Consider the following 48000-nt stretch of genomic DNA (forward strand, 5'->3'; position numbering starts at 1 on the left):
TTTTTGTCAATTGCTACACCATCACGAAGCATTTTCAGCAAATAGGCAAACGGATCATTAATCATGTTCCATTGCATCTTGACATCAAATTTACCTTCAATTGCCTGTAAAGTTTCAATGTTGCATTGGTAAAGTAAACTTCTTAATTGCTTGATCTCATCCAATGACGGATTAGTAGCTTTACCTTTAAGCTTGTCGTTTTTCCTAGCTATTAAGAAAAACTTCTTATAAATTTGTTCTCTTATTGGGTCTTCTTCTTTCTTCGCAGAAGAAGAATTAGATGTTCTATTATTATGTTCTGTTAAACTGTTATATTTATGTAAAGTGTGCTTTACTACCCCACTAAGCTCAGCTTTACTACCCTCATCAAGTGTGCTTGTCCACCCTAGTAAACTCAGCTTTACTAGGTCAGGACCAGCTTTTATTTTTCTGCCTAGTATTATTTTTGATTTCTCACTTTTAGGATTTTTAGCGGGAACCGTTATTTGCTCCCTTACGATTAGCCCCTTTTGTTCAAGCAAATTGAGCCAGTCATTAACCGATTGAACCGAAGCATCAAGAATATTAGCCAGCGTTTTATTGCTCATATGAAAATCGCCGGTTACATTAAGCATTGAAATAATTTCCCCCATCAAGATAATTGATTTAGGCTTCTTCAAAAGGTCTTTATCCCTTGATATTGAGGGCGGAATCATTAAAAATGCTTTTGCACCTTTAAACTCACTCATTTCACTCACCTAAAACACTGTTAAACAAATCTTGTTGGCCTGCAGTTACCTGAGAATCATCTTTTTCATTTTCAAATGGATCAGCTTTTGGCTTATCAACGATATCCTTAATGATTTCATCCCCAGATTTAGCAGCTACTTTTTTGGGCTTCTTTGAAATCTGCTTTTCGTGTCTCTCTTTTCGTTTTTCAATCTGTTTATTTTTATTATTTTCTAAATGCTGATCAAACTTATATTTACCGATTAATTGCATGATATACTCAGCGGTTGCTTTATCATGCTTACCCTTAATCCATCTTTTAGACTTCTCTGTTTTATCTTTAAGATATTCATTGACAATAATTTCAATACCAGCTTTATCAATTGTTTGCTCTTGATTACGTATTTGAGCCTGAGCATCGTCATCATCTTCACTAGCGATTCCAAATGCTGCAGACAAAGAATATCTTTTTGCATAACTGATCAAGCTTGCTGAATCTTGTGCTTTGCCAACATTTACGTTTTTAAACCAAACACGATTAGTACATTCTTCATAGCCAGTAGCTGCATCAATAATAACCGTCTCAGCTGAAACGCCCTCAGCGCCGTTATCAATTTCAAAACGATAAGTTAGCAGTGGTTTGCCATCAACTGCTGTTTCTTTAATTGCCTTCATGATAGCCTTATCAACATCAGCTAGATCAGCATAACTATATGCATATGACCCACCGCTTTTAAGGCTAACGGTAACTTTATGAGATTTCTTAGGCTGTTCAATTTTCATCTTGACCATAGCCAGATGAAGGGCAAAAGAAGCTTTATCCTTTCGCCTTTCATCTGCAAGCATGTCTTTTAAATTCTGATTTTCAATTTTAAGTTGTTCTTCTAATAACATTTATTTGATCCTCTTTGCTTCGAATTTAATTTCTTTAGCAGCTAGAAAATCACTAAGCTGTTTTAATTGTGTTTGCGTTATATCAGGTAAAGTGAGCTGAATAGTATAAAGCCTGTCTTTGACTTCACCAGTTTCAGGATCATATGCTTTAGATGATGTTTTTTGCATTCTTGCTTGTTCTTCATGTCTCTTTGCTATCTTTTTAGAAACATTCAAAGCAACTGCTTTTTGTTCAGCTCCCATCATGTTCATGACTGAATTTAAATCATGACCATCATCAAATAATTGAATGAATGGATTAGCACTTAATCCGAGCTTAGAAGCTGTTTTAGTGATAGCAGTTAGATTAGCTTGATAATACTTTTTCTTTTCTAAGAGCAAGGAAATTTCTTTATTAACTGCAGATTCAAATGCTTTTTCAGATGCATTAGTGTTTGACCATTTAGAATCATATGGAAATTCTGAAATATCAATTTCTAATCCAGCTTCTTTACACATTTTTTCAATCTGCTTTATTCTTAATTCTTTTCTTGCAGCTCTTTTCTTTTCATCAAATACTTTTGTCTGATCATTGATGTGCTTGTAAAGCTTAGCTAATCGCTTAGTTAAGCTTTTAATTTCATCATCAAATTCATTAACAGGCTTATTAGCTTCTTTGATGATTTCATTCTTGTGCTTAGTAAGTGAGTTCTTATATTTATTGATTTCAGCTTTTACATCTTTAGCAAAATCATAATCATCAGGGCTAATTACTAAGTTTGAGAATTTATCTTCTAGTTGCTTAACTTGTTCTTCAAGTTGCTGATAATCAGGGAAATCAATGTCAGCACTTTGAAAACTGACATTGTATTGCTGATTATTGATAATTAGTTCTTTATTCTTTTTCACAAAGCTCGCCTACTTTCCTAATGCTTGATCTAATTTTTGATCTTGCGCTTCTAAAAAAGCTTCATTTTCGTAGTCGTACTGATTTTGAAATGAATCGGCATCAATACCACCAAATGATTCACATACCCAGTCCATGAGGTCATATTCATGGAATGGAGTGCCTGAAAACCACGATTTAAACATGTCTATAGCGTCCTCATATCCAACTTTTTTAGCAAAGTCTTCTGCACCATATTCCTCGAAATAGGCGTTCATAAAAGCGAAGACATTCTCATAGTCAAAGCCTTTGCCGATTGCTACACGTTCACCGTGTACGTCTTGCAAAATAACGCCGTCAACTTCTTGTAAGTCCCATAAATCACTATCATCAAACTCAATCATTGTGCTATAATCTCCTTTAGATATTGTTTTTTTATTTCGTTGCTCTCAACATCAGCCGTTGAGGGCTTTTTTGATACCTAAAATCTTTTTGATTTCTACTGGCATAACCGCAAAACTAGAACCGCCAACGCCGCTAATAGCGTTACTGTGAGCCATAAGGATAAGCTCGTTTGGGCTAGGCTTATCGGCTTGTCCACTTGGTATATTGCGTTTATAAATTTGTTCCATAATTTCATTAGTCCTCCTTGTTCCCTAAGCCTAATAATCGATCAGGAGTTACGCCTAGTACTTGTGCTAGCTCGTAAACCATTCTCTTATCGGGCATTGAAATCCCACGCTCGTAACGTCCAATAGTTGTGTCACTTACATAAACTTCTCTACCTAAACGCTCTTGCGTGTTGTGCTTATTTTTTCTAAACTTTTTAAGTCGTTTGCCAAACTTTTCAACATCATTCATTGTTTTCCCCTACTTTCTAAGTTTCTTAACCATGTGCACTGCCAGTGGTGTAAGGAAAATCATCAACACCAACAGTAGTGAAATAATTTTGTCTGGGTGCGATGTTCCGTAAATGCATAACTGCTCTACCGCGGTGAATGGAACGAACAAAATTGCGCAAAATTCCAGAATCTTTTCAAATGCCTTACAAATGTGGCTTAATACGTGATCCAGCTTGGTTCTGCCGTATTCGCGTTCATACTCTTCTTTACTCATTTTCTTGTCCTCTTTAAATATTCCTTGCCATCTTCCGCAAACTTGTCTAAGTCTTCGCGCAGGTAGTATCGTGTTCTGCCGTTGCCCGGAAGAGTGGGCTTGATAAATCCTTGGTTTACTATGCTGTCAAAGAATGATCCGCTTATACCGAGATACCTGTAAGCATCCTTACGGCTAAACATCTTTTGATCAATCGCTTCACCACGCTTGGCTAGCTCCTCTCTAACAATCGGTTGAGTGATCTTTCTAATCAAAAGAGTCAACCCATCTAAATTTATAAGTTCCATTTTGCTCACCTGCTTTCTGTTACAATTGAGTCATCTCCAATAAAGGAGGTGATTAAATGTCAACTGACGATCCCATCATGTCTCGTGAAGAAGCTGAAATTCGATTAGTAGCCATCAAACAACTCAGATCATTCTTGAAGTCTCATAAAATAAAAGAAAGATCTGAAACGGGGCTGCTACTAATAGAATTTGAAAAACTCTTAACTGATGACTTTGTTAATTGGACTGGTAAAAAAGAATCAGTTTAAGAAGTAATTCTTTTTCATAAAGGCTTGTAGCTTTGCGATACCACTTCGTAAGCTTTACAAGCTTTTTTCTATGCTTCATAATTTTGATCACCCCTTTCATTTGTCTCTTAAATCGTCCAGCTTTACATTCAATGCATCAGCAATCTTACAGGCATTGGTAAAACTAGGATCTGATTTTTTTAAACGGTAATTTCTTAAAGTGTTGTCTGGAATATCTGTCATTTTGGACAGCTTATAAACTGATATTCCTTTTTCTTTTAAGATTTTTTCTACTGTTTTCCACATATCTTGTGCCCTAAACCACTTCTTATCACTACATTTAGTGGTATAATATTAAGTATGAATTGCCCCGTAGCATGGTGACATGTTGCGTGTACCGGGTGAATTCAAGGAACTCTAAGTGATATAGACATATGAGAACCCTGAGCCAAGCTTCTATTTGAAGAAGGTGCAACGCATAGGATTTAATCCCACGAGCGCCCGGCAACTCTTTGAGTTGAACAGATATGCTGAACTACTAAGAAATTAGTAGAAGTTAAGGATAAAAAGCCTTAACGGTAACAATTTGAATAGCGTTAGCGCTGCAATTGAACAAGCTTCTAAGTTAAACAACGAATTTACCAAGTCTGCTAAATTTGTAGGTCAAGTCGACCGACTTAACAAGCGTTTCGATATGTTGAAGGGAGTTGATTCAATGGACAAGTCAATTAGAAAGATGTCTGTTGAACCAACACTTCCTACATTAAATTCAGCAATTGCAATCCAACGTGGTAATTCAACACATGAGTCACTCTTCGGAGTGGCTTTTTTTATGCAACTTCACCGTTCAAGAACTTGTTAACAAAGTACTGCTGACCTTTTCCAGTCACTTTAGGGGTCTTGCTAATTGAAGTAGAGCCATTCGAGTGGTTGATGGTCGTTTCTTTGATCTTGAACAAGCCAAGATTCATTGCCTTCTGTGTCGGCATATTCCAGTCACTGCCCTTACGATTGATTAAGTAACCATGCTCACGCATCCAACGGAACAATCGTGTTGCACCGATGTCTACACCGTTACCTCGCAGGATCTTAGCCAGTTCACCAATTAAAATGGTTGATTTGCTGGTTGCTACCGAATCAGCAAACAAGGCTTTGGGCTTCATTTCGTGAACTTGACTTTCAGCATCTTTTCTTAGCTGCTGTTCAATTAGTCTTTGTTCGCGCTCATCTTTCAACTGAGTAGCAAGCTTGATGATTGTGTCGGGGTCGGTTAGGACTTCTTCGATCTTTTCATCTGTCATGTAAGCACCGTGCTTGCGGATAGTTGGCAGGACTTCGCTAGTTACCCAATGCTTGAACTTCTTGGCGTTTGGCATTTTGCTTGAAAGGATCAAGCTGTACATTCCTGACTCATTAATAACTTGAATATTTTGCTTTCCACCAGGGGTCATCATTCTAGTGACCCCTTTATCTTCATCATCTACATGTTGACTAATTGCATTAGCAGTTTTCGCATATCCAAGAATCGTTGCTACATCTTTGCCAACAAACCACACCTCATCATTAACTTTTATTGTTCGAAGTTGTTGGCTTTCAAAGATAAATGATTGCAGTTCCTTCATGTTTCCCTCCTGTGTGCTATTTTCGCACACTTTAGATAAAAATTTTTTCTAATGGAATTTCAAGCTTCTTTGATAACGCTGGCAATTCTGCAGCCTGAAACTTATACGTTCCATGTTCTCTACGAAAATATTTATCAGGACTAGCAAGCCCTAGGCTATTAGCCATATCTTCGTTAGAGAATCCTAGCTCAAGCCTCTTCTTTTTAATGAGAGACAAGTTGATTTGTTTTTTCAAGATACCACCTCCACAGGTTGCGATATTCGCAATTCATTTGACATGTATTATATTACATTGCTATTTTCGCAATGTCAACATTATTTTTGCTTTTTTCGCACTTTTTAACCAAAAAGTTGCGATTTGTGCTATATTGATTGCGAAAAGCGCAATGGAAAGAGTGAAAAAATGAATGATCAGGAACTACTTGCTAAGAAAATAGTTAATATTCGTGAATCACAAAATATGAGCCAACTAGAACTATCACAAAAGGCAAATATTGAAAGAACTGCTTTAAATAAGATTGAAAAAGGAACTAGAAAGGTATCTAGCGATGAACTTAAGCGAATTGCCTTAGCTTTGCATCAATCTACCGATAGTCTGCTAAATATTGTTACAAATTCAGGCTCTATGACTAATGATGGAACTGCTCTAACTTGGTCAGATTTAGATATGCCAATGCCCTACGGTGGGAAGTTGCCTGAAGAACTTAAGGATACCTACGTCGATTTAGCAAAAAGCTACTTCAAACGCCATCCTGAAATGCTTAATAGGAATGAGTAAGAACTATGATTACTTCTATAGAAAATATGTCATTAGAAACACGTCAAAATTACGATAGATTGCTAAAATATCTAATGAATTACGCTATGTTCGACTGCCATATCGGTATTGAATTCACCAACAAGCTTCCTCCTTACGCACCTTCAGTGAGTTACAACAAGCCTGGCAAGCTAATAATCATGAACTCTAGTTGGCCATATCCTACGCAAATCCCTTTTCTATTAGCTCACGAAATCTGTCACGTTTTAAATGAGGAAAAATCATATTTTAACTTAAATGACAGAACTAAAAATAGCGGTGAAGCACAAGCTAATATATCTGCTATCAAACTGCTACAAAGGTACTGCATCGAAAATGAGTTTCATTTCAGCAGCATTTATCAGTTTGCTAAAAGTTTTGCTATTCCAAGAGAATGCTACTACCTGCTTACTGAAACTGCATAACTAAGGAGATATTAATATGCATGACGATTACACGCCTAGATACTTAACCTATCTTGTTGCTCGACTATATGAACAAATTGAAGATAAATCTACAATAGAAATTTTGACCAAATATCTTGATTACACAGAGGATGAAGCTAAAGAAGCCTTGAAAAACGTTGAAAAGCCTGAACTATTCGCCTGTGATGACCGAATCGGTGCAGCATTACTGAGTGCAGAAGAATCAGGAGATAAACAAGACGTTTTTAACGTGCTAGATGGCGATTTCAAGATATTCAACATCGTTATAAATTACGACAAAAATAACCCTCCTCACGGAGGATTATCGGAATATTAGAGACTAAAAAAGCCGCCCGAAGGCGGCTGGAAAGGATGTGAAATTATGAATGAAAATTTACCACGTCTACTCTATTTCAAAATAATAAACGCCAATGGAACTAGGCTCTATACTCTACATCAAGACGAAAAAGCTATCATAAAAGTAGCAGTTTACATCCCTGATAACATAATAAGCTCGAAAGTCGAAGATGGAGATTTCTTCATTCAATGGACTATTAACGGTAAGAATATTCAATATAATGATATCCCTATTCAAGAAATCATTAAAACAGGTAGACGCATAGTAGAAATCGAATTTGAGCTGGATGTCTATCTTCAAGATTCTATCAATTTAAACTTATCTTTAGGAGCAAAATACAGCTATATTTCGCCTCAAGAGCAAATTGAGCAATTTTCATTCTTTAAAACTATTATTGAACGTAAAAAGACTATTTTAGTTACCGACAGTATGGGAAAAAGACCTGTTCCTCCAACCGATAAAGCAATCAATGATTTTAAAGATCAGTCCAATTCCCAAGATAAAGATAAGCATGACAAAGGAAATTAATCCTTTTCAATTGAAGTAATCATTATAAATTTTTCTTTAAAGTCTATATACTGCTGCACTATATGTTTGTCCTTATATTCTTTTGATTGAATTTTTTGTGTGATTTTATCATATTCGGGTTGTGAGCTTCCGGCATCGTCAGTAAAAGGCACAAGACTCAGCGAATAATTACTTTCTGAATCATTTGAAACGTATTGGACCCAGCCACATCCTAGAGGCTTATGCTCTAATGAATAAAGATAAGCTTGTTGGAACCTATCTTCACTTAGCATAACTGCTTGCCAAGGCGTACCGGAATCAAGAGAAATTAAATCATTTTTATTACGTTCTCTATTGATATTTTTATAAAACTGCTCATTTATTTTCTTAGAAAATTTAATAGAAAATAGTATAGAAACAATTATGGTTACAAGAACAGCAATAATTTCTGCAAACGTATTATGTATCCAATTTCTTAATGCAATATCTATAGTCAGATAAATTAGTAAATCGATGATAGTTAATATTGCTGATATACTTTTTTCTCTGTTTGTATTTCTTAGAGTTGAATCAACTGCATTAAGCGATTCAGCAATAGTATAGTTAATCATTCCTAAACCGCCAGTTGTAATGATAGTAAGTAAAATTTTAATAAAATCGTCCATTATAAGCTCCTATTTTTATTGATCGTTTGTTCGTATCATTAATTAATTTAATCATACCAGTAAATGATGCATCCCGCCAAATAAAAAATAAGAACCTTTATCTTAGAATTATTCCTTCCGAAATTGTTCTAACAGCTTTTGGAGCGAGCCTGTTTCAGTGTATTTTTTAATCAAAAATAATATAGCCCAAGTTTGCCGTATATCTAATACGGGGTATGTTTCATGATTCTCTTTATCATGAAACACTAAACCTAAATGATTAAATTCGTATTCTTCATTAAGTTTCATATTATTCACCTTCCTAAACTTATAAGTCCAATATACCAGTGACTATAAACCTAAGGCAAGAATATCTTTTCGGAGGATATAGATAATGAAACATAGATTTTTAGTTACCACATTAGCATCTATAATGTTGGCTAGTGGCGTTGGAACTGTTGCAACAACTACATCACAAACGGTGCAGGCTGCACCTTTCAATAAGAGAAAAATAGTTAATCAAGGCTACTACGTTGAATGCTTAACTGATAAAAAGATTAAGTTAGCCAAAATTCATTGGAGAATCCCTCACTATAAGAGTTGGGTTACTCGAGGCTATTATATACCCAAGAATTCTATTGTTTATGTTAAAAGAATGGGCACCGACTTCGGCTGGTACTTAAAGACATCACGTCATGCTAAAACGACTTATACCGTGCTTAAAAAGTTCAATGACTATTCTTGGTTTGAACTGTGGTAAAAAAATGAGCCTACCCTTTCGAGTAGGCTTTGATTTTACGATATTAAAGAACACCAGTTTAATTTTAGTGTAAAAAAAAGAAGCATCAAATCGACACTTCTTTTCATCGGATGCATCCCTAGAAATTAAAGCTCTTGGGGCGCCCGCTCCTTCATGATTTACTACCATCCTCCAGTGTAACGCAAGCAAGCTTGCGTTTTGCTCACACCTACGGAGGTGTAAATCATGGAAGAAATAATATTCGCAATGATTATTTTACTTCTTTTGATTCACGAGATCAACAAGAAGTAATCTAACCCGCGGGCGCCCCATGCGCGCTCGTACCGAGCGCGCATCATCAAAAAATTGGAAAGGAAGATAATTTTATGCCGAGAAAGAAAGACCCTGAAATTACTCAATACACTTTGAAAAACGGTAAGACTTACTATCGTTTGAAAACATATATTGGTATTAATCCTGAAACTGGCAGACCAATGAACCCTACTAGAAGCAAGCTCAAATCACGTAAGGAAGCCGAACAGCTTAGAAACGAGTTGAAAGCTAAAGGAGCTGCCATAGTAGCTAATAGCCAAAAAATTGGCAATGAACGTAAGACGGTGCAAGATGTTTACGATATTTGGATAAACAACATGAGACTTGAAGTTCGTGGCGCTACTTTAAACAGGTTCAAAGATACTTGGAAGAATCACACACAGCCTGAATTTGGTAGCAACTATATTGATAAGATTTCTCCTGATCATGTCCAGACTTATGTTAATTCTCTTGCTTCTAAATATACTACTTACAGATCAATTGCTAATCAGCTACATAGACTTGTTAGGTTTGCTATATTTCGTCACTGGTGCGAGAATGATCCTTTCGACTTAGTATTAATGCCTAAACGATCTGCAAAGCAAAAACGAGATACTTCTACTAATTTCTATGAGCTAGATGAGTTAAAGCATTTCTTGGAAGTAGCAAAGGACTACAGCTATATGAAATATACCTACTTTCTTACAGTTGCATCCCTAGGCTGCCGTCGTGGTGAAGCATTAGCACTTAAATGGTCAGATATATACTTTGATAAACGCGTGGTTAGAATTGAACGCACAGTATCAAAAGATGAGAATGGAAAGAAAACTATTGATGATGTCAAGAACGGCGTCCATCATTCTGTTCCCATGTCAGATAATCTATATTCTATCTTAAAAGAATATCGTGAGTTCTGCGATAAAATTGGTGACAACTGCGAGTGGATCTTCCATACACAAGATGGTAGTTACAATTGGCCTCAACAGACGGATGAATGGATCAAATACCTGTATAAGTTCGATCAAAAGCGATGCGAAAAGTGGAATAAGGATCATCCCAACGATAAAAAGAAACCTCTACGTAAAATAACCCCTCACGGATTGCGCCACACACTTGCTACACTTCTTTATGATGGTAATGAACGAATTACTCCAAAAGATGTCCAATACGTTCTCGGACACAGAACTTCAAAGACAGCTATGGAAATTTACACACATGTAACCAAAAAGCAGAAGAAAGATATTAAGGGATCAATTAATAATTTGGACTTTTAAAGGTGATTATTCAGTAGATTTTACGTTAAAACGCAAAAAAAGCATTCTCAGAGTAACGACAAACCGCGTCAGACTGGGAATGCTAGCAAATCTTATTTACCTTTGATGTCGTCGTCGTTCATCTTCAACACTGCCATAAAGGCATCTTGAGGCACTTCTACCCGCCCAACAGCCTTCATGCGTTTCTTACCACGTTTCTGCTTTTCTAGCAATTTAGCACGACGATCTGGGTCACCAGTATGAATCTTCCAAGTAACATCCTTACGATACGGCTTAATGGTTGCACGAGAAATAATCTTAGCACCAATTGCACCTTGAATATCTACTTCAAAGTTTTGCCGTGGAATTAGTTTCTTCAGCATTGAAGTCATTTGTCGAGCCCGGTCTTGAGCTTCCGATCTGTGAGCAATAAAGCTCAAGGCATCAATTGGCTCCTTGTTAAGCAAAATATCAATCTTAACTAAATCAGTTGCGCGGTAACCTGTAATTTCATAGTCTAATGAAGCATAACCCTTAGTCGATGACTTTAAATCATCAAAGAAGTCAAAAATAATTTCAGCTAATGGCATGTTGTAAATAACATTCACACGGTACTTATCAAGATAATCCATAGTGACAAATTCGCCACGCTTACGTTGACAAAGTTCCATTACCGGACCAACAAAGTCATTTGGCACCATAATCTCTGCCTTAACATAAGGCTCTTGCACTTCTTTGTATTCCCCTGCATCAGGCAAATCAGACGGGTTATCGATAACCTTAGTTGAACCATCATTCATAATTGCATGATAATCAACCGATGGCGCTGTCATGATCAAGTCAAGATCAAATTCTTGCTCTAATCTTTCTTGAACTACATCCATGTGAAGCAAGCCTAAGAAACCACAACGGAAACCAAAGCCCAAGGCCGTTGAAGTTTCTGGTTCGAATTCCAAGGCAGCATCATTCAGTTGTAGTTTTTGCAGGGCTTCCTTTAAATCTTCATAGTCTCGATTATCAACAGGATACATACCTGAATATACCATTGGTGGAATTTGACGATAGCCTGGCAGAGCTTCTGCAGTAGGATTATCTGCTTGAGTAATCGTATCACCAACCCGAGTTTCACGAACTGACTTGATATTAGCAGTAATGTAGCCTACATCCCCGGCGATCAGGACATCCTTCCTAATTGGATGAGGACTTGAAACACCAATCTCGGTAACTTCATATTTCTTACCGGTATTCATAATTTGAATCCGATCGCCTGCCTTAACCATGCCATCTTCAATTTTAACGGACATTACCACACCACGATAATCATCATACTTTGAATCAAAAATTAAGGCTTTCAGTGGTGCTTCAATATCACCAGCTGGCGCCGGGATGTCCTTAACCACTTTTTCCAACATATCCTTGATGCCTTGACCAGTTTTACCTGAAACTTCAGCAGCTTCAGAAGCATCTAAGCCGAGCATCTCTTCAATTTCTTCCTTTGTTTTAGGAACATCAGCTGATGGCAAGTCAATCTTATTGATAACTGGCAAAATTGCCAAATCATCATCAATTGCTAGATAGGTGTTAGCTAAAGTTTGAGCTTGTACACCTTGAGAAGCATCAACTACCATCAAAGCCCCTTCACAAGCAGCCAAAGAGCGTGATACTTCATAAGAGAAGTCTACGTGCCCTGGTGTGTCGATTAAGTGGAAAATATAGTCTTCACCATCTTCAGCATGATATTTAACTTCAACAGAGTTCATCTTGATAGTAATTCCCCGTTGGCGTTCGAGCAGCATATCATCTAACATTTGATTCTTAAGTTGACGCTGACTAACAGTATCAGTTAATTCCAAAATTCTGTCAGCAATAGTTGATTTACCGTGATCAATGTGTGCCACGATCGCAAAATTTCGAATATGTTTTTGATAGTCTTTTAGTTTTTCTAAATCCATAAAATCGTTCACCCTTTACTATGTAATAATTATTATAGCAAAGCTAGATAAAATCACGAAATTGTAGCATAATAATTTCCAAATTTAATAATACAAGGAGTTTAATGATGATAACTGAAAAATCAGCCGGAGCTATCATCTGGCGCAAACAGAAATCACAACTAGAATATCTAATGATTCAAAGTCAACCTTATAAACAATTTCCAAGTGCTTGGGGATTTACTAAAGGACATTTAGAAGGAACAGAATCTAATGAGGACGCTGCACAAAGAGAAGTTTATGAGGAAGTGGGGCTTAACCCTAAATTTGACTTTACGTTTCATCAAGTTGATACATACCGTTTAACAAAAAATTGCCAAAAAGAGGTTACTTTCTTTTTAGCAGAATTTATTGAAGGACAACAAATTAAACTACAAGAAAGCGAAATTCGTCAAAGTGCCTGGTTAAGTTATGATGAAGCTCAAAAATGCCTGGCTGCACAAAATTACAAAGAATTCAGCTACAAAGAACTTCAATTAATCTTAAAAAAAGCAAACAATTATCTTCTAAGCAAAATAAAATAATATTTTTTCATAGAAAAAGATTTCTACCGACAAAGTAGAAATCTTTTTGCTATTACATATTAAATTTATCTTTCAGTCTTTCAAAGAAGCCCTTTTCTTGTGGAGTAATATTACCGCCACCATCATGAACAAAATTGGTCAAATCTTGCTTTTGTTTATCATTAATATGTTTTGGAATAACAATGTTAACTGTAGTAATCTGATCACCATTACCATTACCGCGAAGATATGGTACACCTTGACCACGCAAAGTAAACTTCTTATTAGGCTGCGTACCAGCTGGAATCGTTAGCTTCACATCACCATGAACAGTCTTCACAGTAATTTCATCTCCAAGAGTTGCTTGAGCAAATGAAATTGGTACTTCAGTATAAATAGTTTGACCACGTCGTTCAAAGTCTTTCGATGGCTTAATGCGGTAATTAATGTACAAATCACCATATGGTCCACCATTAACTCCAGCTTCACCTTGACCTTGGTATCTAAGTTGTTGACCATTATCAATTCCGGCTGGAATATCAACTTCAATCGTATTCTTGCGATCTACTGTACCCTTACCGCCACATGTCTTACATGGATGTTCAATAATTACACCGCGGCCATGACATTTATCACAGGTAGTTTGACGACGAATCATTCCTAGCATTGATTGTTGCGTAATCGTCATATAGCCTGTTCCGTGACATTTATCACAGGTAATTGGATGCGTACCTTTTTCACAACCATTACCGCCACATGTTTCACAAGTTTCGCTACGAGTATAACTTACTTGCGTCTTTTTACCTTTAATGGCATCCATAAAATCAATAGTCAATTGATAATCTAAATCCTGACCACGTTGAGGTGCTGTTGGATCAACTCTTTGACTACGACCTTGACCAAAAATATCGCCAAAAATATCACCAAAATCACCAAAGCCAGAAGTATCAAACCCGGCACCGCCAAAGCCTTGGCCAGCTCCACCACCGAAGCCGCCTTGACCATTTACACCAGCAGAACCAAATTGATCATATTGCGCGCGCTTTTGCTTATCGTGCAAAACTTCATAAGCTTCGTTAACTTGTTTATATTTTTCTTCAGCTCCAGGTTCATGATTTAAATCTGGGTGATACTTCTTTGCTAACTTACGGTATGCCCTACTAATTTCTTGTTCACTGGCGTCACGATCTACGCCAAGCACTTTATAGTAATCTTCTTGTGCCATTTACTTGAACTCCTTACCTTCTCAAAAGAAAAGAACTACTCAATGGGTAGTTCTTTTCTCCTTTTGTTTAATTATAAACCCATTACTTGTTTGGATCTACTTTGTGGAATTCACCATCTTGGGCACCACCGTTATTGCCGTCATTATTTGAATTGCCACCTTGTGAGCCTTGGGGACCTGCTTGTGGGCCAGCTTGACCAGCAGCACCTTGAGCACCGCCATTTTGTTGGTAAAGCTTAACAGCTAAATCTTGAGCAGCCTTAGACAAAGCATCCTTCTTTTCCTTCATTTCGTCCAAGTTGTTGTCCTTTTGAGCCTTCTTCAAAGCTTCAAGAGCATCTTCGACTGGCTTACGATCTGAATCTGAAAGCTTATCCTTAGTATCCTTTAAAGTCTTGTCAGTAGTGAAGATTAATTGATCAACTTCGTTTCTAAGGTCTGCTTCTTCTTTACGCTTCTTATCTTCATCAGCGTGTTCTTCAGCATCCTTTTGCATACGTTTAATTTCTTCATCTGACAAACCGGATGAACTCTTAATAGTAATCTTTTGTTCCTTACCAGTACCCATATCCTTAGCAGATACATTTACAATACCGTTCTTGTCGATATCGAAAGTAACTTGAATTTGAGGAACACCACGTGGTGCTGGTGGAATATCAGTTAATTCAAAGCGTCCTAAAGTCTTGTCGTCTGCTGCCATTGGACGTTCACCTTGCAATACGTGAACATCTACGGCTGGTTGATTATCAGCAGCAGTTGAGAAGATTTGACTCTTGGAAGTTGGAATAGTTGTGTTTCTATCAATTAACTTAGTAAAGACACCACCCATAGTTTCAATACCAAGTGATAATGGAGTAACATCAAGCAAAACGATGTCCTTAACATCACCTGAAATAACACCACCTTGAATAGCAGCACCCATGGCTACGGCTTCATCAGGGTTAATTGAGTGGTCAGGTTCCTTACCAGCCCATTCTTTAACAGCTTTTTGAACAGCTGGAATACGAGTTGAACCACCATTCAAGATTACCTTATCAATGTCGTTAACAGTTAAACCAGCATCCTTTAATGCGTTATCAAATGGAACTTTAGTCTTTTCAACTAAATCTGCAGTTAATTCATCAAACTTAGCACGAGTTAAATCAGCTTCAAGGTGTAATGGACCAGCTTCACCAGCAGAAATAAATGGAAGTGAGATGTGAGTACTTGATACACCTGATAAGTCCTTCTTAGCTTTTTCTGCAGCATCCTTCAAACGTTGCATTGCCATCTTATCTTTAGACAAGTCAACGCCATTTTCATCCTTAAAGTTCTTGATTAACCAATCCATAATTCGGTGGTCAAAGTCATCACCACCAAGGTGAGTATCACCATTAGTTGATAATACTTGGAAGACACCGTCGCCTAATTGCAATACAGAAACATCAAATGTACCACCACCAAGGTCATATACCAAAACTTTTTCGTCTTGATCCTTATTTAAACCAAAGGCCAATGCTGAAGCAGTTGGTTCATTGATGATTCTTTGAACATTTAAACCAGCAATCTTACCAGCATCTTTAGTAGCTTGACGTTGAGCATCGTTAAAGTAAGCAGGAACAGTAATAACTGCATCCTTAACTTCTTCACCTAAGTAATCTTCTGAGAACTTCTTGATGTATTGTAAAATAAATGCTGAAATTTCTTGTGGTGTGTATTCCTTGTCACCCACCTTAACTTTGTAATCAGCTTCACCCATGTGTCGCTTAATTGAAACAATAGTGTTAGGGTTGGTAATAGCTTGACGCTTGGCAACTTCACCAACTTGAATTTCACCATCTTTAAAAGCAACTACTGAAGGAGTAGTACGGTTACCTTCTGGATTAGTAATAATTTTTGGTTCCTTACCTTCAAGAACTGCAACTGCTGAGTTAGTAGTTCCGAGGTCAATCCCAATAACTTTTGACATATATTAGCTTCCTCTCCTATTGAGCAACAACAACCATTGCTGGTCTTAGTGTTCTATCTTTATATTGATATCCTTTTTGTAAAACCTGAACAACGTGATCTTTTTGATCATCATTCTCAGCTGCTACTGTTTGAACAGCCTGATGTAATGTCGGATCAAATTTTACGCCATCAGCCTTAATTTCAACTACATCATGATCTTTCATGGCCTTTACAAGTGCATCCAGGGTCATTTGTACCCCTTTCTTCAATTGCTTAGACACATCGTCATCCGCTTCAACACTCAAGGCTCTTTCCAAATTATCCATTGCAGGTAAAATATCTTTGGCTAAGCTTTGAGATTCATATTTGATGAGTTGAGCACGTTCTTTTGCATAGCGATTTTGCATATTTTGAATTTCTGCTTCACTACGCAGGTATTTATCTTCAAGATCTTTATTTTTTTCTTTTAAATTAGCTACTTCTTCAGCTAATTTTTGATCTTGCTTTTGATCTTCTTTTTTGTGTTCTTCGCCTTTAATTGGCGCTTTTTTGGTCTTAGATTCAGAATTTTCTTTCTCTAAATTCTTTTCACTTGGAAATTCTTCTTTACTCACGGCTAACCTCCTTTATTGAAACTTGCCGTAATAATCAAGTAACTTTTTAGCTAACTCATTTCTAAAATATTCTAGCAACCCAATCATTTGTGAATACGGCATATTCGTTGGCCCAAGTAAAGCAATCGTTCCTTTACCATGGGAGCCGACACTATATTCAGCTGTCAGCAGACTATAGTTCTTTAACAAATCGTTCGACAATTCTGATCCTAACTTAACCTTTACCGGATACTTGCCAGCTTTGGGATCAGTCTTCACATCCATCAAGTTAGAAAACAGATTATCATGATCAATCAGTTCATAAAGAGAACGAATATCATTTACATTATGCTCAGATGTATTATTCAACAAATTAATTTGTCCATCAACATACATCTGCTCACTAGCTGCATCCTTCACCACATCTTCAACCAAACTAAGTAGTTCAGTTACATGCTCGCCGCCTAACTCACTCTTAGCTAGTTCGCTAAGTAATGAGACATTAATCTCATTCAAGCTTTTTCCTACAAACTGATCGTTAATCATGCGGACAGCCTTTTCAACTTCTTCACCATGAATATTATGTGGTAAAGCATAAACTTGATTCTGAATGTTACCATCACTTGTAACTAGAATTGCCATTATTTGCCTTGGCGACAAAGGAACAATTCTAAAGCCGGTAACCTTTACATCGTGACTTTCAGGACCTTCCGCAAATGCAGTATAATTTGTCAGATCTGAAAGAATTCTTGCAGCTTCTTGTACGATTTCATTTACTTGATGAAAAGGTCGATCTAATTGGCTTCCTATTGTACGATAGACAGACTCAGGTAACTGCAACGGCTCAACCAAATTGTCAAGATAATAACGATATCCTTCACTTGAAGGAATTCTGCCGCTTGAAGAATGAGTCTTTTCAATTAAACCTTGTTCCTCAAGTACAGCCATTTCATTTCTAATTGTTGCACTTGACACTTTGATTGGTAATTGTTTCATCACAGTCTTAGATCCCACAGGTTCATGTGTCTGGGTAAAGTCCGTAATTATTGTTTTTAAAATAAGCTCTTGACGCTCGGTCAACATATTATATCGCCCTCACTTTTAGCACTCACATCTCTCAGGTGCTAACAAATAATATGATACCAGAAATTAGCACTAAATCAAGGGGATTGCTAATATTATTCAAAAAAATACGCACTTTTTTCAAAGTACGTATCATTTTACTGCTTTTCATTAAAATAGGTTCTAATTTCTTGTTCATCTTGCTCAAGCTGCTTTTTTAATTCGGACAGTCCTGCAAACTTCTTTTCTCCTCTGGTATATTTATACCATTTGATTTTCATTGGTTCACCATAAATATCCTGATCAAAATCAAACAAATTAGATTCAATATATATCCTTTTATCCTGATTGATGGTTACATTGTAACCAACGCTAGTCATTGATTCATACCATTTACCATTAACTTCAGTTTTAGTGGCATAAACCCCAATCTTAGGAATTACTTTATGCTCAGCCCAGACCAAATTAGCTGTTGGATAGCCCAACTTATGACCATTACGCTTTCCATGGCCGATAATGCCACTCATCACATAATGATGACCCATTAACTTTGTAGCTAATTCCATCTTTCCATCCCTAATCGCCTGTCGAATTTCAGTGGAGCCAATTTTTTTACCATTAAAAATTTGTTTAGGCATGACTACAATATCAAAGCGACCTTTAGCATACTCAGGCAGATTACTCATATTAGCAACATCTTTTGGTCCATAGGTATAATCAAAACCTGCTACTACAGTATCAGTCTTTAATCTCACAATGACATTATCAACAAATTCTTGCGCAGAAATTTGACTGAAATTTTTGGTAAATGGCATAACAGCTAAATAATCGACTCCCAATTCTGCCATTTTATCAGCTTTTTCTTCTAACGTTTCTAAGTATTTGAAATCACGTTTTGATTCATAAACTTCCTTAGGATGCCGATCAAAAGTTAACACAACTAATGGTATTTTTTTTCGTAAAGCAATTTCTTTTGCTTTATTAATTAAACGCTGGTGCCCCAAATGAACTCCATCGAAAAAGCCTAAGGCAAGGACAATTTTGGTAGATAAAATATTTTTCTTAACTGGATAAGTTAAATGAACGATTTTCACAACTAATTCCTTCATTTCAATTATTCATTTTGAAGTAGCATTAAACTTGGACGATAAAGTTTGCCCTTTTTCTCATAAATTGCTTTAACTTTTTGACCATAACGCAAAGCAACTTTTGCGGCATCCGTTTCAAGTGAAATGCCCGCTCCATTTTTCGCTTTAAGCCACTTCCCCTCAGTTAAGTCAATCTGAGGATATTCTCTAAAGAACGCATCAATCGGTTGAATAAGTTCCGCAGCTTTCTCTGGATTTTCTTCAATCTCTTTTAATTTTACCGCTTGTGCAATGTCAAAGCCAGAACTAGCTATTCTTCTTAAATAAGTCATTACTGCTGGACAAGCCATTTTTTCGCCTAAATCATTGACTAATGATCTAACATAGGTTCCTTTACTACATTTAATTTTAAAATCAAAACTTTCTTGACCTTTTTCGGCATCAAATTCAGGTTCTTTTGTTAAATCATACTGTTCAACTTGAACTGTTCTTTGAGGTCGTTCAACTTCAATTCCTTCACGCGCGTATTCGTAAAGATGCTTACCATTGACCTTAACTGCTGAATAAATAGGCGGAACTTGCACAATTTCACCTAAAAATTTATTCATGTTCGTTTGAATATTTTCAATAGAAAAAGGCTGTACTAATTTTTGAGTATTTAAAATTGTCCCCGTTGCATCATAACTATCTGTACTATAGCCAAACAATCCTTTTCCAATATATTCTTTCGGTCTAGTATGCATCATTTCAATTAATTTGGTTGCTTGACCGATAGCAATTGGTAAAACCCCTGTCACTTCAGGATCAAGGGTACCCGCATGACCGATTTTTTTAATATGTAAAGCGCGGCGCAAATGATATACCACATCCGCACTAGTCATTCCTTTGTCCTTATCAATAACCAGAATTCCGTTTAGCATGTGTCTTCCCTATCTATATAAATAAAAAAGGCGCCTTAACGGCGCCTTTTCTTTATTTGCTTTCCCGTTCAGCATCTTGTTTCTTAACTTCCGCAATTAAACGGTCAATCTTACTACCATATAGCACTGAATTATCACGCTTAAAAATCAGTTCAGGAACTTTATATACAGTTAAGGTTTGACCCAGCAAATGGCGCATCATGCCCTTTGCTTTTTCAAAACCTGCCTGAACCTCTTCTTCCTTGTGTTCATCTTCAGTCAAAAGACTGTAATAAACAGTTGCATATGAAAGATCATTCGTGCATTCAACAGCAGTAATGGTTACTCCACTTAAACGTGGATCACGAATATTCTTTTGTAAAATCTTAGTCAATTCACGCAGAATTTCGCCTTCAACACGACCAATTCTATGCTTCATGTTATCCTCCTAAAAAATATTACTTAGGTTCAACTTGTTGCATTTCGTAAACTTCGAATTCGTCGCCAACTTTAATATCGTTGTAGTCCTTAATAGTCAAGCCACAATCGTTACCTTGCTTAACTTCTTTGACATCGTCCTTAAATCTCTTGAGTGATGCGATTTCACCATCATATTTAACGATACCGTCACGAATAACCCTAATCTTAGAATCATTTTTAACTAAGCCTTTATCAACAAAGGAACCTGCAATTGTACCAACTTTAGAAACTTTCCAAGTTTCACGAACAGTAAGGTTACCAATAACCTTTTCTTCATAAGTTGGTTCAAGCATACCCTTCATTGCGGCAGTAACATCATCAATAGCCTTGTAAATAATACTGTATAAACGAATATCTACGCCATCAGTTTCAGCTTGACTCTTAGCAGTCGCAGTTGGACGAACATTGAATCCAATAATAAATGCATTTGATGCACCAGCTAAAGTTACATCTGATTCATTAATAGCACCTACACCAGAGTGAATAATGTTTACTCGAACACCCTCAACTTCGATCTTTTCAAGTGATTGTTGCAAGGCTTCTACAGAACCTTGAACATCAGCCTTTAAGACAATGTCAACTTCCTTCATGTTTTCCTTCTTCATAGTATCGAAGAGGTTATCAAGGGTTACGTGTTGAACATTTTCACGAGACTTTTGCAAAGCTTGTTGTGCTCTAGCTTCACCAACACTTCTAGCGGTCTTTTCATCCTTAAATTCGACTAATTTATCAGCAGATTCTGGCACATCGTTTAAACCAGTGATTTCAACAGGTTCTGATGGAGTAGCCCTCTTAACCTGGCGACCGCGATCGTTAGTCATAGTACGAACACGACCAAATGTGTCACCAACAACAATTGGATCACCAACATTTAGTGTACCTTGTTGAATTAAAACGTCAGCTACAGGTCCACGACCACGTGACAATCGAGCTTCAATAACAGTACCAATTGCCATTTCAGTTGGATTAGCCTTAAGTTCCATCACATCAGCTTGTAACAAAATCATTTGCAATAAGTCATCAACATTTTGACCAGTTTTAGCTGAAATATTAACAAAGATAGTGTCACCACCGTAATCTTCTGGAATTAAATTATATTTCATTAATTCTTCAGTTACGTGTTGTGGATTTGCACCAGGTTTATCCATCTTGTTGATTGCAACAATAATTGGAACATTGGCACTCTTAGCGTGGTCAATTGCTTCTACAGTCTGTGGCATTACACCGTCATCTGCAGCAACAACTAAAACAACGATATCAGTAATTTCAGCACCACGTGCACGCATATTAGAGAATGCGGCGTGTCCTGGTGTATCTAAGAATGTGATCAAACGATCATCTAATCTAACTTGGTAGGCACCAATCTTCTGTGTAATACCACCAGCTTCATGAGCAGAAACATGAGTATGACGCAGACGGTCAAGCAAAGTAGTCTTACCGTGGTCAACGTGTCCCATGATAGTAACAACTGGTGGACGCTTAACCTGGTTCTTAGACTTCTTTGACTCTTCCATTCGCTTATCATAAATATTATCAATGTCAGAGATATCTTCATGAATCTTTTGTTCAGCATTAATGCCATATTCAGCAGCCAAAAGCTCGATCGTATCTTTATCTAAAGATTGATTTTGGTTAGTCATCACACCAAGCATAAATAATTTCTTAACAATTTCAGCTGGTTCACGGTGAATTAACTTACCAATATCTTGAGCGTTCATGCCCTCTTCATAAACTAAAGTTTCTGGTAATGGGCGTTCCTTACGCTTAGTAGGTGTCTTCTTTGGCTTTTGCTCTTGTTGACGCTTCTTATTTTTACGACGCTTTCTCTCTGAACGGTCTGAATGTTCGCTACGACCATTACCAAATTGATTCTTACCCTTACGTCCTGGTTTACCCATGTTGCGACCACGATTATTATCGCGCTTTTCTTCCTTTGGAGCCTCAGGAATAGAAACTTGTACACGCTCCTTAGCTGAAGCTGCAGGTTGATTCTTCTTCAAACGAGCTGGAGAAGGCTTTAAAATCTTAGGACCAATAACTTTCTTTTCTACTGGTTCTGCTTTTTTCTTAGTATTATTGTTATGATTAGTTGTTTTCTTAGTATCTTTCACTGGCTGTTCTTGTTTTGGATGTCTTAATTGTTCATGATATTCTTTTCTGGCTTTTTGGGCTTCACGATTAAGTTGTCCCTCTTCTGCACGTTGCTTTTGCTTAAATTGTTGCAACAAGGCAGCAGCCTTAGGCTTACTTGCATTATTAGTTCTATGATCACGGTCATTTCTATTTTCACGACCATGATTATTTGAATGACGCTTATTATTACGTCTCTTAGAATTTTTAGAACCATTATCTTCTTGTTTCTTTTCATTCTTTCGAATTGAAGAAACAGAAATCTTAATTTTGTTATTCTTTTTATTAGAAGCTTTTTCAACGGGAGCGGAGTTTTGGAAACTACTCTTTAACTTTGCAACCTGCGCATCATCTATTGATGACATATGGTTCTTTACATCAAAGCCCAATTCTTTTGCTTTTTGGACTACAACTTTATTATCGACGCCAACTTCTTTTGCGATTTCATAAATTCTTTTCTTTGCCATCCAATCACACTCCTTCATTTACTTTTTTAACTAATGCCTTAGCAAAACCAGCATTAGTTAATCCTAAAACCTTGCGTTTCTTACCAATTGCTTTGGACAATTCACTGGCAGTAAACATAGTTATCATAGGAATATTATCTTTTCTGGCAGCGCGGTTTACCTTTTCAGCTGTATTGTCTTGGACATCACTAGCCATAATAACTGCTTTGATTTTATGCTTGTTAAGTTCACTAATAACTGTTTCTGTACCTGTAGTTAATTTACCGGCACGCTTAGCTAAACCTAACAAATTAATTGCTTTTTGTCTATTTTGCAATCTTATTTATCACCAAATAATTCTTTTCTTGCTTTTTGATGATCAACATAAGAATAAAGTTCATCATAAAAAGTGTCTGGAACTTTAGCACCCAAGCTACGTTCCAAGACATGCTTTTCTTTAGCAGCTTCAATCTTAGTTGGATCAAGTGAAACATATGCACCACGACCAGCTTTTTTACCAGTTGGATCAACAAATACATTCTTTTCTTTATCAATGACAATGCGCACTAGTTCTTTCTTAGGCTGCATTGTATCGGTTAATAAATCCTTCCGCATTGGGATTTTTCTTTTTTTCAAAAAATCACCTATTCTTCAGTTTTATCTTCTTCGCTTGAATCTTCTGCGGTAGCGTCATCATTTGCTACTTCATCACTAACAGGAGCAGATGCTGCTTCTGTGTCTTCAACATTTTCAGTAACTTCGTTACTATCTGAATCTACAGTTTCATCCTTAGTGTCAGCTGAATCATTAGATTTTTCATCTACAAATTCTACTTCAGATTCAGGACGAATATCAATCTTATAGCCTGTCAAACGAGCAGCCAAACGAACATTTTGACCTTTCTTCCCAATTGCAAGTGATAATTGATAATCTGGCACAATGACCAAGGCACTCTTTTCTTCCTCGTCATCACCAAATTGAACAGCAATTACTTCTGCTGGATTCAATGCATTGGCAATAAAGTCAGATGGATCTTCTTCGTATTTAACGATATCGATATTTTCGCCACCGAGTTCATTAACTACATTTTGTACACGAGCACCTTTTTGACCAACGCAGGTACCTACAGGGTCAATGTTAGGATCATTTGACTTAACTGCCATCTTGGTCCGGTCACCTGCTTCACGAGCAATTGAAACGATTTCAACAGTTCCATCATAAATTTCTGGAACTTCTTGTTCAAATAATCGCTTAACCATATCTGGAGCAGTTCTAGAAACAGTAATTTGTGCTCCTTTACTATCTGAACCAACATGGGTTACAAGTACACGAATTTGATCCTGTGGGTTATAAACTTCATTTGGCATCTGATCACGATGAGGCATAACAGCTTCAACATTACCGATCTTAACATAGACGAAACGGTTATCGCGTCTTTCAACAGTTCCAGTAACCAATTCATCTTCATACTGTGAGTATTCATCGATAATATGATTTCTTTCTGCTTCACGCAAGCGTTGCATAATAACTTGCTTAGCAGTTTGAGCAGCAATTCGACCAAAGTTTTTAGGAGTTACTTCAAAACGAATTTCGTCGCCTACTTCATAAGCTCGGTTAATTGCTAAAGCATCTTTCAAGCTAACTTCTAGACGATCATCTTGAACTTCATCAACAACTGTTTTTACAGCCATGACTTTGAAGTTACCTTTTCTTTCGTCAAAATCAACTTCAACATTTTGTGCTTGATTATAATTTTTCTTGTATGCAGCTACCAAAGCGGCCTTAATTGCATCAACAATAACATCTTGCTTAATGCCCTTGGTCTTTTCCAAGGTAGCAAACGCTTCTAGCATTTCTTTAGACATAAGTTTTTGATCAGCCTTTCTAAAATTCAATTGCAAAACGTACATTTGCAATTAACTTACGGGGAACAGTTAATGTTTTTCGTCTTGTTTTATCTTTTATCTCTAATACGATCTCATCATCATTATAAGATTTTAATGTACCTTCATACATTTTCTTATCCTCAATTTTTTGATAAAGACCAATATGAATGTAATCATTCAGTGCTTTTTCCCAATCAGCTTTTGTTTTAATGGGACGTTCAGCACCTGGAGACGACAATTCCAAAACATAAGGATCAGGAAGCGGATCAGGATCAAGGGAATCCAGCTTTTCAGAAACAAGTTCACTTAAAGCTGCAATCTCATCAATGTCAATTCCATTTGGTTGACGATCAACATAGATGCGCAAATAATTTTGCCCTTTTTCTTTAACGTATTCCATATCAACTAACATGTCACCATGCTCATCAATAATTGTTTCGACAACTGGACGAACAGAATCTATAACTTTAGACAAAAATTTTCCTCCGTAATAAAAAGAGTGAGCATTACTGCTCACTCGAATTTACCTATTCGAACTTCTCTAGTAGTATACCACGTTTTGCATAATTTTGTAAAATTTAGTCTCTAGAAAAGCGATAATTGATTTTCGTCTGGCATTCCATCCAGAACACCATTTTCTTCAAAGTAATTCATAATAGTTTGTGAAACTTTTCCGCGCTTGGCCAAGTCTTCTTTGGATAAGAATTTCTTTTCAGCACGGGCAGCCACAATCTGCTTGGCTGCATTGTCTCCTAAACCTGGAACCGCATTGAACGGTGCTAAAATCGTGTTTTTATCTAAAATCTTAAAGTCTGTTGCTTCAGATTGATCAAGATCCACCATTTTAATTTTTATGCCTCGTTCTAGACATTCGTTAGCGATCTCTAAAACAGTTAACAAACTTTTATCCTTGGCTGAAGCATCCATTCCTTTATCCTGAATTTCTTTCATTGCTGCCTTAACAGTATTTTTACCATGACTCATGGCAACTAAGTCAAATAAATCAGCACGAACTGAGAAATAAGCAGTGTAATAAATTTCTGGATAATATACTTTAAACCAAGCAATTCGCAAAGCCATCAAAATATAAGCAGTAGCGTGCGCTTTAGGGAACATGTACTTAATCTTTAAACAAGAAGGAATATACCAATCTGGAATATTCTTATTCTTCTTCAAAACAGCCATATTTTCATCACTAATACCGCGACCATGACGAACCGATTCCATCGTAGAAAAGGCGACTTCTGGCTTAACTCCCCAGTGAATCAAGTCCATCATGATGTTATCACGACATCCAATTACGTTCTTTAATTTACAAATTCCCTGATTAATTAAATCTTCAGCATTGCCTAACCATACGTCGGTACCGTGAGACAAACCGGAAATCTGCAATAATTCAGAAAATGTGGTTGGCTTTGTTTCTTCTAGCATCCCTCTAACAAATCGTGTACCAAATTCCGGAACTCCTAATGTTCCCGTTTTTGACTGAATTTGTTCAGGTGTAACGCCTAAAATATCAGGACTTGAGAACAATGACATAACTCCAGGGTCATCTGGTGGAATAGTTAATGGATCAATTCCGGACAAATCCTGTAAGTGACGAATCATAGTTGGATCATCGTGTCCTAAGATATCAAACTTTAAAATGTTGTCATGGATTGAATGGAAATCATAGTGAGTAATTAGCCAAGCAGCATTTACATCATCAGCTGGATATGATACCGGAGTAAAGTCATAAATATCCATATCATCAGGAACAACAACAATTCCAGCTGGGTGCTGGCCTGTAGTTCTTTTAACACCACGAACCCCAGCAGCTAAACGATCAAGCTCTGCATTTCTCAATTTCAAATCGTGCTCTTCATCATAGTGCTTAGCATAACCATATGCAGTCTTATCTGCAACAGTCGCAATTGTTCCCGCACGATAAGAATTATCAGGTCCAAACATTACTCGAATAAAATTGTGAGCTACTGGCTGATAGTCACCTGAGAAGTTCAAATCGATATCAGGTACCTTATCTCCATGGAAACCTAAAAAAGTCGCAAATGGAATATCCTGTCCATCTTTAACTAAAGGAGTACCACACTTTGGACAATCTTTATCTGGCAAGTCAAACCCAGATCCATATTCACCATTTTCAAAAAATTGTGAATATTTACAATTAGGACAGCGATAATGCGGTGCTAACGGATTTACTTCCGTAATTCCTGACATTGTCGCTACTAAACTAGAACCAACAGAACCACGTGAACCTACCAAATAACCATCTTTATTGGATTTAGCTACTAGACGCTGAGAAATCAGATAAATAACCGCATACCCATTTGAAATAATTGAGTTCAATTCAAGATCAATTCGATCCTTAACAATCTTAGGTAGTGGCTTACCATATAACTCATAGGCCTTATCATAAGTCAGCTTTTTCATTTCTTCATCGGCATGTTCAATATGTGGTGGATATAAGCCATCTTTAATTGGCTCAATTTCCGTTATCTCATCAGCAATCTTATTAGTATTGTCAATGACGATTTCTTTAGCAACATCTTCGCCTAAAAATGAAAATGCGTCTAGCATCTCTTGTGTTGAATAAAAATGCAAATCTGGTTGTGGTTTGTTTCGATTAGGATTTGAACGTTGAGCTGCAATTAAAATTTTACGATAAATAGCATCCTTTTCGTCAACATAGTGAGCATCACTAGTAGCTACAACCGGCTTATTCAATTCCTTGCCCAACTTAACAATATTCTCAATAATTTCATGTAATTGATCCTCATCCTTGATCAATCCATCAGCAATCAACTGTGAATAAGTTGCAGGAGGTTGCACCTCAAGATAATCATAAAACTTAGCCTTTTCACGTGCTTCATCATATCCTTTTTGCATCATTGCAATAAAGACATCGCCTTGCCAACATCCTGAACCATAAAGCAATCCTTCATGTAAACGAGCCAAATCTGATTTAGGCGTACGAGGAATTCGGAAAAAGTCCTTGGTGCTGGCAATAGAAACTAGTTTATAAAGATTTTTTAATCCAGCTTGATCTTTGGCGAGAACTGTCATATGCGAAGGACGTGCACGTTTGTAAACCTCACCATGTGCGGCATAACCATTTAAATTATTTAAATTATTTAAATTATCTTCATGATACTTTTTATTAAAAGCATCTAATAATTTAAACATCAAATACCCAGTTGCTTCTGCATCTTGATTAGCACGGTGGTGATGCTCTAAAGAAACATTATATTTTTTAGCTAATGAATCTAAAGTATGGCGACTTTGTTCGGGGTGCAATAATCTTGATACTTCAAGCGTATCAACTACAGGCTGGGTAATCTCTTTTAGACCCGCCCGTCTTAATGCAGCATTAACAAACCCAACATCAAATTGAACATTATGTCCACATAGCGGCCGATCACCATAAAAATCTTGGAATTGTTTAATGACCACCGCTTCATCATCAGCAGCTCCAACCATTTCATCGGTAATTGAAGTTAAATTAATAGTTTGTTCGCTTAAAGGATGGTGCGGATTAATGAATTTATCAAAGCGTTCTAGTACTTCTCCATTCTTCATTTTAACTGCACCTATTTCGATAATGGTATCGTAAACAGATGATAATCCGGTAGTTTCCACGTCGAAGATAACAAACTCTCGATCTTCATACGTCATTGGCGCTGGATTTAAGACTAACAAAGCTTGATCATCAATCATATTAGCTTCTACACCATATAATATTTTCATATCCATGGCCTTACCAGTACTAAAAGCTTCAGGGAACGACTGCACATCCCCGTGATCGGTAATCGCAATTGCCTTTTGACCAAACTTTTTAGCTGTTTTAATAAAATCGGTTGGAGTATTAGTTGCATCAACTTGACTCATATTGGTATGAACATGAAGTTCTACACGTTTAGGTTCACCTTCATACTTTTCTGTTCGACCAATGTGTTCAACAGTCTGTAAACTATTAATATTGAAAACTACGTCATGAATATATTGATCATCTGCAACTGATCCCTGCATCTTGGCCCAGGTTCCTGGCTTAATTGCAGTTAATTCATCAATTTCATCTTTATTAGACACAAATTTCTTAAATGCAATTGAATCAGTGTAATCAGTAATTTCACCAGAAAAGATAACTGCACCAGATTTAAGTTCACGATTTTCAATATTGAAGATGTTTCCTTCAATCACAACATTACGAACACCATCTTCTAGTTCTTTAATTTGACTAATTGGTGCATTTTCATCTAATTTACGTTTACCATAATTGGTACGTCTCGTTGGATATTGCTTAGGTTGAGGTTTAGGCTTGTCAGGAGTCTTTTCAAAAACTTCTTGCATACTTTTTTCATGCTCTTGTTGTAGTTCCTGCAAACTTTCTAAATTATTTTTCGAACTAGTTTGATCAAGCTGGGTAATGAATTTTAAATTAAAGAAACCATAATCACGCATTTCTTCAGCCAAATCATCTAATGCCTTCTGTTCAATCAAGCCATCAATCACATTATTGTCAACCGGAATAACCCATCGACCATCAACCTTTTTAGGCTTTTGTCCAGCTAAAAATTCACGTGCTACTGGTTGTAAAATATTTGAATTTTGAACTGCATAATGCCAGTAATCTAGTAAATACTGATCTGAACCGTCAGCTGTTCCAACATAAAATCTTACATTTACAAATGAGGAAAATGTTTCCTCTATAGCTTTTCTTAATGCTACGTAGGTGTCATACATCAAAGGAGTATCAAAAAAAACGTGGATATCCCACCTGTGTTCTTTAGCGTAAACATCCACGTTTTCAACTTTTCCTTTTTGTAGAAGATCATTGTCTTCAAAACTATCAGGAAAGTGAACCTGTTTGAGCAATTTTAAGAAAAGATCGTTTTTATTTGCCACAAAAATTATCCTAACTCTTGATTTACAAACTTATCTAATTCATCAATTGACATTTCAGTTGCTTTGTCATCAGTTGGGCGTTTAACCTCAACAATGCCATCAGCAGCTTTTTTACCGATCGTAATTCTGATTGGTGCACCAACTAAGTCAGCATCAGCAAACTTAACCCCTGCACGTTCTTTACGATCATCGTATAAAACATCATACTTTTCACTGAATTTCTTTTCAAGTTTTTCAGCTAATTCAGTTTGATCTTCCTTGTTCATCTTCATTTGAACAATATGAATTGCAAATGGAGCAATTTCTTTTGGCCATGCTACACCACGTTCTGTCAAATGCTGTTCTACAGCAGCTGATAACATTCTAGTAACACCAATACCATATGAACCCATAATCACAGGCTTAGCTTTACCATTTTGATCCAAGAAGTCGGCGCCCATAGTTTTAGTATAGTAAGTGCCCAACTTAAAGATATGCCCAACTTCAATTGAAGTAGTGAATTTAAGTGGTAATTGGTCTACTGGATCTGGTTCGCCTTCATTTGCTACTCTAATATCAGCAAATTCGTCAACCTTAAAGTCACGATCTAAATTAGCATTTTCATATTGGTAATCAGTTTCGTTAGCGCCAACTACAACATTGTAAAGATTCTTAACGGTTTCATCGGCAATAATCTTATCTGCCCAATCAGCATTAACTGGACCTACACCACCTTTGGCACTACCAGTAATAGCCTCTAAATCCTCAGTATTTGCTTCACGAACTTCATCAGCATCTAAAACATGACCTAATTTTACTTCATTAATTTGCTTATCACCACGAATTAATACTAAAACTTTTTGATCGTCAGCAATATAAAGAATACCCTTCACGATTCTAGTAGCTGGAACGTCAAGAAACTTAGCTAACTTTTCAATGGTATCGCAATCTGGAGTTGCCACCTTATTTAATTCTTTTAACTCTTCTGGTTCTTGCTTAAAAGTATCAATACTTTTAGCCATTTCAAGGTTAGCAGCATAAGTACCCTTTTCATTAGTAGCAATAGTATCTTCACCAATTGCTGCTGGAGCTTGAAATTCAGTAGAATTCTTACCACCCATTGTTCCTGAGTCAGCAATTACTGGATGAACAGTAACACCTGCGCGTTTAAAGATACGCTTGTAAGCATTCTTTTGATCATCAAATTGTTCATCTAATTGATCACGAGTTGCTGCAAAACTATAACCGTCGAGCATCACAAATTCACGACCACGAAGAAGACCAAAACGAGGTCTATTTTCATCACGGAATTTAGTTTGAATTTGATACAAAGCAAGTGGCATTTGCTTATAACTCTTCAAGTTTTTAGCAATAATCTCAGTAAAGGTTTCTTCATGTGTAGGTCCAAGTAAACTTTCACGACCATGACGATCCTTTAATTTAAACATTTCTGCACCGTATTTCTTATAACGACCACTTTCTTGCCACAAAGTTGCAGGTAATAAGTGAGGCATGATCATCTCTGGAACATTAATCTTGTCCATTTCTTGTTCAATAATGTTTTCTGCCTTACGTAAAACACGGTAACCTAATGGAAGATAAGCATAAACACCTGCTGTAACTTGGCGAATATACCCACCTCTAATCATCAGCTTATGACTTTCAGCCACGGCATCTGATGGAGCTTCCTTTAAAGTTGGCATAAAAAATTTTGATTGACGCATTCTTATTCTTATCTCCTAAAGTAAAAATAAAATTATCTATTATTTTATAAAATAGCGATAAATATCATTGCCTGTAACTGCAATGATTAAAATTAATAATAAACCGAAACCAATTAATTCAACAACTGCTTCATGCTCTTCAGAAATTGGTTTCCCCCGAACTAATTCAATTAAGTTCAATAAAAGTTTACCACCATCAAGACCTGGAATCGGGATTAAATTTACAATTCCCAAATTAATCGAAATCATTCCCAAAAAGGCTAATACATAAGTAAAGCCCATTTGCGATACTTGTGAAGTTTGAGAGTAAATTCCAACTGGTCCTGACAACTTATTTAAACTGAAATGACTAAATAAATTGCCAACAGCTCTAAAAATTAAGCCAGTTGTTGATACAGCCGTATCCCATCCTCGCTTCAACTTAACAGCTGCACTTTCATTGCTCTTAGCTAAAATTCCGATTTGATAAACAGTTTGCTTTTGAATTTTGTGAGCTGTTGGTTTAACTGAAACTGTTCTAGTCCGACCATTTTTCTTTAATTCAAAACGTAAAGTTTTGCCTTTACTTTGATTAATCTCTTGCGATACTTGTTCAAAATCAGTAATTCTATGACCATTAATTGCCATAATCTGATCGCCTGCTACAATTTTTGCAGCACGGGCTGGTGAATTGGCCTGAGTTGAACCAACTGTAGTTGTTGCTGGTCCTGGAACTGTAAATGTCCAAATTAAAAATACTACAAAACCTAGAAGAATATTCATAAAAGGACCAGCAAAATTAGTTGCAAGTTTCTGCCAAACATTAGCTTGATTAAATTGTGTATCTCGTGGTGCAATAATTAATTCAGTACCATTCTTTTCAATGATAGTTGCATCATGAGAAACATGATAACTTACTGGATTATTCTCGTCACCATTTTCGTAACCTTCGATTATTAAATCATCTACTAAATCAGCTTTGGTTACTTGTACAGGAATTCCTTCAATTGGAATTTCGCTTTCTGAAGCATCAATTCTAACAACTTCATTTTGCTTATTTAATTGTAAAACGACGGTCATTCCTGGATCGAGTTTACTTTCATCATCAGAACCCGCTAAACGAACATACCCACCAAGTGGTAACCAACGAATGGTATAAGTGGTGGGATTTCGTCTAATTTGAAAAAGTTTTGGGCCCATTCCAATTGAGAATTCTCTAACCAAGATCCCTGACTTTTTGGCTACAATAAAATGTCCAAATTCATGGACAAATACTAATATACCAAAAACGACGATAAAGATTAGTATACCCTTCAATAAAAATTCTCCTAATGAACAATACCTAAAATTGCTGCAACTACAGGCAAAACAAATAGCATACTATCAAAACGATCTAAAATGCCACCGTGACCTGGTAAAATTTTACCAGAGTCCTTTACACCATAGAAACGCTTATAAGCTGACTCAACTAAGTCACCCATTTGACCAACAATTGACAAGAAGAAGGCCAAAATAACCATTGTTAATTCTGACACACCAAAGTGAATGCCAAAACTACCGATAATTGCCATATAAATTGCGCTGCAAATTAAGGCACAAATAACTGCACCAATTGAGCCTTCCCATGTTTTATTAGGACTAATAACTGGCCATAATTTATGTTTACCAATCTTACGTCCAATCATGTAGGCACCAATATCAGTGGACCAAACAACAACAAAGACATAACCTAAAAGAGCTAAGCCATTTTGTGGATATGCTCTAATAGCTGCCATATAGTGAAAACCAATTCCAATATAAAGTGCAGCTAAAATATATACACCTACATCATCAAATGTAGTTTTATTCTTTGAAAGAACAGTCCAAGTCAAAAACAACATAATAATTCCATAGAACACACCTAATTTGGTAATATTCGAAGGAAATACTTTAAAAAATGAATCTGGAACTGTCCAAGTTAAGGTTGCAAGTAAAGCTAATAGGAAATCAAAAGAAACTAGAATTTGTTTCTTCATTAAAAAGATTTCGCTAATTCCGACTGCTGCAAATAATACAGTCAACCAATCCATCCAAAGGCCACCTGCGAGCACAATTGGAATAAAAAGACATAGGGCAACAATTGCCGTAATTGTACGTTGTTTCATAATTAACTATCCGATTCGTCTACCTTACCGAAGCGCCGATTGCGGTGCTTATAATCTTCTACAAATTTTGTTAAATCATTTTTGTCAAAATCTGGCCAATTTTTATCACTAAAAGCCAATTCTGAATATGCTAATTGCCATAATAAGAAATTAGAAATTCGCTGTTCACCAGAGGTTCTAATTAATAAGTCTGGATCTCGATAGGGGCCAAAATTACTTGTCATTAAGTGATTTGAAATCATCTCTTCAGTAATTTTTTCACTTGTAAGCAAGCCGGCTTCAATCATTCCGCCTAATTCCCTCATAGCAGAGGTAATTTCTCTTCTGGAGCCATAATTAAAAGCAAAATTCAAAATCAAGCCAGTATTATTAGCTGTTTCTGACATAGCACGCTGAACTATTCGATAAGTTTTCTCAGGTAATTCATCTAGATACCCCATAATGTTCACTTTGACATTATTTTCCATTAAAGTTGGCATATACTTGTCAAAAAAACGAACAGGAAGATTCATTAAATAAGCAACTTCTTCTTTAGGTCTGGCCCAATTTTCAGTAGAAAAAGCATAGAGCGTCAGTACTTTAATACCTAACTTATCAGCAGCTAAAGTAATCCGCTCAACATTATCCATTCCCTCGCGATGTCCAATAAAACGCGGCTTGTGTCTCTTTTTAGCCCAGCGACCATTACCATCCATAATAATGGCTAAATGATTTAATTCATTACCTTTACTACTCATCTTTAACCTTGAGTAATTTCCTTACGTTTTTCATCAGCAAGTTGATCAATTTGCTTAGCGGCATCATCAGTTACTTTTTGAACTTGTTTTTCTAAATTACGTTGTTCATCTTCAGTAATGTCACCATTCTTTTCGTCTTTCTTTAATGTATTCATTGCATCACGACGAACATTTCTAACAGCAATCTTAGCTTCTTCGGCAAACTTACCAACTTCCTTAGCGATTTCTTCTCTTCTTTCACCAGTAAGTTGAGGAATAACCAATCTAATTACCTTACCATCATTGGCAGGAGTTAAGCCCAAATTTGAAGCTAATAACGCATGCTCAATATCATCTAATGAGTTTTGATCATATGGTGTGATCAATAATACACGTGGTTCTGGAATAGTAATACTAGACATTTGAGTCAATGGAGTTGGTGCGCCATAGTATTCTACTTGAACATTATCAAGAAGAGCAGCATTAGCTACACCTGCACGGATAGAAGCCAAGCGCTTTTGATAGACCTTAATAGAATCAGCCATTTTTGTTTTTGCTTTTTCAATAGTTTCATTATTCATTATTTATCACCTCTAATAACAGTACCAATATTTTCACCTAATACAACCTTTTTAATGTTACCTGGGGTATTAACATTAAAGACAATTAATGGAATTTCAGTATCCATTGAAAGTGAACTAGCAGTTCTGTCCATAACCTTTAAGTCCTTTGAAATTAAATCAAGTTGTGTTAATTCTGAGAACTTAGTTGCTGAAGGATCAGTCTTTGGATCAGCTGAATAAACACCATCCACACCGTTTTTGGCCATCAAAATTACATCTGCGCCAATTTCAGCAGCACGAAGAGCTGCAGTAGTATCAGTTGAGAAGTAAGGATTACCAGTACCACCACCAAAGATAACTACACGACCTTTTTCAAGATGACGTAAAGCTCTTCTTCTAATGTAAGGCTCAGCAATTTGTCTCATTTCAATTGAAGTCTGCATTCTAGTTGGAACGCCAACTTTTTCAAGACCATCTTGTAAAGCTAAACCATTCATAATAGTTGCCAGCATTCCCATGTAATCTGCCTGGGCACGTTCCATACCCAGCTTAGCACCAGTCTCACCGCGCCACATGTTACCGCCACCGCAGACGATACCAATTTCAACGCCCAAATCGTGAACTGATTTGATTTCTTTAGCCAAGTGACTAATTACAGTTGGATTAATTCCCGTACCTTTATCACCTGCTAAAGCTTCTCCTGATATTTTTAAAATGATGCGTTTATATTTAACTTGACTCATAATGACCTCCTCTAATAGCTTTAATTATTCTACCATATCTAACACTGCAATGTCCCTTAGAAATAGAACACTAGAAAAATTTTACAAAAAAGGAGAAGTACCTAACGTACTCCTCCTTTCTATCATAGTATAGTAATACTAACTATTTCATTTGTTCACGAACTTCAGCAGCAAAGTCTTCTTGCTTCTTTTCGATACCTTCACCAACTTCATAACGTTGGAAAGCAACTAACTTAGCGCCCTTTTCTTTCAAGAATTCGCCAACAGTCTTGCTGTCGTCCATAATATAGTCTTGTGATAAAACTGCAAATTGCTTATCAACTTGAGTATTATCATCGATAAAGCGTTGCATCTTACCTGGAATAATTCTGTCCCAGATCTTTTCTGGCTTACCTTCTTCTTTAAGTTCAGACTTGATATCTTCCTTAGCCTTAGCTAAAACGTCATCAGTTAATTGCTTTTCTGAACCATAAACAAGGTGTGGTAATGGCTTCTTGTGTACCAATTCACGACTTTCATTGTCTTGATCAATCTTGTGGTTCATAACAGCTAATTGATCAGTAATAAATTGATCGTCCAATTCTTCTGGTGAAATAACCTTAGGACTCATAGCAGCAATGTGCATTGCTAAGTGCTTAGCAGTAGCAGCATCTGCACCCTCCAAAACAGTAATAACACCAATTTGACCACCATTGTGTTGGTAAGCACCAAATTCTTGGTCATCGTTCTTCTTTTCTAAAGCAAAACGACGTAAAACAATCTTTTCACCGATAGTAGCAGTAGCATTAACAAATGCTTGGTCTAAAGTTGAACCATCGTCCATCTTTAATTCCTTAGCTGCTTCCATATCAGCAGGTTGACCTTCAGCAATAGTCTTAGTTGCTTCCTTTACTAAGTTAACAAACTTGTCATTTGAAGAAACAAAGTCAGTTTCTGAGTTAACTTCAGTAATAGCTGCAACATTACCATTAACGTAAACACCGGTCAAACCTTCAGCTGCAACACGGTCAGCCTTTTTAGCGGCCTTAGCCATACCTTTATCACGAAGGTATTGAATAGCCTTGTCCATGTCACCGTCAACTTCTACCAATGCCTTCTTAGCGTCCATAACGCCGGCACCAGTACGTTCACGTAATTCTTTAACCAATTTTGCAGTAATTTGTGCCATTAATAGGTCCCTCCTACGGAACTAACAATAAAAACTAGTCTTCTGGGTTTTCTTCAGCGCTAACGATTTCTTCTGAACCGTCTGCATTTTCCTTGAAGTCAACTTCAACTGATTCATCGTCTTGACCTTGTTGGCCTTCAACAACGGCATCAGCCATAGCACCTGCGATCAAACGAATAGCACGAATAGCGTCATCGTTTGATGGGATAACTACATCGATTGGATCTGGATCAGTGTTGGTATCAACCATAGCTACAACTGGGATACCTAAAATGTTAGCTTCGTGAACCGCAATTTTTTCTTTCTTAGGGTCTACTACGAATAAGACATCTGGAATTCTTGGCATATCTTCGATACCGCCAAAGAATTTTTCAAGCTTATCCATCTCCTTAGTTAAGAGAGCAACTTCCTTCTTTGGAAGAACATCAAAAGTACCATCTTCTGACATTTGCTTCAATTGCTTTAATCTCTTAATACGGCTTTGCATAGTTGACCAGTTAGTCAAAGTACCACCCAACCAACGTTGGTTTACGTAGTATTGACCTGCACGAGTTGCTTCTTCAGCAATTGAGTCTTGAGCTTGCTTCTTAGTACCTACAAATAAGAAAACGCCACCGTCTTGAGCAACAGCCTTCATAAAGTTGTAAGCATCATCTAACATCTTGATAGTCTTTTGCAAGTCAATGATGTAGATACCATTTCTTTGAGTGAAAATGTAAGGAGCCATCTTTGGGTTCCATCTTCTAGTTTGGTGACCAAAGTGGACACCTGCTTCAAGCAATTGCTTCATTGTAACAACGTCTGCCATATTAAATTCCTCCTATGGTTTTATATCCTCTCAAGCGTTCATTTCATCATCTAACCACTACCCAGGGCACCACAATGATGATCGCTCTTGATGTGTTTTAAAATTTATATGCTGACACAGCATACTCGAATATTTTACAAGAAAAAATTCAGACTTGCAAGGCTAAAACTTAATATTATGCTCGTGCAAAAATTTTTCTTTCCAAGCTCGTGAATGATGCTTAAACCAGTATTCTCGTTTCAAAGCTAAGCGTTTATCGTCAAACTGTTCATGATAAATCATTCGTACAGGCCGCCGCGTTTTGGTATACTTAGCACCCTTCCCAGAATTATGCATTTTTAAGCGATGCTCTAAGTCATTGGTAAAGCCACCATAAAAACTGCCATCATTGCACAATAATACATAAAAATAGTATTTGCCTTGTGCTTCATGCTTAGCCTTATCTTCTTCAGTTTCTCGAGAGATTCGCTGAACTAATGGCGTAAAATCACCGTTTGCTTCATGAACTTCAACTGCATCTTTTAAAACAGTTCCGTCAGTCCCTGTATGTTTAACAGCTTCAACGATCACTAAATTGGCATCTTCACCGCGATGTGGCACAAAAGGCTGCACCATTTTAATACTCAAATCATGCTTTATACAGTAGTAAGTAATCTCACCTAGTCGCTCTGGTCGATGTACCATGAACATCTTGCCCTTCATCTTAAGCAAGCCACTAGCCACTTCAATTATTTGCTCTAAATTAATCAAAAGTTCATGGCGAGCGATGGCTTTTTTGCGATCTGGATTAACTTCATGACCTTCTGGAGCTTTAAAATACGGTGGATTTACCGTCACCACATCATAACTATCCTTACGCAAAAAATGCGGAGCATTTAGCACATTATCTTGATAAACTGAAATTCGATTTTCCATTTCATTGAGCTCTACCGAACGCACAGCTTGAGAATAAACTTCATCTTGAATTTCAACTGCATCATAATGAGCTCGGTTAAAATAAGCCATATAAATTGTGGCAGCACAATTGCCAGCACATAAATCTGCCACTTTATCCTTATCACGAATCAGATCTTTAGCCCAATATGCCAAAAATAAAGTATCCATTGAAAAACTAAAAGCCGTTTTATCCTGAATAATCCGTAGATTATCGCTATACATGTAGTCAATTCGCTCATTATCTTTCAGTTCTACCATAAAAATATTTGCCTTTCTCGTCATTCTATTTTTATAATAACTTACATTAAAATGGAGGACAAAATGTTTTACAAAATTATTCGCCCGATTGTCCGTTTCATCGTTTGGGTGTTAAACGGCCATTTACATATTCACCATAAAGATTGTTTGCCAAAAGGCAACTATATTCTAGTAGCACCACACCGAACCTGGTGGGAACCACTTTTATTTGCCTTAGGTGCAAGCCCGATGGAATTCATGTTTATGGCTAAAATTGAACTATTTAAAAATCCAATTTTGCGCTTTATTCTTAATCATGCTCATGCTTTTCCAGTTGATCGAAAAAATCCTGGACCATCGGCTTTAAAAATTCCAGTTAAAGGTCTTAGAAAAGGAAAACTCTCATTGATCATTTTTCCTTCAGGAACCCGTCATTCAGCTGAATTAAAAGGTGGCGTACTTTTAATTTCTAAAATGTCCAAAAAGCCAATGGTACCCGTCGTTTATCAAGGTCCATTAACTTTTAAAGGACTGCTTAAGCGCAAACCCCTAGAAGTTAACTTTGGTGATCCAATTACAATTGATCGTAAAACTAAATTAACTCATGAAAATGAACAAATTTTATTCAAGCAACTTGAAGATGCCTGGAATAGCTTGGATAAAGAATTAGACCCTAATTTCCATTATGTTGCCAAATAAAACAGCTATTAGCTGTTTTTTATTTTGCTCTCATCCCATTGGCAAATAAAAAGAAAGAAGTGTTAAAATACTTTTAGGTTTTAAATATTGGAGGAAAAAGCAATTGTTAGAAAAAACTTTTTATAAAATGATGCTTAGCAAGTCCTTCCCCTTTCCTGTTAAAGTAACCTACTGGGACGGTAAGAGTGAAGTTTACGGCAACGGTGAGCCAGAAATTGAAATTGTTTTTAACGAAAAAATTCCAATGGGTGACATTACTCGTAATGCATCCCTTGCCTTAGGCGAAGGCTACATGGATAAGAAAATTGAAATTCACGGTGATATTCAAAAACTAATCCTTGGTGCTTACCAGAGTGCTGATAGTTTTATGCGTGCTTCTAAATTCCGTAAATTTCTGCCTAAGCAAAAGCATACAGAAAAGCAAAGTGAAGAAGATGTTCAAAGCCACTACGATATCGGTAATGATTTTTACAAATTATGGCTTGACCCTACTTTGACTTATTCATGTGCTTACTTTGCAGATGGCAATGAAAATGATTTGGAACAAGCACAAATTGCTAAGGTGCACCATATCTTAAACAAGCTTCATCCACAAAAGGGTAAGACGCTGCTTGACATTGGCTGTGGCTGGGGCACATTAATGCTTACCGCTGCTAAGGAATATGGCCTCAAAGTTACTGGCGTTACACTTAGTGAAGAACAATATAAACTAGTTCAAAAGCGTATTTACGATGAAGGCTTAGAAGATGTAGCAGAAGTTAGACTTGAAGACTACCGTGAACTCGGTGATCAACATTGGGATTACATCACTTCTGTCGGTATGTTCGAACACGTAGGTTCAGAAAATCTTCCAAAATATTTCCAAGATATTTCCAAGTATTTAAATAAAGATGGTTCTGCCTTAATTCACGGCATTACTCGTCAACAAGGTGGAGCTACTAATGCCTGGATTAATAAATACATTTTTCCAGGTGGTTATATTCCTGGTCTGCAAGAAATTGTTGGCGATATCGTTAATAGTGGTTTGCAAATTACTGATATGGAAACCCTTCGTCGTCATTACCAACGAACTCTTGAAATTTGGGACAAGAACTTTAATGCAGCTCGTGATCAAATCCAAGATAAAATGGGTGAACGCTTCACTCGGATGTGGGACATGTATCTCAACGCTTGTGCAGCTTCATTTGAATCAGGCAATATTGATGTAATTCAATATCTTTTAGTTAAAGGTCCTTCAGGTACCAATTTACCAATGACTAGAAAATATATGTTAGATAAATAAGAACCAAAATAAGCGTTGATTTTGATCAACGCTTATTTTTTACCAAATTTTAATTCTATCTTGCGGATCAAGCCACATACCATCAGTAAGCTTAACATCAAAAGCTTCATAAAAGTCATTTTGACATTGTACTGGAATATTTACTCTAGTTGGCTGCGGCGCATGGACATCGGTTTGAACTTCTGTTTTGATTGCTTCAGGACGTTGTTTTTGCATCCAACTACGAGCATAGTTTTCAAAAAGATCCTTTAAATCGGCACCATCATCTTTTCCAGTTTGGACAGCACAGGCAAGTCCAGCTAAATCAGCTATATTTTCACCAACAACTTGCTTACCATTCACTTTAGCTGGACCATATTGTAAACCATCAAAAATATCAACCATTTGGCCAACTCGCTTATTAAATTCAGCGAAGTCTGCATCAGTCCACCAATTATTCATATTTCCTCGTTCATCAAACTTAGCACCACTATTATCAAAAGCATGTGATACTTCGTGACCAATAGTTGCACCAATACCGCCATAGTTAGCACCGCGCGATTGATTAATATCATAAAACGGTGCCTGCAAGATTCCTGCTGGGAAAGTTAAATCATTTCTTTGTGGATCATAGCAGGCATTATTTAAATTACCTGGCATTAACCATACCGAACGATCAACCGGCTTAGTTAATTTAGCCAGCATATATTTAGTACGCACTGTCGACATTGCTGCTTCATTTTCATAGAGGCTCTTTTCAGGATCAACTTGCAGTAAATCAAAGATTTCTTCGATCTTATCTGGATAACCAATCTTTAAGACCAAGGCTTTTAGCTTAACTACTGCCTTCTTTTTCGTTTCAGCAGAAAGCCAGGTATTTGATTTGATTCTTTCCTCATAAACCTTGAGCATCTTATGAATCATGTCTTCAACATCTTTTTTGGCTTTAGCTCCAAAATACTTTTGCCCATAAAAAATGCCGACTACTTCATCAAAAGCATTATTTGCTAAACGATAAGCTTGTTTAATTTGAGTTGGCAATTGTGGCGTACCAGTAATTGCCTGATTAAATGGAAATGCTGCTTCTCGAAAAGCTTGAGACAAAAATCTAGCTACATTGTTAATGTATTTAACCAACATCCAGCCTTTAATTTCGGCAAAATTAGCTTCGTTTAATAAACTCTCAGCATGATCAAGAAAACGTGGTTCCATTACAATGATCCGCTCTGGTTTAACTGGCAAAACAGCAGCCATAAAGTCAGCCATCTTAAATGACTTAAACTTTGCAATAAATTCAGCATAGTTTACTGGATTATAGATTGCTGCGTAATCTGACCATTCTTCGGTTGATTTAACAATCTTAGCCAATTTTTGATCAAAAGCTAAAGCATCGGCAACATAAGTACGTGCTTCACTCTTACCAACCCCGGCCATCATTAACAAATTAATGCTTTGATCTTGTAAAATATCCAAGAGTTTTTTGGCATCAGCTGTTTTATAGGTCGTAGTATCTGGTAAAAATGTACTTGGTCCACCAAAATGAAGCACATTTACATCAGTATTCTTCATGTCAGCATCAACATCAAAGACAAATGGCAAAGTATATGGACCCATAAATAAATCAGCAGCCTTTTGTTCAAAATCACTAAAGCTACTCAAGGCTAATAACTTTTGTAAATCTTTTTGAATTGGATTAGCTTTTTCAGCATCCCTTTTGTCAAAATCTTTGGCAATTTTATATAAAGCAATTGCTTTCCCAAAATCCTTGATATCAGGCATTTTTTCTTTACCTGCTGCAACATCAGCAAAATCTTTCATTACCCGATCTTCAATTCGTTGATCTAGTTCAGAGTTAATCCCAGTAGACGTCTTATCTGCAGGGATTTTAGCTTTAGACAACCATTCTGAATTGACAGCTAAATACAAATTATCTTGTGGTTTGACATTAAGATCCGGTTGTGCAACATCGCCAGCTCCACCACGAACGGCAAAATATCTTCTCATTTTTTCTCCTTACAAATATTCATAATTATTTAATACTTTTTCATTATTATAGCAAAAAGGACGTCGTTACTAAACAAACGTCCTCAAAATTAATTATCCTTATTTTCATTATTTTGCAAAGTATACAAGTTATAGTAATAGCCTTTTTGCGCTAATAATTCTTCATGAGTACCGCGCTCAATAATTCGTCCTTTATCCAAAACAATGATTTGATCAGCATCGGCAATAGTTGAAAGCCGGTGGGCAATTGCTAGAGTGGTCCGTCCTTTACGTAAACGTTTTAGACCTTGCTGAATTAAAGTTTCAGTTTCGGTATCAACATTAGCAGTTGCTTCATCTAATACTAAAACTTTAGGGTCTGTGACTAAAGTTCTGGCAAAAGAAATTAGTTGCCGTTGCCCTTGACTAAATTCCTCTCCACCTTCAATTACCTTTGCATGGTATTTACCTGGCATTTTTTCAATAAATTGATCAGCTTGAACTGCTTTAGCCGCAGCCTTAATTTGAGCATCAGTAATCTGCTTATTATATAAACGAATATTAGAAGCGATATCACCATAAAACATAAATGGCTCTTGCAAAACTAATCCAAGTTTTTTGCGTAACTCCTCTTTAGGATATTTACGAATATCAACATCATCGATTAAAACTTCACCTTGACCAAATTCATAAAAGCGCATCATCACATTAATAATTGAGCTTTTTCCTGAACCAGTATGTCCAACAATTCCTAATGTTTCACCTGGGTTAACCACAAAAGAAATATCATGCAAAATTTCATGTTTGCCATCATATGAAAAACTCACATGCTTAAATTCAATCTTCCCTTTGCTAATTGTTAAGCCGGCTTGTGCATCTTGTTTAGGTTCATATTGCGTATCATCCAAAATATAAAAAATTCTTTTACCAGCAACAATCCCATCTTGGAAGAAAGTCATTTGGTCCATCATAGTTGAAATCGGGTTAAACAGCTGTGAAATATATTGTGAAAAAGCATATACCACACCGGCTGGTACAAAAGTCTCACGTAATGGAAAACCAAAATACATCAATGAAACAGCCAAGGCTAATGAATAAAGCAATGAGGTTAAAGGCGACAATAATAGTGAATTAACCCGAATCATATTAAAACGAGTATTCATTAATCCACCATTTTCACCTTCAAAATTGTGGGTCATCCGTTTTTCTTGATTAAACTCTTGGATAACAGAGACTCCTTCAATTGATTCGTTCAAATTAGCGTTAATTCGACTAAGCCGTTCACGATAATTACGATAAAGTCGCGAACTTCTTTGAGAGTAAAGCCAAATAACAAATAACAGAATTGGCATAAAAAGCAAAATTAACCAGCCAGCAACTACATTAGTAGTAAACATCGCTACTAATGCTGTTACTACAGAGAAAACACCAATTACAAAAGTTGATAGAACAGTCAAAAAATTGCTCAAAGTCATTGTATCATTAGTAACTCTTGAAACAATTGAACCAGCTGGAGTTTGGTCAAAATAACGCATCCCTAATTTATGTAACTTACGGTAAAGCGCTCTTCTGACACTTTCTAATGTTTTCTCTGAACCTAAGGCAAAGAAATATTGATAAGTAAACTGGATAATTACCTTTAAAATAGAGCCTAAAGCATACAATAATCCTGCAAAAAGAATCACTTGCACCGTTGTATTTTGGTGTAACAAGAAATGATCTAAGAAATATTGCAAACCCCTTGGTAAAAGAATATTAATTATGCTGACAACAAAAGCTCCAACTAAAGCAATGATCATTTCAAATTTAAATTGCTTCACAAAGCCCATTAGTCGTTTAAAAATGTCAACTTGTTCTTTAAACGGAATTGTCTTCGACCAGACGGATTCATGTTGTTCTTCGTTATTCATCTACATCTTCAGCCACCTTTGCTTGTAACTCTTGTCTACGCCACATTTCTGCATACCAACCATCTTCGTCTAAAAGTTGTTGGTGATTGCCTCGTTCAACGATTCGCCCATCTTTTAAAACTAAAATCAGATCCGCATCCATGACAGAAGTTAAGCGGTGAGCTGCAATCATCGTAGTCTTATCTGCTCGCTCTTTTCTTAATGATGATAAAATTTCAGTTTCAGTCTTCGCATCAACTGCTGATAAGGCATCATCCAAAATCAAGATCTGACTATCTTTTAACAACGCACGGGCAATCGACATTCTCTGTCTTTGACCACCTGAAAGCGATAACCCATTTTCACCAACTAATGTTTCATAGCCTTTAGGCATTTGTAAAACATCATCGTGTAAATCACTTTTTTGAGCTGCTGTTGTAATATCTTCTTTTTTCGCTTCTTCAGAAGAGAAAGCAATATTTCGACCAATACTAGTTGAAAACAAAAAGTTATTTTGTGGTACATAAGAAATTTGGCTAAGTAATACTTTCAGTGGAATTGTTCTAATATCCTTACCATTTAAAGTAATTTGCCCATCATATTGATCAAACTCTCGCAAAAGCAATTGAATAATTGTCGTCTTACCGGCACCGACTCGACCAACTAAGCCTAAAGTTTGGCCTGGCTTTAGAGTAAAGTTAACCTGCTGTAAAACTGGAATCTCTGGTTCATCAGGATAGGCAAATGATTTAATATTATATTTTAAATCACCTTGCAAATCTTTAACTGTAATACTCTGATCTGCATGAGCATCAGTAATTAATGGTTTTTCATTAAGCAATTTTTCTACTCGATCATAGCTAGCACTACCACGCTCTAGGATATTAAATAAATACCCTATTGCAAACATTGGCCAAACCATATTAGAAATATAAGCAATAAACGAAACTAATTGACCAATCGATAAAATTCGATTAATTACCAATAAGCCGCCATAAATAATGGTAATTACATATGTAGCACCAATGACTATGGTACCTAAAGGATCAAACAATGAATCCCAAACAAAAACTTTTTTATTAACATTGATTGTTTCATCAACCATTCGATCAAAGGCTGCAGTATCTTCTTTGCCCTGACCAAAAGTTTTAAGCACCTTAATACCCGAAACGGATTCTTGTGTCTTATTATTCAACTTTGAAAACGCAGCTTGTGATTTATCAAAAGCATCATGTAGATGATCGCCTAGCTTCCAAGCTCCCAAAGCCAAAAATGGCAACGGTAATAAAGCGACAATTGTTAAACGCCAATCAACAAAAATAATCATTGCGATCATTGTTGACAGCCCCATAACTAAAGAATCAACTAAAGTTAAAACACCGTCTCCAGCTACATTCTGAATAGCGGAAACATCATTAGTGGCATGTGCCATTAAATCACCCGTTCGATGGCGCTGATAAAAAGTTCGGTCCATAATCATAAAATGATCGAATAACTTTGACCGCATCTGCCGTTCCAATTCTGCCGCTCCACCCCAGATTTGCTTACGCCAGAAATAGCGCAAAATATAAAGAGTGAGCGCTGCGGCTAAAACGGCAATGATCAGCATTCCGTATTGGCCCCAGGAAATATGTCCTTGATCAAGTTGATCAGCCATCAAGCCTAATACGCGCGGTGGTACTAAATTGGCTAAGGACGTCAGCGCTAAGAAAGTAATCCCAATAATGTAGCGCTTTCTTTCAGCCTTAAAAAACCAACCTAGTTTGCTAAATATTCCCATATTTCACCTCATTTTAAAAATTGCACAAAAAAGAGACGAAAAAAATCCTTCGCCTCTTTCCAAAAATAATCTAAATTAATTACTTTTGTTGGTGTTTCATCATGTTCATTACTTGATGTACCTTCTTATTTGAAGGCTTTTGTCCCATTTGAGACATCATAGCAACGATCATATCTTCACTAATAGGAGGATTTTCCTTAAAGTACTTCTTCATGTATGCTCTTGCACCATAGAAACCTGCTACAGCACCAACCAAGAGCGCAACAATGATCAAAAAAATTGCTAAACCTAAATTCATCTTATTAAATCCTCCATCTAACTAATATTTACATTTTATCATAATCCTCTAACTTATTAAAAGAGCTAGTTAATCTTTTCTAAGTCCTTTTTTTCTTTGAGCACGTTTAGCTCGTTCTGAAGTAACTTCTTTACCATTCTTATCCAAGATAACCATGTTTTCAACATCTTGTTTAAAAGCTGCTCTAAAGTTAGCTAAAAACTTCTTATGCAGTTCTTTTCTTTCTGCTTCTTCTTCAGGAGTTAATCCTTCTTTTTCTTTCTTATGGTAAAGTTCATTAATTCGATCTGTTACCTTTTTTTCTTCTTCTTTACTCATTGCATCTTTATTATCCATAATAGTTCCACCTCACATTAACAATCATTAGTCTACCTTATTTTTTATCATAAAAAAAGCAAAAATTCTTAAGAACGCCTGTTTGAGATCGATGGCATTTTTTGGTAAACTTAGTATATAATATAAGATACCATTTTACATAAACGGAGAATTAAAAAATGCCAAGAAAAACAAGTGATAAAAAACAATTAGAAATTTTGCAATATATTTACGATACAGTTGAGAAACGTAGTATCCCACCTACAGTTAGAGAAATTTGTTCTGCAGTCGGTCTTTCTTCCACTTCAACAGTTCATGGTCATTTAGCACGACTTGAAAGAAAGGGCTGGCTAGTCAAAGACGCTACTAAACCTCGTGCCCTTGAAATTACCCGTGAAGGTAAGAAAGAATTGGGAATTAAGCCGAAGGAAATTCCAGTAGTAGGTGTAGTTACTGCCGGTCAACCAATTTTAGCCGTTGAAGATGTTGAAGATTACTTCCCACTACCACCAGATTTAAAGAGCGATGCTGGTGACCTATTTATGCTTAGAGTTCACGGTGAAAGTATGATTAATGCTGGCATTTTAGACGGCGACGAGGTAATTGTACGTAAGCAATCATCTGCTAATAATGGTGAGATTGTCGTAGCCATGACCGAAGAAAATGAAGCAACAGTCAAGCGTTTTTATAAAGAAAAAGATCATTACCGTTTACAACCAGAAAATGATACCATGGCTCCAATCATCTTGCCTAAAGTTACAATTCTAGGTAAAGTGGTCAGCTTATATCGTAACAATATTGATTAATTTCAATGAGTGTCTGGGAAAAAACTAGCTCCTAGACCATAATAATAGGACGATCAAAATTCTTAAGTGAGTTTTGATCGTCCTT

53 protein-coding genes are annotated in these 48000 nt (G+C 36.6%); 12 read left to right on the forward strand and 41 right to left on the reverse strand.

Annotated features, from left to right (window positions below; genetic code table 11):
• From Q0Y84_RS05880 to Q0Y84_RS05915, 8 genes are all read right to left on the reverse strand, one after another.
• The coding region (locus Q0Y84_RS05880) for a helix-turn-helix domain-containing protein (RefSeq protein ID WP_297951610.1) at positions 1-728 on the reverse strand (728 nt) is incomplete at its 3' end.
• A gap of 1 nt (position 729) precedes the next feature.
• Positions 730-1602 carry an ERF family protein gene (locus Q0Y84_RS05885; RefSeq protein ID WP_297951611.1) on the reverse strand — a complete coding sequence of 291 codons (873 nt, stop codon included), beginning with the start codon at positions 1600-1602 and terminating at the stop codon, positions 730-732.
• Complete coding sequence (locus Q0Y84_RS05890; RefSeq protein ID WP_297951612.1) at positions 1603-2490, reverse strand: DUF1351 domain-containing protein; 888 nt, start codon at positions 2488-2490, stop codon at positions 1603-1605.
• Positions 2491-2499: 9 nt separating this feature from the next.
• Positions 2500-2871, reverse strand: a complete 372-nt coding sequence (locus Q0Y84_RS05895; RefSeq protein WP_297951613.1) for a hypothetical protein — start codon at positions 2869-2871, stop codon at positions 2500-2502.
• A 51-nt stretch (positions 2872-2922) separates the two neighbouring features.
• Positions 2923-3099: a hypothetical protein gene (locus Q0Y84_RS05900; protein ID WP_297951614.1), complete on the reverse strand. Its 177-nt coding sequence runs from the start codon at positions 3097-3099 to the stop codon at positions 2923-2925.
• Between the two features lie 7 nt (positions 3100-3106).
• Entirely contained in the window at positions 3107-3328 is a 222-nt protein-coding gene (locus Q0Y84_RS05905; RefSeq protein ID WP_297951615.1) for a helix-turn-helix transcriptional regulator, read from the reverse strand.
• A 9-nt stretch (positions 3329-3337) separates the two neighbouring features.
• Positions 3338-3583 carry a hypothetical protein gene (locus tag Q0Y84_RS05910; protein ID WP_297951616.1) on the reverse strand — a complete coding sequence of 82 codons (246 nt, stop codon included), beginning with the start codon at positions 3581-3583 and terminating at the stop codon, positions 3338-3340.
• Positions 3580-3870 (reverse strand): hypothetical protein, encoded by a 291-nt coding sequence (locus Q0Y84_RS05915; RefSeq protein ID WP_297951617.1) that lies wholly within the window; start codon positions 3868-3870, stop codon positions 3580-3582. The genes Q0Y84_RS05910 and Q0Y84_RS05915 overlap by 4 nt, the downstream gene beginning before the upstream one ends.
• 56 nt (positions 3871-3926) lie before the next feature.
• Between Q0Y84_RS05915 and Q0Y84_RS05920 the strand changes: the two genes are divergently transcribed.
• Complete coding sequence (locus Q0Y84_RS05920; RefSeq protein WP_297951618.1) at positions 3927-4118, forward strand: hypothetical protein; 192 nt, start codon at positions 3927-3929, stop codon at positions 4116-4118.
• A 96-nt stretch (positions 4119-4214) separates the two neighbouring features.
• On the opposite strand, the gene Q0Y84_RS05925 is transcribed toward Q0Y84_RS05920, so the two are convergent.
• Positions 4215-4403, reverse strand: coding sequence for a helix-turn-helix transcriptional regulator (locus Q0Y84_RS05925; protein ID WP_297951619.1), 189 nt, complete (start codon positions 4401-4403; stop codon positions 4215-4217).
• A 280-nt stretch (positions 4404-4683) separates the two neighbouring features.
• Between Q0Y84_RS05925 and Q0Y84_RS05930 the strand changes: the two genes are divergently transcribed.
• The gene (locus tag Q0Y84_RS05930) at positions 4684-4959 is read left to right on the forward strand and encodes a hypothetical protein (protein WP_218674302.1); all 276 of its coding nucleotides are present in this window, start codon (positions 4684-4686) and stop codon (positions 4957-4959) included.
• Here the strand turns inward: Q0Y84_RS05930 and Q0Y84_RS05935 are convergent.
• Positions 4928-5719: a phage antirepressor gene (locus tag Q0Y84_RS05935; protein WP_297951620.1), complete on the reverse strand. Its 792-nt coding sequence runs from the start codon at positions 5717-5719 to the stop codon at positions 4928-4930. The genes Q0Y84_RS05930 and Q0Y84_RS05935 overlap by 32 nt on opposite strands.
• Positions 5720-5750: 31 nt before the next feature.
• A complete protein-coding gene (locus Q0Y84_RS05940; RefSeq protein ID WP_131501313.1) occupies positions 5751-5954 on the reverse strand; it encodes a helix-turn-helix transcriptional regulator in 204 nt (67 codons plus the stop codon).
• Between the two features lie 168 nt (positions 5955-6122).
• Between Q0Y84_RS05940 and Q0Y84_RS05945 the strand changes: the two genes are divergently transcribed.
• Genes Q0Y84_RS05945 through Q0Y84_RS05960 form a run of 4 tightly spaced genes read left to right on the forward strand, consistent with a single transcriptional unit; the run spans position 6123 to position 7826 of the window.
• Positions 6123-6497 carry a helix-turn-helix transcriptional regulator gene (locus tag Q0Y84_RS05945; protein ID WP_131501314.1) on the forward strand — a complete coding sequence of 125 codons (375 nt, stop codon included), beginning with the start codon at positions 6123-6125 and terminating at the stop codon, positions 6495-6497.
• A gap of 5 nt (positions 6498-6502) precedes the next feature.
• Positions 6503-6940, forward strand: a complete 438-nt coding sequence (locus tag Q0Y84_RS05950) for an ImmA/IrrE family metallo-endopeptidase (RefSeq protein ID WP_297951621.1) — start codon at positions 6503-6505, stop codon at positions 6938-6940.
• Positions 6941-6956: 16 nt separating this feature from the next.
• Positions 6957-7277, forward strand: a complete 321-nt coding sequence (locus tag Q0Y84_RS05955) for a hypothetical protein (protein ID WP_297951622.1) — start codon at positions 6957-6959, stop codon at positions 7275-7277.
• A gap of 45 nt (positions 7278-7322) precedes the next feature.
• Positions 7323-7826 carry a hypothetical protein gene (locus tag Q0Y84_RS05960; protein WP_297951623.1) on the forward strand — a complete coding sequence of 168 codons (504 nt, stop codon included), beginning with the start codon at positions 7323-7325 and terminating at the stop codon, positions 7824-7826.
• Here Q0Y84_RS05960 and Q0Y84_RS05965 read toward each other — a convergent pair.
• Positions 7823-8470, reverse strand: a complete 648-nt coding sequence (locus Q0Y84_RS05965) for a hypothetical protein (protein WP_297951624.1) — start codon at positions 8468-8470, stop codon at positions 7823-7825. The two genes, Q0Y84_RS05960 and Q0Y84_RS05965, sit on opposite strands and share 4 nt — an antisense overlap.
• Positions 8471-8578: 108 nt before the next feature.
• Complete coding sequence (locus tag Q0Y84_RS05970; RefSeq protein WP_297951625.1) at positions 8579-8758, reverse strand: hypothetical protein; 180 nt, start codon at positions 8756-8758, stop codon at positions 8579-8581.
• An 85-nt stretch (positions 8759-8843) separates the two neighbouring features.
• On the opposite strand from Q0Y84_RS05970, the gene Q0Y84_RS05975 reads away from it, so the two are divergent.
• Positions 8844-9209, forward strand: a complete 366-nt coding sequence (locus Q0Y84_RS05975; protein ID WP_274982390.1) for a hypothetical protein — start codon at positions 8844-8846, stop codon at positions 9207-9209.
• 365 nt (positions 9210-9574) lie between these two features.
• Positions 9575-10774: a site-specific integrase gene (locus Q0Y84_RS05980; RefSeq protein ID WP_297951626.1), complete on the forward strand. Its 1200-nt coding sequence runs from the start codon at positions 9575-9577 to the stop codon at positions 10772-10774.
• Positions 10775-10866: 92 nt separating this feature from the next.
• Here Q0Y84_RS05980 and lepA read toward each other — a convergent pair whose 3' ends face one another.
• Positions 10867-12705, reverse strand: coding sequence for a translation elongation factor 4 (gene lepA / locus Q0Y84_RS05985; protein ID WP_297951627.1), 1839 nt, complete (start codon positions 12703-12705; stop codon positions 10867-10869).
• Between the two features lie 107 nt (positions 12706-12812).
• Between lepA and Q0Y84_RS05990 the strand changes: the two genes are divergently transcribed.
• Positions 12813-13268, forward strand: coding sequence for an NUDIX domain-containing protein (locus tag Q0Y84_RS05990; RefSeq protein WP_297951628.1), 456 nt, complete (start codon positions 12813-12815; stop codon positions 13266-13268).
• 52 nt (positions 13269-13320) lie between these two features.
• On the opposite strand, the gene dnaJ is transcribed toward Q0Y84_RS05990, so the two are convergent.
• The 22 genes from dnaJ to Q0Y84_RS06100 form a co-directional block, all read right to left on the reverse strand.
• On the reverse strand, positions 13321-14472 hold the full coding sequence (dnaJ, locus tag Q0Y84_RS05995) for a molecular chaperone DnaJ (protein ID WP_297951630.1): 1152 nt from the start codon (positions 14470-14472) through the stop codon (positions 13321-13323).
• 82 nt (positions 14473-14554) lie between these two features.
• Positions 14555-16420, reverse strand: coding sequence for a molecular chaperone DnaK (gene dnaK / locus Q0Y84_RS06000; RefSeq protein WP_297951631.1), 1866 nt, complete (start codon positions 16418-16420; stop codon positions 14555-14557).
• Between the two features lie 16 nt (positions 16421-16436).
• Positions 16437-17015, reverse strand: coding sequence for a nucleotide exchange factor GrpE (gene grpE, locus Q0Y84_RS06005; protein WP_297951632.1), 579 nt, complete (start codon positions 17013-17015; stop codon positions 16437-16439).
• A gap of 12 nt (positions 17016-17027) precedes the next feature.
• Positions 17028-18077 (reverse strand): heat-inducible transcriptional repressor HrcA, encoded by a 1050-nt coding sequence (gene hrcA, locus Q0Y84_RS06010; RefSeq protein WP_297951633.1) that lies wholly within the window; start codon positions 18075-18077, stop codon positions 17028-17030.
• A gap of 137 nt (positions 18078-18214) precedes the next feature.
• Positions 18215-19165 (reverse strand): riboflavin biosynthesis protein RibF, encoded by a 951-nt coding sequence (gene ribF / locus Q0Y84_RS06015; RefSeq protein ID WP_297951634.1) that lies wholly within the window; start codon positions 19163-19165, stop codon positions 18215-18217.
• Positions 19166-19170: 5 nt separating this feature from the next.
• A complete protein-coding gene (gene truB, locus Q0Y84_RS06020) occupies positions 19171-20064 on the reverse strand; it encodes a tRNA pseudouridine(55) synthase TruB (protein WP_297951635.1) in 894 nt (297 codons plus the stop codon).
• A gap of 52 nt (positions 20065-20116) precedes the next feature.
• On the reverse strand, positions 20117-20482 hold the full coding sequence (locus Q0Y84_RS06025) for a ribosome-binding factor A (protein ID WP_297951636.1): 366 nt from the start codon (positions 20480-20482) through the stop codon (positions 20117-20119).
• A gap of 19 nt (positions 20483-20501) precedes the next feature.
• Positions 20502-23120 (reverse strand): translation initiation factor IF-2, encoded by a 2619-nt coding sequence (gene infB / locus Q0Y84_RS06030; protein WP_297951637.1) that lies wholly within the window; start codon positions 23118-23120, stop codon positions 20502-20504.
• A gap of 4 nt (positions 23121-23124) precedes the next feature.
• Positions 23125-23436, reverse strand: coding sequence for a ribosomal L7Ae/L30e/S12e/Gadd45 family protein (locus Q0Y84_RS06035; RefSeq protein ID WP_297951638.1), 312 nt, complete (start codon positions 23434-23436; stop codon positions 23125-23127).
• A gap of 2 nt (positions 23437-23438) precedes the next feature.
• On the reverse strand, positions 23439-23735 hold the full coding sequence (locus tag Q0Y84_RS06040) for a YlxR family protein (RefSeq protein WP_297951639.1): 297 nt from the start codon (positions 23733-23735) through the stop codon (positions 23439-23441).
• A gap of 8 nt (positions 23736-23743) precedes the next feature.
• Positions 23744-24964 (reverse strand): transcription termination factor NusA, encoded by a 1221-nt coding sequence (gene nusA / locus Q0Y84_RS06045; protein WP_297951640.1) that lies wholly within the window; start codon positions 24962-24964, stop codon positions 23744-23746.
• A gap of 19 nt (positions 24965-24983) precedes the next feature.
• Positions 24984-25460 carry a ribosome maturation factor RimP gene (gene rimP / locus Q0Y84_RS06050; RefSeq protein WP_297951641.1) on the reverse strand — a complete coding sequence of 159 codons (477 nt, stop codon included), beginning with the start codon at positions 25458-25460 and terminating at the stop codon, positions 24984-24986.
• Positions 25461-25570: 110 nt separating this feature from the next.
• Positions 25571-29887 (reverse strand): PolC-type DNA polymerase III, encoded by a 4317-nt coding sequence (locus tag Q0Y84_RS06055; RefSeq protein ID WP_297951642.1) that lies wholly within the window; start codon positions 29885-29887, stop codon positions 25571-25573.
• 5 nt (positions 29888-29892) lie between these two features.
• Positions 29893-31590, reverse strand: a complete 1698-nt coding sequence (locus tag Q0Y84_RS06060) for a proline--tRNA ligase (RefSeq protein ID WP_297951644.1) — start codon at positions 31588-31590, stop codon at positions 29893-29895.
• Between the two features lie 39 nt (positions 31591-31629).
• A complete protein-coding gene (rseP, locus tag Q0Y84_RS06065; protein WP_297951645.1) occupies positions 31630-32886 on the reverse strand; it encodes an RIP metalloprotease RseP in 1257 nt (418 codons plus the stop codon).
• Between the two features lie 11 nt (positions 32887-32897).
• Positions 32898-33713: a phosphatidate cytidylyltransferase gene (locus Q0Y84_RS06070; protein ID WP_297951646.1), complete on the reverse strand. Its 816-nt coding sequence runs from the start codon at positions 33711-33713 to the stop codon at positions 32898-32900.
• A 2-nt stretch (positions 33714-33715) separates the two neighbouring features.
• Positions 33716-34450 (reverse strand): isoprenyl transferase, encoded by a 735-nt coding sequence (locus Q0Y84_RS06075; protein WP_297951647.1) that lies wholly within the window; start codon positions 34448-34450, stop codon positions 33716-33718.
• Positions 34451-34452: 2 nt separating this feature from the next.
• Positions 34453-35010 carry a ribosome recycling factor gene (gene frr, locus Q0Y84_RS06080; protein WP_297951649.1) on the reverse strand — a complete coding sequence of 186 codons (558 nt, stop codon included), beginning with the start codon at positions 35008-35010 and terminating at the stop codon, positions 34453-34455.
• On the reverse strand, positions 35010-35735 hold the full coding sequence (gene pyrH, locus Q0Y84_RS06085) for a UMP kinase (RefSeq protein WP_297951650.1): 726 nt from the start codon (positions 35733-35735) through the stop codon (positions 35010-35012). Before pyrH ends, frr begins: the two co-directional genes overlap by 1 nt.
• A 142-nt stretch (positions 35736-35877) precedes the next feature.
• Positions 35878-36903, reverse strand: coding sequence for a translation elongation factor Ts (tsf, locus tag Q0Y84_RS06090; protein ID WP_297951651.1), 1026 nt, complete (start codon positions 36901-36903; stop codon positions 35878-35880).
• Positions 36904-36937: 34 nt separating this feature from the next.
• Positions 36938-37711 (reverse strand): 30S ribosomal protein S2, encoded by a 774-nt coding sequence (rpsB, locus tag Q0Y84_RS06095; RefSeq protein WP_005719291.1) that lies wholly within the window; start codon positions 37709-37711, stop codon positions 36938-36940.
• Between the two features lie 162 nt (positions 37712-37873).
• Positions 37874-38905: a GIY-YIG nuclease family protein gene (locus Q0Y84_RS06100; RefSeq protein ID WP_297951652.1), complete on the reverse strand. Its 1032-nt coding sequence runs from the start codon at positions 38903-38905 to the stop codon at positions 37874-37876.
• A 63-nt stretch (positions 38906-38968) separates the two neighbouring features.
• On the opposite strand from Q0Y84_RS06100, the gene Q0Y84_RS06105 reads away from it, so the two are divergent.
• Positions 38969-39583, forward strand: coding sequence for a 1-acyl-sn-glycerol-3-phosphate acyltransferase (locus tag Q0Y84_RS06105; protein ID WP_297951653.1), 615 nt, complete (start codon positions 38969-38971; stop codon positions 39581-39583).
• 103 nt (positions 39584-39686) lie between these two features.
• On the forward strand, positions 39687-40865 hold the full coding sequence (locus Q0Y84_RS06110; RefSeq protein ID WP_297951654.1) for a cyclopropane-fatty-acyl-phospholipid synthase family protein: 1179 nt from the start codon (positions 39687-39689) through the stop codon (positions 40863-40865).
• A gap of 39 nt (positions 40866-40904) precedes the next feature.
• Here Q0Y84_RS06110 and Q0Y84_RS06115 read toward each other — a convergent pair whose 3' ends face one another.
• The 5 genes from Q0Y84_RS06115 to Q0Y84_RS06135 all read right to left on the reverse strand — a co-directional run bounded on the left by Q0Y84_RS06115 (position 40905) and on the right by Q0Y84_RS06135 (position 47130).
• The gene (locus tag Q0Y84_RS06115; protein ID WP_297951656.1) at positions 40905-42848 is read right to left on the reverse strand and encodes a M13 family metallopeptidase; all 1944 of its coding nucleotides are present in this window, start codon (positions 42846-42848) and stop codon (positions 40905-40907) included.
• 89 nt (positions 42849-42937) lie between these two features.
• Positions 42938-44737 (reverse strand): ABC transporter ATP-binding protein, encoded by a 1800-nt coding sequence (locus Q0Y84_RS06120; protein ID WP_297951657.1) that lies wholly within the window; start codon positions 44735-44737, stop codon positions 42938-42940.
• Positions 44730-46496: an ABC transporter transmembrane domain-containing protein gene (locus Q0Y84_RS06125; protein ID WP_297951658.1), complete on the reverse strand. Its 1767-nt coding sequence runs from the start codon at positions 46494-46496 to the stop codon at positions 44730-44732. The genes Q0Y84_RS06120 and Q0Y84_RS06125 overlap by 8 nt, the downstream gene beginning before the upstream one ends.
• Before the next feature lie 79 nt (positions 46497-46575).
• Entirely contained in the window at positions 46576-46794 is a 219-nt protein-coding gene (locus Q0Y84_RS06130) for a YneF family protein (RefSeq protein WP_191451078.1), read from the reverse strand.
• A 69-nt stretch (positions 46795-46863) separates the two neighbouring features.
• Positions 46864-47130 carry a DUF896 domain-containing protein gene (locus tag Q0Y84_RS06135; protein WP_013086506.1) on the reverse strand — a complete coding sequence of 89 codons (267 nt, stop codon included), beginning with the start codon at positions 47128-47130 and terminating at the stop codon, positions 46864-46866.
• 158 nt (positions 47131-47288) lie between these two features.
• On the opposite strand from Q0Y84_RS06135, the gene lexA reads away from it, so the two are divergent.
• Positions 47289-47915: a transcriptional repressor LexA gene (gene lexA, locus Q0Y84_RS06140; protein ID WP_297951660.1), complete on the forward strand. Its 627-nt coding sequence runs from the start codon at positions 47289-47291 to the stop codon at positions 47913-47915.
• Positions 47916-48000: the final 85 nt, after the last annotated feature.

Origin of the sequence: uncultured Lactobacillus sp. (genome assembly GCF_947367125.1) — a bacterium.
GTDB lineage: Bacteria > Bacillota > Bacilli > Lactobacillales > Lactobacillaceae > Lactobacillus.

Bases quoted from the DNA above. Each gene is read 5' to 3' on its own strand.
- Q0Y84_RS05980 (WP_297951626.1), top strand. From the start codon at position 9,575: ATGCCGAGAAAGAAAGACCCTGAAATTACTCAATACACTTTGAAAAAC.
- Q0Y84_RS05975 (WP_274982390.1), top strand. From the start codon at position 8,844: ATGAAACATAGATTTTTAGTTACCACATTAGCATCTATAATGTTGGCT.
- Q0Y84_RS06070 (WP_297951646.1), bottom strand. From the start codon at position 33,713: ATGAAACAACGTACAATTACGGCAATTGTTGCCCTATGTCTTTTTATT.
- Q0Y84_RS05900 (WP_297951614.1), bottom strand. From the start codon at position 3,099: ATGGAACAAATTTATAAACGCAATATACCAAGTGGACAAGCCGATAAG.
- ribF (WP_297951634.1), bottom strand. From the start codon at position 19,165: ATGAAGGAATTAGTTGTGAAAATCGTTCATTTAACTTATCCAGTTAAG.
- Q0Y84_RS06130 (WP_191451078.1), bottom strand. From the start codon at position 46,794: ATGAATTTAGGTTTAGCAATTTTTTTGATCATTGTTGCGCTCTTGGTT.
- Q0Y84_RS06025 (WP_297951636.1), bottom strand. From the start codon at position 20,482: ATGAAGCATAGAATTGGTCGTGTTGAAGGCGAAATTCTGCGTGAATTG.
- Q0Y84_RS06115 (WP_297951656.1), bottom strand. From the start codon at position 42,848: ATGAGAAGATATTTTGCCGTTCGTGGTGGAGCTGGCGATGTTGCACAA.
- Q0Y84_RS05950 (WP_297951621.1), top strand. From the start codon at position 6,503: ATGATTACTTCTATAGAAAATATGTCATTAGAAACACGTCAAAATTAC.
- Q0Y84_RS05935 (WP_297951620.1), bottom strand. From the start codon at position 5,719: ATGAAGGAACTGCAATCATTTATCTTTGAAAGCCAACAACTTCGAACA.
- dnaK (WP_297951631.1), bottom strand. From the start codon at position 16,420: ATGTCAAAAGTTATTGGGATTGACCTCGGAACTACTAACTCAGCAGTT.
- Q0Y84_RS05925 (WP_297951619.1), bottom strand. From the start codon at position 4,403: ATGTGGAAAACAGTAGAAAAAATCTTAAAAGAAAAAGGAATATCAGTT.
- truB (WP_297951635.1), bottom strand. From the start codon at position 20,064: ATGCTAAACGGAATTCTGGTTATTGATAAGGACAAAGGAATGACTAGT.
- Q0Y84_RS05955 (WP_297951622.1), top strand. From the start codon at position 6,957: ATGCATGACGATTACACGCCTAGATACTTAACCTATCTTGTTGCTCGA.
- Q0Y84_RS06125 (WP_297951658.1), bottom strand. From the start codon at position 46,496: ATGGGAATATTTAGCAAACTAGGTTGGTTTTTTAAGGCTGAAAGAAAG.
- nusA (WP_297951640.1), bottom strand. From the start codon at position 24,964: ATGTCTAAAGAAATGCTAGAAGCGTTTGCTACCTTGGAAAAGACCAAG.
- Q0Y84_RS05945 (WP_131501314.1), top strand. From the start codon at position 6,123: ATGAATGATCAGGAACTACTTGCTAAGAAAATAGTTAATATTCGTGAA.
- Q0Y84_RS06060 (WP_297951644.1), bottom strand. From the start codon at position 31,590: ATGCGTCAATCAAAATTTTTTATGCCAACTTTAAAGGAAGCTCCATCA.
- pyrH (WP_297951650.1), bottom strand. From the start codon at position 35,735: ATGAGTCAAGTTAAATATAAACGCATCATTTTAAAAATATCAGGAGAA.
- hrcA (WP_297951633.1), bottom strand. From the start codon at position 18,077: ATGTTGACCGAGCGTCAAGAGCTTATTTTAAAAACAATAATTACGGAC.
- Q0Y84_RS05895 (WP_297951613.1), bottom strand. From the start codon at position 2,871: ATGATTGAGTTTGATGATAGTGATTTATGGGACTTACAAGAAGTTGAC.
- Q0Y84_RS06120 (WP_297951657.1), bottom strand. From the start codon at position 44,737: ATGAATAACGAAGAACAACATGAATCCGTCTGGTCGAAGACAATTCCG.
- Q0Y84_RS06105 (WP_297951653.1), top strand. From the start codon at position 38,969: ATGTTTTACAAAATTATTCGCCCGATTGTCCGTTTCATCGTTTGGGTG.
- Q0Y84_RS05920 (WP_297951618.1), top strand. From the start codon at position 3,927: ATGTCAACTGACGATCCCATCATGTCTCGTGAAGAAGCTGAAATTCGA.
- frr (WP_297951649.1), bottom strand. From the start codon at position 35,010: ATGAATAATGAAACTATTGAAAAAGCAAAAACAAAAATGGCTGATTCT.
- Q0Y84_RS05970 (WP_297951625.1), bottom strand. From the start codon at position 8,758: ATGAAACTTAATGAAGAATACGAATTTAATCATTTAGGTTTAGTGTTT.
- rpsB (WP_005719291.1), bottom strand. From the start codon at position 37,711: ATGGCAGACGTTGTTACAATGAAGCAATTGCTTGAAGCAGGTGTCCAC.
- Q0Y84_RS05990 (WP_297951628.1), top strand. From the start codon at position 12,813: ATGATAACTGAAAAATCAGCCGGAGCTATCATCTGGCGCAAACAGAAA.
- infB (WP_297951637.1), bottom strand. From the start codon at position 23,120: ATGGCAAAGAAAAGAATTTATGAAATCGCAAAAGAAGTTGGCGTCGAT.
- tsf (WP_297951651.1), bottom strand. From the start codon at position 36,903: ATGGCACAAATTACTGCAAAATTGGTTAAAGAATTACGTGAACGTACT.
- Q0Y84_RS05960 (WP_297951623.1), top strand. From the start codon at position 7,323: ATGAATGAAAATTTACCACGTCTACTCTATTTCAAAATAATAAACGCC.
- Q0Y84_RS06135 (WP_013086506.1), bottom strand. From the start codon at position 47,130: ATGGATAATAAAGATGCAATGAGTAAAGAAGAAGAAAAAAAGGTAACA.
- Q0Y84_RS06100 (WP_297951652.1), bottom strand. From the start codon at position 38,905: ATGGTAGAACTGAAAGATAATGAGCGAATTGACTACATGTATAGCGAT.
- Q0Y84_RS05885 (WP_297951611.1), bottom strand. From the start codon at position 1,602: ATGTTATTAGAAGAACAACTTAAAATTGAAAATCAGAATTTAAAAGAC.
- Q0Y84_RS05910 (WP_297951616.1), bottom strand. From the start codon at position 3,583: ATGAGTAAAGAAGAGTATGAACGCGAATACGGCAGAACCAAGCTGGAT.
- Q0Y84_RS05915 (WP_297951617.1), bottom strand. From the start codon at position 3,870: ATGGAACTTATAAATTTAGATGGGTTGACTCTTTTGATTAGAAAGATC.
- dnaJ (WP_297951630.1), bottom strand. From the start codon at position 14,472: ATGGCACAAGAAGATTACTATAAAGTGCTTGGCGTAGATCGTGACGCC.
- Q0Y84_RS05965 (WP_297951624.1), bottom strand. From the start codon at position 8,470: ATGGACGATTTTATTAAAATTTTACTTACTATCATTACAACTGGCGGT.
- Q0Y84_RS05905 (WP_297951615.1), bottom strand. From the start codon at position 3,328: ATGAATGATGTTGAAAAGTTTGGCAAACGACTTAAAAAGTTTAGAAAA.
- lexA (WP_297951660.1), top strand. From the start codon at position 47,289: ATGCCAAGAAAAACAAGTGATAAAAAACAATTAGAAATTTTGCAATAT.
- lepA (WP_297951627.1), bottom strand. From the start codon at position 12,705: ATGGATTTAGAAAAACTAAAAGACTATCAAAAACATATTCGAAATTTT.
- Q0Y84_RS06075 (WP_297951647.1), bottom strand. From the start codon at position 34,450: ATGAGTAGTAAAGGTAATGAATTAAATCATTTAGCCATTATTATGGAT.